The following is a 56980-nucleotide window of genomic DNA, read 5'->3' on the forward strand; positions in this document are numbered from 1 at the left end:
GCTGGTCGAACCTATCGACATCGTAGAAATCTATCGAAACCGCGCAAACCAGGCCCGAAACCGCACAAGGCTATGAGCCAGAAAAATTGCTAAAAAGTCTTAAGTTGGGTGGATTGGGGCAATGTTGGGCGTTACCTGGGTGATGAAGCGCTATTAGAAAGGAAATTCCTTTGAAGGTGGAATATGAGATTGACGGGACTTGGTACCATGGGGGAACTCATTCATCGGTAACCGGGATTAGTGCGGGAAAAATTTCGACCAACATGGGCGGCGGTGAACTCGGGATTGGATTTTACATTGGAAATTTTGGACACTTGGCCAGTGCGTGGGCGAAGCACAAGAACCGAAAGGACGCCGCTGTAGCTGAGATTGAAATTGTCGATTTCAAAGGCTCAGGACTGGGAAAGTTGGAGTTAAGTTGGTTATCCGCAAAGGAGAAGTACATCAACATTAGACTGACGGCAGCCCAGCGTACCTTTAAGTTCGGCAAAGATGTCATTGCCGCGCCAATTGTTGGTAAAGCAATTTCCTGCGCTCCAGTTCAACTGAAATGGGAAGGTAGTGAGTCTGCGACTTACTTAAATTCGCCATCGGTTGCAAAAGTCATCACTAAGTTATGACGTTCCCTGACGATGCGGTCTTCTTTATTGCGTTTCAACGTCTTAGGGGTGGGACACATTTGAAGTTTGTCGAAGATTTCACCCGCGACGATGACTTGGATTGGCCTGCGACTGGGCTCTTCGTTTTTCTTAGAAATGAAAATAATCGCGGAAGAGCCAGGCGACTGGAATTTCCGGCAATCATCGGGTTCGGTGATAACGCGAAAGAGTTTAAAGTCTCATTACGGTCACTTTACCCGGAGACTAGGAATGCGAATAGGTTCGTATGCGAACATAGTGAGATTGCGTCGTTTATTTCAGGCATAACATTTAGCGCACAAAAACTTCCCGAGCCCGTACGAATGGATGGAAGCGCCACTATGTTGCACGGGCATAGTCTATGGCAGTTGGTGGCTGATGACCGTCTCAATTTAGAGCATTATTGGCGGGAGAATCAGTTCTATTTTCTTGGGTTTGGCAAAGTCCAGCGGGAGCAGTAGTCGGATGTAATCGGGGAGCAGCGATAACGTTACCACCTGACCGGTAGGGGCGAAAGTCCCCCCAAGCCTTGACGGGTTTGCGGAAAATTCCGTTAATCAACGGTCACCGGCTCCAATTCCGAGATGACGCGCAGCTGCGACGCCGCCCACTTGCCGTCGCCATACTCAATTTCCCGACCTCTGATTTCAACTTCGCAAAGAACAAATTCTTTTCCAGCCGCCACGCTCGCTGAGAACGTGGTGCCGCGTTTGGTGGCGTCGACGGCGAGCGCGGCGCTGTTCCCAACGTAAACGAACGTGAAGCACCGAAATACCATCAGCCGCGAATTGCCCAGTCATGCGCGTGGTAAATGGTGATTAATTGTTAGTGTGAAATGTGGTATGGTCAGTTTCCTCCACGGTCGACCTCAGCCCCCAAATAATTGGTGACGAAGACCGAGGACAAGACAGCGTCGATGTCATGGGGAGAAATTGTGGAGCAATCCGAAGAGCAATCTGCCGCCAACGAAGCGGAAGTTATCGAGCATTCGATTCGTGTTTCAAATGCAGCCAAGCTGAACTTGGCCGACTTTCAGAATTCCGTGCCGCTGCTGCGGGAGCTCTGTATTGTCAATGACAGTGACCGCGACGTCTCGAACATCCAGGTTCGCCTGGAGTCCATTCCGCCATTTCTCAAAACTAAGACGTGGTCGATAGACACCTGCGCCCCGAAGACGCGCTATGCCATTAAGGACTGTGACGTACAGCTCGACGGCGCGCTGCTGGGCCGGCTTACAGAGTCGGAAACCGCTACCGTCATCTTCACCTATGCAGCGAACGCGGGCACTCCCGACGAAATCGTCCTCGCGACAGTCGAGCGCAAAGTCGAACTTCTGCCGCGGAATCAGTGGGGCGGTCTTTCTCATTTGCCTGACTTGGTCGCGGCGTTCGTCCAGCCAAATGAACTAGCAATTGACCGGTTGCTCAAGCAGACCGCCGAGGTGCTGCGCAAGGCCGGCAAGAGCGCCGCCATCGACGGCTATGCAGGTGGTGCCAAGCGCGCTTGGGAGATCACTTCTGCGCTTTGGAGCGCGGTCGCTGGGCTTGGCCTTGACTATGCCCTTCCTCCCGCTAGCTTCGAGCACAAAGGTCAGAAGGTTCGCAGCCCAGCTCAAGTTCTGGACGCGCGCATTGGGACATGCCTCGACTTGACACTCATGTTCTGCGCGGCACTCGAGCAGGCCGGCCTTAATTCCATTGTCGTATTCACCAAGGGACACGCCTTTGCTGGCGTATGGCTGCGACAGGAGGAGTTTTCGTCGGTCGTCGTTGATGACGTGACCGCAATTAGAAAGCGAGTAAAACTCAAGGAGTTGGTGCTTTTCGAGACCACGCTGATTACCCAACGGCCGGCGCCGTCGTTCACCTATGCGACCGAGAACGCTACCGCCAGGATTTCCGAGGACAAAGAAGAGGAATTTGAGCTCGTCGTCGACATCAAACGTGCGCGCCTGCAGCGCATCAAACCCCTTGCAAGTGTTGATAGTCAGGCTGCCGTACCGCCACCGACAACGGCAGAAGTGGTTCTCGAAGCGACGTTCGATGAGGCGCCAGAGCTTCCTGATGGTGACATCGCAGAGCCTGATGCGGCATCACTGGACCCAAAGGACCGCTTGGCACGCTGGCAACGCAAACTGCTGGACCTTTCCCTACGTAACAACCTGCTTAATTTTCGGGGCGGTAAGAAGTCACTGCGGCTCGACGCCCCGGAGCCGGGCACGCTTGAGGATGTCCTCTCGGACGGCACCCCAATCAAACTGCTGGCGCGTCCCGACCTCATGGATGGCGCAGACCCACGCGACCAAGCAATTTATGAGCAGCGCTCCAGGGAGGATGTTCGCCGCGAGCATGCGCTTGATGCCCTAAAACGCCGCGAGGTGTTCGTTAGCGTTGACGAAAAAGAGTTGGAATCACGCTTGGTCGACCTGTACCGGACCGCGAGAACCACAATGCAAGAAGGCGGTGCTAACACGCTCTATCTGGCATTGGGTTTCCTGACTTGGACCCGAGACGACAAAGCCGGCCAAAAATATAGAGCCCCTCTCATATTGATTCCGGTGTCGCTGCATCGGAAGAGCGCCCGGTCCGGTTTTACCGTCACCCTGCATGAGGACGAACCACGTTTCAATCCAACGCTCATCGAAATGCTGCGGCAGGATTTCAGACTAAACCTGGGTGTTGTCGACGGCGAGCTGCCGCGCGACGACGCTGGTCTGGATATCGCGCTCATTTGGAAGACCGTGTCGCATGCGGTACGCGATATCAAGGGCTGGGAAGTGTCAGAAGACGTTGTACTGGCGATGTTCTCGTTCGCCAAATACCTGATGTGGGTGGACCTGACCCAGCGCACCGACCAACTGCGCGAAAACGCGGTGGTCAAACACCTCATTGACACTCCGCGGGACCCATACCCCTTCACCGTCTCATTCCCGGAACCCAGACGGCTGGATGCTGAATTTGCCCCCGAAAAGACGTTCTGCCCACTACCGGCCGATTCGTCCCAGTTGTCCGCCGTCATGGCAGCCGTCAAAGGGAAAGACTTCGTCCTGATTGGGCCTCCTGGGACTGGCAAGAGCCAAACAATCTCGAACCTCATTGCACAGTGCCTGGCGGAAGGAAAGCGGGTTCTGTTTGTCTCCGAGAAAATTGCCGCCCTGGACGTTGTGTACCGCCGCCTGCGAGAAGTGGGATTGGGCGAATTTTGCTTGGAGCTTCACTCAAGCAAGGCACGTAAACTGGACGTCTTGAGCCAACTGCAAAGGGCATGGGCGGCGCAGGGAGACATTGACCCTGACGAATGGCGCGCCCAAGCCGATAAACTCAAGCGGTATCGCGATGACTTGAACCAGTACGTCGAAAAACTCCATCAGAAGCATCGCAGCGGGCTGACTATCTATCGAGCTATCGGCCAGGTTGCTGATGGCGAGGACGTGGCCGACCTTGGTTTTTCGTGGAGTAGTGCCGCCTTTCATGACGCGAGCCAGCTTGATTCGATGCGGGAAACTGTGGACCGCCTTGGGGTCAACGCTTCTGCCGTTGGCACTGACCAGCTGGTAGCAGGGCCGTTGAAACAAATCGGATGTGCCGATTGGACGCCGTCTTGGCAGCAATCGCTCATTGGCGCGGCCCGCGACGTTATCCCAGCGGCTGAGCGAATCCAGAATGCCTCAGCAGCATTTCAACGGGCTGCGGGGCTGCCAGACTTGCCCTCAAGCCGGCGAGCACGCATTGCGCTGGCATCGCTGGCGCATAGCCTGCCGGCCGCCGCCGGTCATGATTGGGGATTCCTCTTCCGTAGCGACGCTCGAGACGTACTCATTCGCCTCCAACAAGGTCTCGACCTTGTCGTCCAGCATCGCATCCTGAACGAAGGGCTAACTCAACCGTGGTCAGACGCCACCCTCGCGCGATGCAAAAAGGGCCTGGCGGTGCTTGCCGAATACGAAAACGTGCGGGCTGAGCTTGCCCGTCCTTGGTCATTGGATGTCGTAGAGGAGCTCGGGAAGGGCCTCCAACTACTCGATGCAATTTCGGAAAATTACGGTCGTCTGTCAGTGAAATATGGCGAGCAGGCGGAACAACTAAATGTTCATCAACTCCAACGAGAATGGGCGCAAGCCGAGCAAAGCGTCTGGCCGCTTTCCTGGATACGCAAACGCAAGGTGGCCAAGGTTCTTGAAGCCGCAATAACGGGTGAAGGGCAGCCTCAGGTGGACAGCGACCTAGCGCGATTGGTCTCCATCCATGACCTCAAGGCCGAGGTCAACAAGCTTGAAATCGGGCCTGCGACCGAGGGAATTTGGATGGGTCTCAAGACCCGGCCCGAATTCGCCATCGCCGCGTTGAAATTTCAGGCTGTCTTGGCCGCTGCGCAAGAACGCAACGAATGGGTCGATGAGGGTTACGATGCCATCGAAAATGGTCGATGCGGCCCACGGTTGGCAACTGATTTGTCACGAGCCAGAACACTGCGAAGCCTGGGTGCCGAGATTGCGAGCATGGCTCCGCTGTCGAGCGAATCCGATAGTCTTTGGGCCGGCCACGATACGCGCCCCAATTTGCTGGGGGCTGCGATGCAGTTCGCAGTTGCGTATAAGTCCGTCCAAGGGCATGGAGCCTTGTATGGCCAACACGACGAGGTGGCTGCAGGGGACTGCGGCCCCTCACTTGACGCGGTCTATTGCACTTTGCGTCAGCGAGATGTACTCGAGGAAAAGCTAGGCAGTTTTGAAGACCTTCGCCCTCTCACGGGTGGGACGTGGGCCGGCCTGGACACAACAGCGAGAAGCATCACTAAGGTGAATGACTTCCGCAACCACATTGCGGCGGCCGTTGCCAACCTGGCAGAAACGCCGGAGACCACGTCAACGCTGTATCACGCGTTGCAGCGTCTGGTGGTGGAGGGAAACGCGATGCTAGAAGCATCCGGACAGGTGCCCGATACCGGCGCTCAATACGTAGAGGCGACATCGGCAATGCTACCGTTGCTCGACAAGCTTGTGGCTATTGGCGCCTTTAGCGCTGAGGGCACTTCCGACTTCAACGAGGCGCCACTCCCTGACCTTATCTCGCATTGCAAGGCAATCGTGGTCGCGGAGAACCGACTGCACGCATGGTGCGCCTGGCGCAAAGTACGTACGGAGGCGCTAAGTATTGGTGTGCCTTCCTTGGTCATGGCGATGGAGTGTGGCAATGTCGGGCCCAAGGATGCCGTGCGCGCCTTTGAAACGAACTATAGTCGATGGTGGTTGAACGCGGTTGTCGACAATGAGCCAGTTATTCGAGGCTTCGTCTCGGCTGAGCATGAAAAGCGAATCGGCGACTTCAGGGCACTCGATAAGCGATTTACGGAGCTGACCAGAGCGTGGGTCCGAGCTTCAATGTGCGTCGACCTTCCCCGAGCAGATACCGTAACGCGAAATTCGGAGTGGGGCATCTTGCGCCATGAGATGATGAAAAAGAAACAGCACATGCCGCTGCGTGAGCTCATGAATAACATTCCAACGGCGCTTACCAAGCTAACGCCATGCCTCCTGATGAGTCCTCTTTCTATTGCTCAGTACCTCTCGGCTGACGCAAAGCCATTTGACCTGGTGGTGTTCGACGAAGCCTCGCAAATTCCTGTATGGGACGCAATTGGCGCCATCGCGCGTGGAAAGCAAGTCGTCATGGTTGGCGACCCTAAACAGCTTCCGCCCACCTCGTTCTTTGACCGAGCCGAATCTACGTTGGACGACGAAGATGTTGAATCCGACCTTGAAAGCATCCTTGACGAGTGCATGGGCGCAAACCTGCCTACGATGAATTTGGCGTGGCACTACCGCAGCCGGCATGAATCGCTCATTGCTTTTTCCAACCATCATTACTATGGCGGTGGCTTGGTCACCTTCCCCTCGCCGGTCACTGAGGACCGCGCCGTCAGCTTCCACTATGTCAAGGGCGTGTACGAAAAAGGTGGGGCGCGCATCAACAAGCCGGAAGCCAAGGCATTGGTCGCCGACGTTGTCGCCCGACTCAAGTCCCCGAACTTCTTGGAATCCAAGCTCACCATCGGCATCGTGACCTTCAACACGGAGCAGATGAATCTCATTGAAGACTTACTCGACGAAGAGCGGCGTCGGGACCCCTCCCTCGAACCGCATTTCTCGGAGATGGAGTTGGAACCGCTGTTTGTCAAGAATCTCGAATCGGTTCAAGGGGACGAGCGCGACATCATGTACTTCTGCATTACCTACGGCCCAGATAGTGGTGGTGCCGTGTCCATGAATTTTGGCCCGATGAACCGCGATGGCGGCGAGCGCCGGCTAAATGTTGCCATCACGAGGGCAAGGCATGAACTGCGCGTGTTCTCAAGCTTGAAGGCCGAGCAGTTGGACTTGTCACGCACCCAAGCTGCTGGTGTTCGGGACTTGAAACACTTTATGGAATTCGCAGAGCGCGGACCCCGGGCGTTGGCCGAGGCTACTAAAGGTAGCCTCGGAGGCTTTGACAGTCCCTTTGAGGAAGCCGTCGCCGCTGCTCTGTCCTCCAAGGGCTGGCAGGTTCAAACGCAGATTGGTGCATCTTCGTTCCGCGTTGACCTTGGTATTGTGCACCCGGACGCACCAGGCACATACCTGTGCGGCGTTGAGTGCGACGGTGCGACGTATCACCGGTCGGCGACAGCTCGCGACCGCGACATGCTCAGGGAACAAGTACTCCGTGGCCTGGGCTGGGAGATTCTGCGCATTTGGTCCACGGACTGGTGGATTGACCGAACTGGAACGCTCGAAAGGGTGCAGGAAAACTTGGAAATCTTACTTGCGCAAAGTCGCGCTGCACGTGCCCTACGCCAGGAAGCCGAAGAAGCAAGCCTGGCGGCAGAAGCGGCCATAGCTAAGGCACAAGTGGAACCCACGCCTTCCCCGGAGGCTGCCGGCGAGTCAGGACGGCCGCTTGTGTCAAGTGCAAGCCAGGTCGCTGGAGACACTGTCTGGACTGAGCCAGCCGGCACCGAAGCTGCGTATGCTAAGAATGCCGCAGGACAAGACGATGTGGATGCTGCCAAATTTGTTGAGGCGGACCCAAGCGCTGCCGTTGACTCGTTAAACTCGGATGCGTTTTTCGAGGCGCGGTATGACAACAACCTCCGTAAGATGATTGAACACGTTGTGTCTATCGAGGGCCCAGTCCTTGACTCGGTTCTCGCCCGCCGAATCGCTAGGGTTCACGGATGGCAACGTACTGGTGCTCGGATTCAAGAGCGTGTTTCAGGTGTGGCGCGCTCATTCTTGACCTCTACGGATGAGGATGTCGGTACATTCTTTTGGGCCCAAGGGCGAGGCCCCGAAATCGCCATTGTCTTCCGCAGTGGGTCCGAAGATGGTCGAACCGTCGATGAAATCTGCATGGCCGAGCTGAGGTCGCTTGCAGAAAAGGTAAGCGCAAAGGGGAAGACCGGGGATAGCGCCGTCCTAGCGATGGCACATGAGTTGGGACTTCAACGCGTTAAAGCGGTTACCCGGGCGAGGTTTGAAAAAGCGCTGGCAGCTGCGCAATAGCTATGGTTTCCAAAATTACAGCGGACTCTTCGCAGCGAATCAACGCTGTCTCTGCGTCCTGCTCGCGCGCGGGCGGTAGGCAGCCCGCCGGAATGGCTCGAATTCGTCAGTCTGTTGGCGCCGACGTCAAGTTGACCCACAGCGCCGATTATGTCTGACCCTAGCACTGCCACCGGGAGCCGCATGGCGCCTGCGTTTGCGCGCATTCGCCTGGGGCAACGAATTTCGGCCGCCTTGGTCAATTTCGCGTCGGCGCCAACACCCTGTTGCCCATGCGCTGTTGGCTGCAGCATCTGTAGATTCGGCTATTTGACCTTGGACCGAAATGTCTCCGATAGCTGAACGCTTGCGCGGCTCGCGTATTCGAACGCATCGGCCCTGACTTTTGCAACTACGGTTTTGGATTCGGCAATGAACGGCTTGGCGGTTGCAACTGTGTGCGCCGAGGTGTCTGCAAGCATTCGTTTACTCCGCGTCATGAATTCCGACGCCGCAGCCTTAACCTTTGAGGCCAGTTCGGGATGGTTCGTAGATGCGCAAATAAGCTCCAAAGTTGCGGCGGTGCCGCCGGCGACTACCCCTACCGTGACAATAGCCGGAAGCGCAGCCGCGGTACCTAGGGTTCCGGCGACGTACCCTCCTGCGCTGGTAAAAATGTAAGCGCCGCTGCTATGAAGGACTGCGGTGAGGCCGGCCGCCTGCGCGACGGATGCCGCTGCGATGGCTGAGCCGCCTGCGGTTGCAGCCAGATGGCTGACTATGCTGCTTTGACTGGGGGCGTAGGAGCAGATGACCTCGGTGCGGGAGGTCGATGTGCTCGCCGTTGTCGTGGACGTCACGTCCGCAATCTCTGCATTGCACGCATTGGCGAACAGGATGAATGCTAGTGGGAAAAGGCTCTTGGGTCGAGTGGCGTGCATGACAGGCCCTAAAACGGTTTTTCTGTTACGCATGATAGCTCCGAATGTCTTAGCTCAGGAAGTCACTCAACTTGCTATTCAATTCTTCAAATTCAATCTGCCAACTGCCGTGCCAGTACCCGCCCAACGAACTCGCCCCCGCCACGGCTCGCAGCAATAATTGTCCGCACGTCCGCTTTCACCACACCCTCATCCACGCCCGCAGCGCCGGCCGCCGTCATCACGGCCGCGTACGCATCCAGCACGTCCACGCCGGTGATTTCGTAGCCCCATCCTTTTGCTATACCGCGCAACGCGCTCATCCCTGCCGCCAGCGCAAACTCCGGCCGTTCGGCCGCAAAGTCCCTGGCTGCGCGTATGAGCGTCCGTGGGTCTGACGGACTCCGATTCGCCAACTCGATGGCTAGCTCGAAGAGGCCAGCATCTTTGGCAGCGGCAAACCATTTTCCCTCTTGGCCGGGCTGGCTCGCAACCAGGTCACGAAAGATGGTCTCCCTCGGCATGTGCGGGTATTTCTTTACGACGGCTTTGAATGTCGCCAGATTGGTCGTCGTGTACGTCGCCTCGACTTCATAGCGCGAGTACGCCTCGTCCACAAACCCGGCGTCCAGCAAAACACCCTCGCAGAACTCCGCAATCGCTGTCAGCGGCGCGTTTAATCCTTTCGACTCATCCGCATAGCGAATCGCCTCGGCGTGCTTACCGGCGGCCGCTAGGGCCTTTGCGCCCCAGACCCGATAGTGCCAAGATTTGTGCCGATACTCTGACTTGGCTATCAATGCCAGCAGTTCATCATGGCGGCCAGCCGCATACATCGCGCTAAGGCATGCGCTCGTTCCCTTGAAATATCCATACTCCCCACTGCTCGCGCAATGGTCCCACATCGTGGTCACCGTTGGCGTCAGGTAGTCGGCCCACTTTGCTGCAATCTCAGGTATCGCGCACAACTCGCCCCAAAACTCCCCAAGGTACTCGAGGTAGGGCATGTCGTCTTCCTGGAGCGCTTCATAAAGGCGTTCTAGCCATTTCTCTCGTACCGCGCGGCTGACGTCAGCCTTTGCAATGATAGGCACGAGGGTCTCGATGGCACGGTTGACGGCAGAGCCAATGCCGCCTGAACTGCTGTCAACCTGTTCGATGGCCGGCGCCAGCTTCTTCAGGAAGAGTACGGCACCCTCGGCGGCGAGAACCGGCTCCTTCTTCGCGACAGCTTTGATTTCGCTGAGGGCTTCCTTGATGCGTTGAATGGGCGCGTCGGACTTCCAGCCGAAGGCGTTGCGGCGGAAGCGGGGGGCGAACTGCCATTTGTATGTTGTGGGCATGAGTCGGAAAACGCCTTTGAGATTATTTGATGATGGCCATTGCGGCGGAGCGCCAAGTGGCGTGGTTTGATGGTGCCTGCAAAAAGCTCTCTGTTCGACGCATAAGTGGAGCGGAGACTCCGTCATCGCTCGCTTGCATTCGATTACACCGCCACGCTCTGGGTGTCACGTGGCCGTAGAAAAGCTATCCGCACAATTGAACGGCTTTCACCGTCGCTCTGTATGATTGGTTGCCGAACGAATCCTCTTTCCCGATTAACTCAAGGGCTCCGCGCGAAATTAGACCTTTGATTGACGAACTTTCCACCACGCAGCTGACATGGCCATTCGCACCATTGAGTTTGTACTGTAGGCGCGCGCCCTGTGGCATCGGTTCGCTGCGCCAGTAGCAGCTTCCATCTGGATGAACCTCGCCTCCTTGGAGAACGATTTCGGCAAGTGCTTTTTGCATCGTCAGAGAGAGCTTACTGGTCATAGTCGTTTTGCACTGATTCGCGAGGTAGTGGAGTATACCAAGGACCGAGAGACAGTCACGTCATTGCGTATATCGTATAAACGATATGTTATGTTTTTGGCGCAAGGACGGCGTCCGTCTTGATTGGTGCCACAAGAAGTTCCACGATATCCTTGACCACCTTCCCCAAGCTCTTGTTGCCAAGAGATGTGGTTGGATACTCCGGTCGCCCGGGACGCTTCGAGCTGTTGTAGAGCTTGATGATAGCAGCCTTGGTCCAACGTTTCTTGCTGGTAAGCGGCGAGAATGCAATATGTTCCGGGTAAAGGGAAAAACCCTCTCCGGTTGCGTCGATGACATCGCGCGGCGCCATGTCCGGGAATGTCATTGTTGCCAAGCGCTTCTCGCAGGCGGCCCAGCTCTTGGCCTTAAGCAGCCCATAGCCGGTGTCAATGATGAGGGGGAAGCGGGGCTTTCGGAACAAGAAGTTTATTGCGGTCATGAGATTTTTCAGAGGCTGGTGTGGAGCATCAGACGAGGAGGGCAGTCGCGTCAGGCGCGGATTTCTACGTTGACGTCTTCTGGTATGGCAGACATGGCGGATTCGTCGGTTGCGGTTTTGAGTTTCGGGCTGGCATGAAAGGTCACTACGCGGCGGGCTGGAATGTTCACCACGACGCCTGTTTTTGGATTGCGACCGGGTCGAGATATTTTGTCGCGGAGCCGGAAGTTGCCGAACCCTGTGAGTTTGACGGAGTCACCGCGCTCGAGCGCATCGCTGATTTCCGCGAAGAAGGCCTCGACCATGTCTTTGGCTTCCCGCTTGTTGAGGCCGACGTGCTCGAACATGAGTTCGGCGAGTTCTGCTTTGGTCAGCGTTGGGCCACAATCATCTGCAACCTGCTCAGCCTTGGCTGGCGGCCATGCTCGCGTTAAGCCGCCTACCGGTGATGACGGCAACTTGCTGGAGAAATCAACGGCCGTCGTAAAGTCGGACGCTAAGTCAAGTCTTCCCATGATTTCCAGTGGTGCCACGTGTCGCTCCGGTAGATTTTTAGGACATGCGTGCCTTTAGCTCACGGCAGCGGTCATCTTGTCCATCGCGACGGCAGCGGGTCATCTGGACGATTTCAACGCCAGCAAGTATCGAGTACTGCTCCACAGAAAGCAAGGCCTTGCGCTACGCGTAATTTCGCGCTACCACCGAAAAGCTGTTGACTGGCGACTTCCTGTTCGAAGATGACGCAAATCACCATCGCCGAACTGACCGTAATGGAGCCTGGTGTCCACGGAGCGGATGAGTGCGGACGTTTCTCCGTGCAAGAACACTAGGTACGGCCGTGGTTAATGCATAATAAGCGCAACGTTGGTAATCAATGAGGCCTGCCATGAGCACAGTCAATCTTACGTACACAGTCGTTACAAATCCCGATTCGTTCGTTGGGTTCAAATATTACGTCAAGGCTGGGGAAGCGTTTGATGCCGACGACTTTGTTGATTCATACAAACTGAATCGAGCCGACCTCGACGCTGATGATGTGCTGGCCACCCAGGATGCAGCTGAAAAACTCACTCCTGGTGAGTGGCTGACGGTTTTCCATTCCGTTGCTGCGTAGATAAATCGCCTGAATGCCTCGCCTTGTTCGGACAATGTAGCGATGGCGCTCGAACTTCCAACAGTGTTCTTGTGGACGCGTGCGCATATTCGCGCGAAATTTTTGTTGAAAATACATTTTTTCGCATGCAGAACTCCCAAATTGGTAGCGCGTCATAAAGAGAAGCCCAAGATGGGCAACGTGGGTTAATTTCGCGCTGCAGTGCTGGGCGCCAATGACGGTATCGTTTCAACTTCAAGCTTGATTCTTGGCGTAGCCGCCGCCCAGTGTCGTTTCGAGTGGAACTTGACAGGTCGCATTTTGCGCATCCAGGTGCCTTGCTCATTGGCAAGTCGCCACAGCAACGGAGTTTTTCGGTGCAGTCAAGGGCGGGCGGCGCCCGGCGAGCTAACCCTTGATGGCATCGAAAATGCCTTTACGCTCCAGGGCTTAGGGCCGGATGCGGTTTGGAATCCGGCCCACGAGCCGGTCCGGCGGCAAGGACTTCCCCGCCCCTTGGAGCGGGGTTAGGCTGGGGGAATCGACAAGATTTGGCAGTATCACGTTTCCGCCGCCGCGTAAATTTCCACTCGAAACGGCATAGTGCCGAATTTCGATTCCAGTTTATTTGTGCAACAAAGCCATCGCAGAGCGCCTATCATTGACCAGACCGGCATTGTTTTTTTTGCCAATGAAATTCATTGCCGACCGGTAGTCTTCCCTGAATTTATTTCGGTTTCGCAGCCCACGCCACACAGTAGCCAGTTGGTGAGACTTCTGTGTCGCCCGGAAATATTTTGCACCCGCCCAGACTCGTCGCTGTCTTGCCTGGAATAAATTGCATACAGCCTAAGCAAGATTTTCCGTCGTTGGGCTTGTCTTGATACTTCATTGCACTGCGCATTGCCGCATTGGTCGCCGCAACGGCCCGATTGCTTACGCCCAGCAGCGGTATTACAGCCATTGCTGCAACGCCGAGCTTGATGAATTGACGCCGCGTCTTGGCAAATTCGTTTTTCATGGGTCTTCCTTTATGGAAAGGATAACTGCCCCTCGCGCATGTATTTGCGAGCAAATGACAGACAACGTGAGTAAAGACCTGTCACCGCAGTTTATGGATTCGAGCGTCGATAATCGCACGAATGGATGTCACTGTCGACACGCACACGCGACATGGCTGAAATCGCGTAGCTGCGCATACAGAGACGTGGCAGCGATGTTGATGGTGACCGCAAGACCTGAAATGGGCCCGAATCCTTGGTCCAACGTTTCTTGAACGTGAGGGGGGAGAAGACCATGTGTTCAGGGCGGAGGGTGAACCCTTCAGCGGCGGAGTCGATGACGTCGCGCGGCGTCAGGTCTGGGAACACGATTGCTGCCAAGCGCCTCTCGCAGACGGCCCAACTTTGGCTCCTAGCAGCCCGTTGCCGGTGTCAATGATGATGGGGAAACGGGGTTTTCGAAACAGGAAGTTTATTGCGGTCATGATAATTTCGGAAGGCTTCAGCTGGATGTCGGGTGATGGGGGAGGGCGGTCGCGTCAGACACGGATATTTTCAGCAAGGAGTCTGCAAGTGGACTTGCATCGTTGTTCACGTATGTGCCGTCATGCAAGGGCAAGGTAATGCGGAAACAATATTTTCCTAAGCTCTTTGGAGCCGCCTGTTAGGGGTGACCGTCGCGCTATGTGAACAAATGGAGTCGCGACTTCACGTTCATGGTCAAGTTTTTTGAAAATTTGCCGTAAACTTCGATACAGCCCTGTAATAATTTTGGAGAAAAGCATGACATCGGCAATTGGTAGTTCGACAAAGGCAGCGTACACCCCACCAGTGGCTGTCGCACCTCAGCAGGTCAAGACCGGCGGTACGGATAACGATGGTGACAACGATGGCACCAAAGTCGCGGCTGCCCCGGCACCGAAGGCGACCTCGGGCTCCGTTGGCACGATAATCAACACGACAGCTTGAGGCTTCGCTAACCTGATTGGAACGGTTGGGTAAGAATCGTCACATACGGGCCGCACTTGCGGCCCGTTTCTTTTATAGCAATCTATTTCTTGTTTCGCTGCCGCCTTTTTATTTCGTCCTTGGAGACAAGGCTTCGGGCATGAGTTCAGGCCGCATGCGGCGATTCGTCATTCACCGGCGACTATATGCATATAACGGTTTCGCCGCAGTTGGGGGCGTGGTGTCCGCGACCAGTCATTGGCCACAGCAAGCGCGACAGGCATCCTTGGCTGCGTCGCATGGGCGCGGGTTTTTATGGGAACTCAATTTCCGTTCGAGATGGTAGGTGCGGTCGCCGCGGTCGCGTGACTATGCATCGCCCCAGTCTGGAGCGGAGGGGAGCAGTGAGGGCCTTGTGTGCGGTCGAAAGGCAGAGAAACAGTTACACTCGTTAGCTCGATTGTAATGCTTCATAAGAAAGGTTTCCCCGGATGCTTAAGCGACACCGAGAGCTGCATAAACTCGACAATGTCGGGTGGCTACGCGCAGCCGTCCTCGGCGCAAACGACGGAATTGTTTCAACGTCCAGTCTAATTCTCGGGGTCGCGGCGTCGAATGCGACACACCAAAGCATCTTGGTCGCCGGTGTCGCAGGCTTGGTTGCCGGAGCTATGTCAATGGCTACAGGCGAATACGTCTCTGTACAGTCCCAGGCGGATACCGAGCTGGCAGCACTTGAGAAGGAACGTACCGAGCTCAGCGAGAATCCCAAAGGGGAGCACCTCGAACTGGCCAACATTTATGTTGGTCGGGGCCTTGACCCTTCGCTAGCAAAACAGGTCGCCACCAGCCTGATGGCGCATGACGCCTTGGCGGCTCACTCCAAGGATGAGCTGGGAATTACTGATGCCATGAGTGCCAAGCCGCTGCAGGCCGCATTCGCATCAGCGCTTAGCTTTGCCATTGGTGCGGCCTTACCGCTCTTAGTTGTAGTGCTGGCCCCGCACGAAAATCTCATTCCGTTCACCGTCGTCACGTCGTTGGTCTTTCTCGCCGTCCTAGGAGGGATGGCAGCCAAGGTCGGCGGTGCTAACTTAAAGAAAGGTGTAATCCGGGTGGCATTCTGGAGCGCGCTTTCGATGGCGGCAGCGGCTGGTATCGGTGCTATGTTTGGAACGGTTGTATAGCAGGGGAAAGGTCGTCCGGGAAAAGCCCGCAATTTGAAATATTAGTTACTTTAGGAGCTGCAGTGGCTGACCATGGACGGAATTCAGGGGATAAAAGCGTGGGTTGGAGGTATGCCACGCCAGCAGTACTTCTGCATTGGCTCTTGGCGATTTTGATTTCGACCTTGGTCGGCATTGGGTGGTACATGATGTCAATCGAGGACGACCCTGGCAGCGACTGGTATTTTGATATTCACAAGTCGTTCGGCATCGTTCTGTTCGGGCTTGTCCTGGTGCGTGTTGTCTGGCGCACCACGCATCGGCCGGCCCCGCTGCCCGCTAGCCTGCCGGCGTGGCAAGTGAGACTAAGCCACCTTACCGAGTGGGCTCTCTACCTCTGCATGCTTGTGATGCCTATCCTCGGCTTCCTCGGGGCGTCATATAGCAAAAGTGGGGTCTCCTTCTTCGGGGCCCCGCTTCCTTCATGGGCACTACCGAATCACGATACCGCCGAACTGTTCTTCGGGCTGCACTCGGCATTGGCCTGGGTATTGGTGGCCTTGATTGTCCTTCACGCTGTTGGCGGCTTGAAACACTTGTTCGTCGACAAGGACGGTGTATTTCAGCGGATGTGGTTTTGATTAAGGCTGCGACCCGTCCGAATTCTGTTGGCTCGCGCGCCAAAACTGGTGCTTGCCCGCGCTTGGGTGTAATCGGAACAGGTTCCCTTGAGAGCCCCGAAATGCTGAGCGGCTCGTGAATGATGCCGTAGGTTCCATGACAGCGAGAGAATAATGCCCTGAAATTGCCGCGAGGATAGTTGGCGCGGGAGCGAGTGGAGAAAAAAACCCGCATCTAGGTGCGGGTAAAGTCCAATTCCATCGGAGTTTGGAGGAGACAAATCAAGCATATGCTGCATCGCACAAATTCACCAATTATAATTTTCTATTATGCGAATTTTGACATAGCTTCAAACTATAAATTTCGGCAGCCAAACACAGGCTTCGCTCCGGTTCAGCACCGGCCCTGCCCGCAAGAAAACGCTAACTTGGGCAAACCGGGCTGGCCACGTCTTTCGCCCCATTTAGCGGCGGCACTTGATTTCTTACGCCTGGTCGCCGTCTCGTGGCTGCACCCGAGGATGACGCCACGCATCTGGCTGAATATCCACACATTTGGCTTGAACGAGCGAGACCCGTTCGAACAATAAGCGCCACTGCGACAGTGTAATAGCCCTGTTATCGCAGGCCTGGTCCATCATGTTGCGCATCGTCGCTATCTTTTTTCGACAATCAATTGATTTCGAGTCCAGCGATTGCAGAATTGCCTCTAGTCGAACGTAGTCAAAACCCTGTGGCATGTCGACTCCCGGAACGGATGTCTGTAGGAATTATAAGTGCCGGTTCACCCTAGTCTAACGGAAATCGGCTTGGCCGCTACTTACATTTTTCCATCAACGCCATGTGCTTTTTCATCATTTCAGGCGATATTGATTTCATGCGTTCATCCATCATCGCCTTCTGTTCTTCTGGCGTTTTCGCGCTCATCATTTTCTTGTGCATGTCGCACATAGTCTTCATATCCATCATCGCCATCTGGTCGCCAGAAGCGCTTGGCGACATCATTCCTGCCGGCTGCGCGGTCGAGGTAACCGGGTAGTGTTGGCTATGCTCCGCATCCTGACTTGTCGCGCAGCCGGCCATCGCCATCGCTGCAACGATAGCAGCGACCAAAGTTGCAAATTTAAATTTTGACTTCATCAAAATACTCCTGTCTAGGGGCTGAGAACTCAGCAAACTGGTCTTGTTAGAGGTTCATCTTGTTAAATTTCATACTCGTCTGACTGTAGATTAAGCTCCGAGACATACAATTTTTTTGAGGTACATCAAAATCATACGGAAACGACCATCCATGTTTGGGTCGGGCTGGCGAGTCGAAGCGTCAGCCAGCTACGACCGAGAGCAAGATTTCCTGGGGGCGTCGGTCAGACGCTGATTCGACGAAGTGCCAAATGATGCCATTTGAGCGCTGCGTGGGCCTGCTCCATCTGTCAAATTGCAGGTTCGAAAAACACCGTGGTTAGACTCCTGGGTTAGGTGTATAAATGTAAGACCGTGTTCAATTTGACGAGGCCAAATCATGCCAGCAAAAACAGCAAAAACAGCAACAAAAGCGAACGCTACGTCAGCGACTGTATCGCAATCCAACGGACGTCGAGCGCCCACTGGTGTGCCAAAAGCGACACTAGGTGTGACTTCGAAGGCAGCAATCAGGAATATCGGGAAGGCAAAGCCAACAGCGACTGCGCCCACAGAGTCTAGCGCCAGGCCCCCTCGGACCAAGGTGGAAAAGTATTCATACAAAATGCCAAAATCTGAGCATGACGCCATAGTTGCTCTCAAACGGAAGTGGAATGAGCAGGGTATTAAAGTGAAGAAAAGTGAACTTATCCGCGCAGGGATACATCTTTTGGTTAGTCTCTCCGACGCAAGAATTAAAGCGTCGCTCGAAAAGATATCGACAGTTGCCGCTCGGGTGGAAAAAGCGAAGTAAAGAGTATTACTTTTCGGCCCACCCGGAGTTTGGGTGGCACCGGGCGCGCGTCGTGCAAAACGACGAGTAATCAAAGCATTTGTTCCTGGACCCTGAAAAATCGCGAATGATGCAAGTAGAAGAACCAATGGGCGACGAGGTTCCGCCGGACTTTCCGCAGGCGACGCAAGACCCCGTCTCTAACTATTTGCGCTGGCAAGAATGCATCTTCGCTGGCCAACATGTTGCGAACATGTGCTTCGACGCGAAGGCCGACGCCGCGCCAGGGAGTAATCAGGAACTGCTTGAACGTGCGGTTTCCCTCGTTTGCGGAGACAATTTTTCGGCAAAGGAGAGGCTGTGGGTTGCGAGATATGGTGCTTCTCAGCTAGGTTGGTGAGACCGCGCATGCATTCGCCGCGGAACTGGTCTGCAATATGAGGTCTTCGCCGGCATCTAGGGCCAGCCTTTCCGTAACATAACCAGCGGCCATTCGTTTCGCACGAAGGTTCCTGCAGCCCTGAGCGACCAGACGAGCGTCTTTCGGCGACTTGCTCGTGCAGCCCTCAAATCCAGTTCCCCTTTCCCTGGGAAATGTGACGAAACGGCGTTGACGAAATTGGTACGCCCAAAATGCTCCGAGTGGATTCCTATCACCGACCGAATCAACCCGAAGAAGATAGCTGATGAGGCTTGCAGAACGCCCTTGCCGCGTTGGGATGGGCGACTGTGATGCGCGCCCTCAAGTGAGGCGGCCAGTCGAGAGGCCAGTGACTATCGTTATGACGATGTTCTCGTGGTCCATCATCGACCAATCGGGCAGACGCCAATATGGTAAATTGGCGCCTTGTTATTATTTTAGCCCTTGATGCGATACGCTTCCTTGTCCTTCCCGGCAAGCCAGCGCGGTGCACGGCCACGCCCCGTCCAGGTCTCGCCCGTTTCAGGATTTTTGAATTGCGCCGCAACCGACGCCTTGGCTTTGGCCGGCTTCGGACCGCGTGCCGACGAGAGGTCGTTTACGGTAACTCCGTGGAGCTGCATCAACTCCTTGATTTTCTTGATTGCGTCGTTGATTTCATCTTTGCGGGCAGCTTCAGCGAGGGATTGCAATTTTGCGATTTGTTCAACATACTCTGCATATGACGTCATAGTATCTCCAAAAGGGGTAAGTGTTTAAACGGTTTGAATATACGCGCAATGTAACATGGCGGTTAGGAAAGAGGCAAGCTTGAAGCGATTCCATCCGCTGATTGGCAGAATGGGTAGGCTATTCAGTTGTTGGGGCATATATGTGTGTTGATAAACGCAACCTTACTCGTTCGGTTCACCGTCAGCAATCGGCTGCCGATTCAACCGCCGACGCAGAGGACGGTTCAGCCATGGCAACATATTTGATAGCTATGAGTTAAATAACTACCTTCACCAATTCCAAAGGAGTTGTTATGGGGCAAGATTCAAAAGACCATGACGGGCATTTCGCCAATTATGCGGAATATTCGAAGACATTTAGGTCCTGGATGGTTGCATATGGAATTGGTGGCCCGATATTGCTACTCACCAGCAAGGATGCGCCGCAAAACATTGCGAAGTCGCCTCATTTACAAATGATTGTCACATTGTTCATTGTTGGAGTGGGAATTCAAATTCTTCTCGCGCTAATTGACAAGTGGGCTGCGTTGCATATGTATAGAGGCGCTTTCTCTAAGTACCAGGAGGAGGAAGAGGACCCCGACTGTGATAATCACCACGAGTCGGCAACGTACAAGTTTTGGGGATGGGTAAACCGCCAAAGTTGGATTGATTTATGGTGCGACATCGGCGCGTTGTTCCTATTCTCAGCTGCGACGTGGTTAGTGCTAAAGATTCTTCTTGGCACACCGCATTAACTTTGTGCCCCTTTACTATGCTTTCTCACCATTTCAGGCAAGCGACGATAGTTCGGATAACCGAAGTGCGGTTGCCGAGCTCTCAAAGCCATACCCATTGGCGGTGCCGCGGAGCCCTGACATGCCAGCCGACAGTGCGAACTCCGGCCGCTCGGTCGCATAGTCCCTTGCCGCGTGTATTTGTGTTCGCGGGTCGGTCGGGCTCCTGTTCGTCAGCTCGATTGCCAGCTCGAAAAAGCCGGCGTCCTTTCCTGCGGCGAACCATTTGCCCTCCTGGCCCGTCTGGCTCGCAACCAGCTCACGCAAGATGACCTCCTCTGAACTACTTTCAACCTGCTAAATGGCCGGCGCCAGCTTCTCCAGGAACAGCACGGCGCCGTCGAAGGCGAGGAGCGGCTCCTCCTTCGCAACGGCTTTGATTTCAGTGAGCGCCTCCTTGTTGCGCAGGGTTGGCGTATCTGATTTCCAGCCGATGGCGTTGCGGCGAAAGCGTGGGGCGAACTGCCATTTGTATGTTGTGGCCATTGGGACTATCGCTAGTCGTGCTGGTGCGGTGTTGAAGGGGCGGAGTCGTCGACCATTTCCTTGAGCTTCTGGCTGGCGTGGAAAGTGACCACGCGACGTGCAGGTATCTCGACTTCCACGCCGGTCTTCGGGTTTCGGCCGGGGCGGGGGGCCTTGTCGCGTAGCTGGAAATTTCCGAATCCTGTGAGTTTCACGGATTCGCCACGCTCGAGCGCGGAATTGATTTCAGCGAAAAACGTCTCGACCAGGTCTTTGGCCTCGCGCTTGTTCAGGCCCACTTGCTCGAACAGGAGGTCGGCGAGGTCGGCTTTGGTTAGTGACGACGCGGTCGCATCGGCGGCGGTACCTACTTCGCTATGCATGGTCGACGGAGGTGCCCGCCCGTTCTCTCTGGGCTGGCCAAACGAAGCGTTGGTGTTGGTCGTCTCGCCTGAATAGTCGACGGCGCCGTCAAATTCTTCAAATCGCTCTGATGGTGCCACGTCGCGCTCCGGGTTTGGTCTCAAGATACTGCCATCTCATGGCACGCCCGTGCAAACCCTTGCCAATGTGGCGGCAGGTGGCGGTCGCGGGCGGGCGAGGTCAATGAGTATCTGGCAACGCAGTGCGGAATGCAAGCCCAACTGCCATTCGGAGCATGGGGCCCTTGAAGGCAGTCCGTCCACGGTTTGCCGCGACCGCGCTGTGCTTCACCAAATCTCAATATCTTCCGCCAAATATAAACACAGCTCGCTTAACCAGAAAGCGGTCGATGCACGCGTACGTCGACCGCCTTCCAATCCAATCAAATTTAATCAGGAGCCGTACTATGAAATCATATTCTGTGACCATCAAGCCCATCGACTCGCGTTGCCGTCACTGGGCGAAAATTGTTCGCGCGGGACAGGCACTGCCCCCTCCCGTCGACGTCCAGGGAGCGAACGACATTCCTGTGCCATACGCCAACCTAGGGGACGAAGAGCTGATGCCGGGGGACGTGCTGTTCGAAGGCGAGGCGAATTATCATCGAGGGACCGACCGCGGCTGGACTTACTGGATTCGAGCTGTCACAAACGATGGCGATTTTCTATGGCTGCGTTCCGGGTTTAGCGCTCAAAAGACCGAGATGAAGGTGCAGGGCATGGCACCAAACCTGCTCATGGGCTCGGGTGATGTTGCGGCCATGGTCCGGATTGCACACGGTCTGCGCGCGGGCCTGAAAATTACAGGACCGGAATAAGGTAGCTGCTTGGTTCGTCGAAAGGCTGCGGCATGTCGACGGAAGTCAGCGATGGGGGCCCGGAACGGATGGAAGGTCTAGGCCTGGGCCCCGTATTCTGGTCACGCCGTAACACGGTAACATCGGGCTAGACCCGTTACTGTTACCTTGTTATCGAGGTTGTCAATTGCACGCGGCTCATCAATAATTTTGCTGAAAGGCAACAATTTTATTGCCATAATGCATGTGTAACATGTTGCTACTGCTCTTTAACAATTTACCATCACTTTCGTATTCTGCACCCTCGTGATGCAGGGTAAGCGCAGCGCCACGTCCTATGAGTTAGCCCATTCGTGATGTCCTCCTAAGAGTTGTCCTACTCTCGCCGGCCGGTTCGGTCGGCACATCAAAGAATAGCTTACGTCCGCCCCAAAAGGCTGACGGCTCTAAAAAGGAACGTAGCATGAACAAAATTATCCATGCAGTATTCGGTAAAAAGACGTCCATTTCCAGTATCAACAAGCGGCCTGAGCAGACCCTGACAAACATGCAGTGTATTTCGAATCCTCGAGGTGGCTGGGAGCCTGCTGGGTTTGACGAGAACGGTCATTACGTTGTCCTTTCGAGGAAGACGGGGCGGCTGGTAACGCTTGGTCCAAGGTCGTTGGACGAAAATACGCTTCGTGCGGTCGTAGGTAGTGATTATTGCGACCAAAATCACGGGGAGCACGATAACAAGCTTGAGAAAGAAGTCTTCGACCCAAAGTCGCTTGCCGAGGAAATCCGGCAAGCGTGCGACGGGCAGGGACGCCTAGACCTGTCACGGGTTCGGAGTCCAGGGTTTTACTCTGACGCTGGCAAGCTCGTGGTTCATTTTGGCAACGAGGTGTATCAGGGCACTGGCGAGCCGGTCGACACGACACCAGGTCCAAGTGTTTATGTGTCTGGGCAGAGCATAGGGTTCTCGTTCGATACCCCTGCGGCTACGCGCGAGGACGTCGAACAACTGGAAGCGACCGTTAGAGGTTCAACTTCCAGACGAGTTTCGGCAGCGTGGCTCTGTTGGGCTGGTTTGCGACCGCGGTCTTCGGGGCCGTTGTTGACAATGGCCCCGTCTTGGCCGTGACTGCCGAACGGGGCTCGGGCAAAACAACGCTGATTGAACTTCTGAGTGCAATGCTGGGACCTCAAGCTTTCCGTCGTGACGGTGTCCCTACCGTCGCACAGGTTATTTATGAGTTGGAGAACCGTTCTGCGGCCTAGCTCGTCGATGAGTTTGAAGCTCAAGGCACAAAGAAGAAGCCTCTGGAAGACTTTCTCTCGTTGGTCAGGGCCTGATTTACGAAGTCCCGGGATGCGCGTATTACACGTGTCATCGCAGGTCGCATGAGGTCGTTTAATCCTCCGGCCGGAGTTTGGTCGCAGGAATTGCATTGCCGACCTCTGATGATGCGTCGGAAACGCGCACCGTCAGAGTCCAGATGCAGACCCTTTTGGCAACTGGGCCTCGCGCAGCAAATCCGCTCCTGGATTTGTCGAACCGAAGCGAGGTAGAAGAGCTAGCCGCGAGGATTCGTCGGATGCTGATTGGTCGTTGGGACGTTCTCGTTTCCGCTCAAAAGGCGCTGAGGGGGATGCTCATTGACCAAGGTCACGAAGCACGTGCTGCGGACGTATTTAGTCCGCTGATTGCAGGATACGTCGCGTTAACGTCAGAAGAGATGCCAAGCCAGCAGCGGTTGGCAGCAATTTTGGAGGGATGTCAGTTGCCACCAGTTATGGTGAAGGACGTTCAGCGCGACTGTGACGTTTGCCTGTCCATATTAGTCAACCGACGTGTCGTCATTTTCGAAACCATCGGCGGCAAGTTGGTGAGGCCGACCCAACGTATTCGCGATGTCATCCGCGGTATCGCCGGATCGGATTTGGATGTGGAGACGCGTCAGGCGCTCATCAAGCAGCTGGAGAAATTTGGGCTGCGGCCAGTGTGGAAACGTTCGGCTAACGAGTGGAAGCTCGTGGTCGCGACGTCTGAAATGAACACTGGAATGCGTCGTCTGATGCAGGGGACTCCTTGGTCCTCCGGCGGTTTGAAGGATGTTCTCTCTCGTTTGCCTGGTGCCATTGTGGGCCAGCAGCGAGTGGATGGGATGTCGCAGAAAGTGGTGGAGCTGTGCCTCGCTGAAGAGCTCATCGCACCGGATTTTGACGGTGGATATGAACTACCTGCGGCCGCATAGAATGGTCAGTCGCCGGTGAAGCGGCTGGTCAAAAAGAGTATTGAAGGCACCAAGACCTAGGTTTTGGTGCCTTTTTTCTTTGCGTCCCATACTAGCTCTGCCTGCGTGCGCTGCGAGAGGAAAAAATTCTCAGACAGCCAGGCAAGTCCTTCAGCTGCGAAGGCGCGAAAGAGTGATGCAGTAGAATTCGATATTCTTTGAAGTGTCGCAATATATGCTAAAATTATTCCACGATTTACGAATCATCAAACTAATTGGAAGCCAAAATGGACACAAAGCAAGTCCTAGAAGCCCTTGCGGCCCTAGCGCAGGAGAGCCGACTGTCGATATTTAGGCTCTTGGTGCAAGTCGGACCGGCCGGGATGGCAGCGAGCAAAATCGGCGAACATCTTGGCATTGTTCCGTCTTCTCTCTCGTTCCATTTGAAAGAGCTGACACGGGCTGGGTTGATTGCGCCAAAACAAGATGGCCGATTCGTAATTTATTCTGCCGACGTTAGCACCATGAACGGTGTGATTGGCTTTCTCACAGAAAATTGCTGCTGCGGAGTCCCCTGTAGTCCTGAGCCAGTATGTTAGGAAAGCATTGCCATTTAAGCCTAGTTCCTGTGCAGGCCCGTCAACACACCCTATGACTCGAGAGACTTCAATGGACGAAAAAATTTACAACGTGCTGTTTATTTGCACCGGCAATTCCGCTCGTAGCATCATGGCGGAAGCGTTGATGACCACCATGGGCAAAGGGCGATTTCGTGGTTTCTCAGCAGGCAGTCAGCCTGGCGGAACTGTGAACCCTTTCGCCATCGAACAGATTGTCGCGACCGGCTATCAGCTGGACCAGCTGAGGAGTAAGAGCTGGGAGGAGTTTAGCGCTGCTGACGCCCCTCACATGGATTTCATCTTTACCGTGTGCGACAACGCAGCCGGCGAGGCGTGCCCGTACTGGCCAGGTCATCCCGTGTCTGCTCATTGGGGCTTCGAAGACCCTGCGGCGGCTACGGGCACAGACGAGGAGAAGCGCGCTGTATTCCACAAAGTTTTCCGCCAAATCATGACTCGCATGAACATCTTCTTGAGCCTCCCACTGCGTATGCTTGAGAAAAATTCAATACATAGCGAAGTTACCGCTATCGGCAAACAGCCGGTGTAATTCGACCACTGATTTTCATCACACTATAGAACCATGAACGTACTCTTTCTCTGCACAGGTAATTCTTGCCGCTCCGTTCTAAGCGAAGCCACATTCAACCATCTCGCGCCGGCTGGTCTGAGGGCGATTAGCGCCGGCAGTCAGCCGGCCGGTCAGCTGCATCCCCGTGCGGTCGCCTTGCTGGCGAAGAAGGGAATCTCTACCGAGGGCTACTACAGCAAATCCTGGGAAAACCTGCCCGTGACTCCCGATATTGTTGTGACCGTCTGCGGCAGCGCCGCCGGGGAGACCTGTCCAGCGTATCTCGGCCCCGTGCTACGCACCCATTGGGGAGTGGATGACCCAGGCCACGTTGTCGGCACCGAGGCAGAAATCGAAGCAGCGTTCAATCACGCATACGGCATCATTCGCACGCGTATTGAGGCGTTCGTTGCCTTGCCCCTTGAGGAACTGGTGAAAGACAAGGCTAAGCTGAAGGCTGAGCTCGACCACATCGGTACGCTCGAAGCCTGAGTCACTCGCAATGCGAAAAGCAGCGCATTCTCGTTATAGCTTCCTGCGCTGTTCGACCGTAGTTGTCGATGGCGCATCAGCCCCGCGCGAACCAATTTCAAGGATTTCCCGTGCTCACAGCATTTTTGATTTTTCTGGCGACGTTAGTGCTCGTCATTTGGCAACCCCGTGGGCTTGGCATCGGATGGAGTGCATCGGCCGGCGCAGTTGTCGCCCTGCTCGCGGGAGTAATTCAAGTTAGCGATATTCCCGTCGTTTGGCACATCGTCTGGAATGCGACCGGGACTTTTGTGGCCGTCATTATCATCAGCCTTTTGCTGGACAAGGCCGGCTTTTTTGAATGGGCTGCGTTGCACGTGGCCCGCTGGGGCCGGGGAAACGGCAAGCGTCTCTTTGTGTTGCTCGTCTTTCTGGGCGCTGCAGTGGCCGCACTGTTCGCCAACGACGGCGCCGCGCTGATTCTGACGCCAATCGTCATTGCGATGCTGCGCGAGCTACGCTTCTCGACCAAGGCAACCCTGGCATACGTTATGGCAGCGGGATTCGTCGCCGATACGGCAAGCCTGCCGCTAGTGGTATCGAACCTCGTGAACATCGTTTCGGCCGACTATTTCAACATTAGTTTCGCACGCTACGCCGCGGTAATGGTTCCGGTCAATCTGGTTTCCGTCGCAGCGACTCTCACCGCATTGATGTGGTTCTTCCGCAATGACATTCCTGCAGACTACGATTTTACGAAGCTCAAACTTCCTCAAGACGCCATTCACGACCGTGCGACCTTCATGACCGGCTGGTGGGTCTTGGGGTTACTCCTGGTTGGATTCTTCTGGCTCGAACGCCTGGGTGTCCCGATTAGCGCGGTTGCCGCAGTCGGCGCGCTGCTATTGTTTGTGGTCGCTGCGCGCGGCCACAAGATTGCGACCCGCGAGGTCATTGGAAACGCTCCATGGCAAATCGTTGTCTTCTCGTTGGGCATGTATCTGGTGGTCTACGGCCTTCGCAATGCGGGTCTGACCAATTATCTGACCAACGTGTTGAACCAGTGCGCCACTTACGGCGTTTGGGGAGCCGCCCTCGGTACTGGGTTCATTACCGCGATTCTCTCCTCCATCATGAACAACATGCCAACGGTGTTGGTGGGTGCGCTGTCCATCGACGCGACTACGAGCCAGGGTGTCGTTCGTGAGGCCATGGTTTACGCCAACGTAATCGGTAGCGACCTGGGTCCGAAAATTACCCCAATCGGTAGCTTGGCAACTCTGCTTTGGCTGCACGTACTGTCCAGCAAAAATATCGAGATTTCATGGGGTTATTACTTCCGAGTGGGCATCGTGTTGACGCTGCCGGTCCTGCTTGTCACGTTGGCGGCTTTGGCACTGCGCCTGAGCTGATAGAGGAGCCATTTCATGGTTGTCACGATTTACCATAACCCCGACTGCGGCACATCCCGCAATACCCTTGGCTTGATACGGAACACTGGCGTCGAACCAGTCGTTATCGAGTATCTGAAAACGCCTCCGGACCGCCCAACTTTGACGGACTTAATTGCCAAGGCTGGGCTCACAGTCCGCGACGCGATACGCAAAAAGGGCACACCGTATTTGGAGCTGGGGTTGGACGCCCCAACGGTTAAGGACGACCAGCTGCTGGACGCGATGCTGGCTCATCCAATCCTTATCAACCGTCCCTTTGTCGTTACGCCCGCGGGCGTGCGGCTCTGCCGTCCCTCAGAGATTGTGCTCGATGTTCTAACGCAACCACAACTGGGCCCGTTCACCAAGGAAGACGGTGAACCTGTAATCGACCAAACTGGAGAGCGTATCAACCATGGATAAGATACCTAATCTGCCAAACATTTCGGTAGCGCAGTTCGACATTCCTGACATGAAGAAGCTCTCCCAGGTAGGCGACCTCAACCACCCGCCGCGCATCTTAATGTTGTACGGTTCATTGCGCGAAAGGTCCTTCAGCCGCTTTCTGACGTTTGAGGCCGCACGCATCCTGGAGCAGTTCGGCGCCGAGGTTAAAATATTTGACCCAAGCGAACTGCCGATGGCGGGAAGCGTTTCCGAGGACCATCCGAAAGTTGTCGAGCTGCGCGAACTCAGCTTGTGGTCGGAGGGCCAGGCGTGGTGTAGCCCGGAGCGTCACGGAGCAATCACCGCCGTGATGAAAAACCAGATTGATTGGATACCACTCGAGCAAGGCGCCTTACGGCCTAGCCAGGGCCGCACTCTGGCCGTCATGCAGGTTTGTGGTGGTTCTCAATCTTTCAACGTTGTGAACACGCTGCGCTTGCTCGGCCGTTGGATGCGCATGTTCACTATTCCGAATCAGTCCTCCGTGCCGATGGCCTATAAGGAGTTTGACGAAGAGGGGCGGATGCGGCCGTCAGGGTACTACGAGCGCGTGGTCGACGTGATGGAAGAGCTGTTCAAAATGACCTTGCTGCTTCGGGGCAGGACGGACTATCTCACGGACCGGTATAGCGAGCGAAACGCGCTCGCTATGAAGGCTATCGACAGACAAATTCAGAAGATTTGAAGTTGAATAGGTACTGGCCCATGATGGCGTTCGACGGACTACAGCGGCCGGTCAATCGGAGCCCGTCACTAGCTTTGTCAACTCATCGACACCGACAGGGGGCTTGGCCAGCCAGGGCAACGCAAATGTCTTCTTCGCCAACCGTTCAGTGATTCGCGCAACCTGCCTTGCCTCTCCAGCAAGGCGCGCTACGAGCAGAGGGTCCTTGGTTCCGGTTGCCAAAATGCTCTTGTTAACCACCCAGGCGAACGGCTCAATTTTTGCTCGACGCAAGTCTTCCTGCAATGCCTCGGCCTGTGATACTGGTGTGGTTTCGGGAAGCGTGACTAGGATTATTTTTGTGTAGTTAGGGTCCTGCAGCCGCATCAATGGCGTAATGACTTTCCCCGTGCCTCGTCCTTCAAACGCGTGCATCATTTGTCGGTGATATGCACCGGTGGCATCCATCAACAGCATCGAGTGTCCTGTGGGAGCGGTATCGAGAACAACGAAGGCGCTCATGGCCTCACTCACCACGTGCGAAAATGCATGGAACACAGCGACCTCTTCAGTACAAGGTGAGCGCAGGTCTTCCAACATTAGAGCCCGCTCTTGCTCGTCAAGTCCCGCTCCTTTGGACGCCATAATCTTGTCAACATAGCGTTGTGTTTCAACCGCTGGGTCGATGCTGTCCACTCGCAGGCCCTCGACGGCACCGTTCAAAGTTACCGCGAGGTGCGAAGCCGGGTCTGTCGTGCTCAGATGCACGGATTTGCCTCGCTTGACAAGACCTAATGCAAGGGCGGCCGCAACCGTCGTCTTCCCGACCCCACCTTTGCCCATAACAAGGATGAGACCACGTTTCGCCAGCGCTAATTCATCAGCCAGTGCGTCCAATCCCATACCGGCTTTTATAGTGGGTAACGCTGGCGGCGCCCCTCCGATTGATGACGTATCGGAGTCGAGCAGTGCGCGCAATGCAGGCAAGCCTACTGTGTCAAAGGACCGCAGAGGCACGTGGTCCTGACGGAGTACCCTAAGGTTCTGCGGCATTTCATCTAGTGCTTGTCGGCCAAGTGACTCCAATGCAGTGGCAACGGTGTCATTCTTGTCGGATGCTTTGAACACCCCGTTGACGATAAGCCGCTGATTGCCCAGGCCCAAGACCTTTAACTCGTCGGAAGTCCGCGATGCTTCCATCATCGCGCCTTTTTCTGGACGGGTCACAAGGACGACAGTAGTTAGCGCAGGATTGGACAAAGCACCTAGTGCGGCTTTGAAACGAATCTCCTGCATCTTCAATCCGGAGTGGGGCCCCAAGCACGAGGCACCCCGGTCATTCCCTGCCAGGAAGCCAGTCCATGCCTTTGGCAGACTCAACAGCCGCAAGGTATGCCCGGTCGGGGCTGTGTCAAAAATGATGTAGTCATAGCTTTGGTTCTCGTCCGCCAACAGTGATGAGAATTCATCGAATGATGCAATCTCCGTGGTGCAGGCCCCCGACAGCTGCTCCTTAACGGTTGAAATCTCAGCCTCAGTGGCACTTTGGCCCATCTGTTGGATGACACGTTGCCGATAGGTTTCCGCTGCGGCGTCTGGGTCGATGTTTAACACGGATAGCCCGGGCGCTTTCGGAGCAGGCGTGGGATGGTTACTAAGAGGAACGCCTAGCATCTCATCGAGGTTGGATGCTGCATCTGTGCTCACCAGCAAGACCCTGTCTCCACAATCCGCCAAGTGCAGAGCAACTGCTGCTGACAGCGACGTCTTGCCCACCCCACCTTTGCCCGTAAAGAAGATATGCCTTGTTGGGTGATTCAACAAATCCAGTGGCTTCGGTCTCAACCAGACGCGCACGTCATCATGCGAGGGGACGCCCCCACTATGAACTAGGTTTCCGTCAATCATGACTGCTGGCGTCGCTTTAATGCCGCTGCGATTACGTTCTTCCTGGCTCTCATTCTGGGATAGGTCAACTGAAAGGCCCAATTCTTTGGCGACGAGCTCAAGCATCGCAGCGGTCGCATTGCAGTCGTTACAATCCGTGCCGAAGACTTCGATTTTCATGTTCTTTCGCCCCAATATTGTGACGGGTTTAGCCGCTTCAGTTGTACACATGAATTGCGTTCGCACCATTCTAACCGGTTGAATTTCGCGATTTGGATGTTTGCGTAGTATCCGCAGCTGAATGCAATTTGAAACAACAGATTCATGCGGTCGCAGGGCGCGAATGTGCGTAGCCTTGTTGCGCGCAGACAGCCGCCCAAGGGATACATGGACGAGCAGCTGCGGCACGAAATGTGAACGCGGCAGCTTGCTGTCGCGCCGACCTCCCTGACTACCAGGTGATTCGTCAGATGCGAACCAAGGGAGTGTGGCGTACGGATGCAGAGAAGCGGTTACACTCTCTAGGAAATATTAATGGTCTAAATAGGAAGCTTTTTTGATATGTTCAAGCGACACCGGGAGCTGCACAAGTTGGACAATGTTGGATGGCTACGTGCTGCCGTCCTCGGCGCAAATGATGGAATCGTTTCGACGTCCAGTCTGATTCTCGGCGTCGCCGCATCACATGCGACACACCAAAGCATCTTGGTTGCTGGGGTAGCCGGGCTGGTCGCGGGAACTATGTCGATGGCCACCGGGGAGTACGTTTCTGTCCAGTCCCAGGCGGACACCTAGTCAGCAGCACTTGAAAAGGAACGTACCGAGCTCAGCGAAAATCCCAAAGGCGAGCACCGTGAATTGGCGAGCATTTACGTCGGCCGGGGCCTTGAGCCCGCGCTTGCCGACTAGGTTGCCACTAGCCTGATGGCTCACGACGCCTTAGCTGCGCACTCAAAGGATGAGCTGGGACTCACCGATGCCATGAGCGCGAAGCCGCTGCAGGCCGCCTTCGCATCGGCGTTAAGCTTTGCCATCGGCGCCGCGCTACCGTTACTGGTTGTACTTCTCGTTCCGCATGACTAACTCATTCCCTTAACCGTTATTACGTCGCTGGTTTTTCTCGCTTTCCTCGGCGGACTGGCGGCCAAAGTTGGTGGCGCAAGTTTAAAAAAAGGCGTGGTCCGCGTTGCATTTTGGAGCGCCCTGTCGATGGCGGCTGCGGCCGGTATCGGGGCCATGTTTGGAACTGTTGTGTAGAACCAGCGCGTCCTTCAGGATGAGCCATCATTTGAACATCACCTAACTCGAGGGGCGACATTTGCTTAAACATGAACTGAATTTGGCACGTGCACCCGACTGGCTGTATGCCAACCCCGCTGTTCTTCTATCAACTTGTCCGCTCCGTAATGAATCCAGAACAGGCGCGAGCGTGAGCACCGTCGTGCCGAGCGCTTGGAGAACCGATTGTCCAAGGCGTGCAAGATGATGCCAAAGCGCTTCGCCATATTGCGGCAAATACCCTCCTCGATTTGGGTGCTGGGTTTCGTCAGCATGTTGATGGACATTTCCTCCGAGTTGGTCCATAGCTTGTTGCCAATGTTTCTTGTTGCATCTCTCGGTGCAAGCGTAGCAACCGTGGGTCTCATCGAGGGAGTTGCTGAATCGACAGCCCTGATTGTGAAAGTCTTTTCCGGTGCGCTCAGCGACTACCTTGGAAACCGAAAATGGCTTGCCGTGGCGGGCTACGCGCTTGGAGCGCTGAGCAAACCGTTCTTCGCCATCGCACCGTCCGCCGGGTTAGTGTTGACGGCACGGTTAGCGGACCGAGTTGGAAAGGGCCTACGCGGCGCCCCGCGGGATGCTTTGGTGGCCGACATTGCGCCGCCTCATCTACGCGGTGCGGCCTTCGGTTTGCGCCAGTCGCTCGATACAGTAGGAGCTTTTTTCGGCCCCCTATTAGCAGTTGGCCTGATGCTGCTGTGGGCGAATGATTTCCGGCGCGTATTCTGGATAGCTGTGATTCCGGGAGTGATGGCCGTGGCACTCCTTGCGGTGGGTGTCCGCGAACCAGCCAAACTCGGTGCGGCCAAGAGGACTAACCCCATCTCTGTCGAAAGCTTGAAGAAACTAAGTCGGCCCTATTGGTGGGTAGTGGGCATCGGTGCTGTGTTCACACTGGCGCGCTTCAGCGAGGCATTTCTCGTGCTTCGGGCAATGCAGGGCGGGATGTCGGTAGCTCTTATTCCGCTGGTCATGGTCGCCATGAATCTCGTCTATGCCCTATCCGCGTATCCGTTTGGAAAGCTTGCCGACAATATGGAACATCGAAAACTTCTCATGATAGGCGTAGCGGTCTTGATTGCTGCGGACTTGGTCTTGGCACATGGGAGTCATTGGACGACCGTGCTGCTCGGCGCGACCCTGTGGGGACTGCACATGGGGCTGACCCAAGGATTGTTAGCGACCATGGTCGCCGACACCGCACCTGTCGACTTGAGGGGGACCGCGTTCGGCTTCTTCAATTTGTTGAGTGGACTCGCTTTGCTTGCTGCGAGCACCGTCGCGGGACTGATGTGGGACGGCCTTGGTGCTGCTGCGACGTTTTACTCGGGCGCATTTTTTAGCCTAGCCACACTTGCCTTGCTCGCCATGCGAGGTCGGGCTTTGAAGCTGCGCGAGTAGGAGCTGAGTGGCCACCTCTCTCGGCTTCGGCGCCAGGAAAAGAGAGGTTTCCAAGAGTTCAATGCGCTGCCTTGCCGCTCGCAATAACAGCCGCCCCACCGAGTGCCAACGTGACACCGACAACATCCCTCCAACCTGGCGTGATACCGTCAACGCCCCATAACCATGCCAGTGCTGTCGAGATGTACACGACGCCGAACGTGACGTACACCCTTCCGCTTGCCGCCGGGTGCGAAGTCAGCAGCCAAGCGAAGCTCGCAAACTAAATACTGCGGGGACCTTCAGCCATGCGCTCCCTCTGCGAGGTATAGCTCTTAGCTCAGCGCAGGGTATCGGAGTCATTCTGATGTTGTGTCATCGGGAACGCGCCGCCCCCATGTCAAACGCGACCTCCCTAACTTTCATTCTTTGAAAGCAGGCCGAGCACATCGGCAACTTTTGCTGGCTTAACTAAATGGTGGTCGAAACCAGCATCCAGTGCACGTTTTTTGTCCTGAGGCTGTCCATATCCTGTCACCGCCACAAGCGATGAGCGCGCCGTTTCCGGAAGCGTACGAAGCCGCTGTGCCAAGTCATAGCCATCCATGTCGGGAAGGCCGATATCAAGGAACAAGATGTCAGGTGCCGCTCTGCGCGCAATTGTAAGGGCGTCATCCGCGCTATATGCAACGAAGACCTCATGCCCCTCTGCTTCCAGTAATAGTTGGAGCATTTCCGCGGCGTCCCTGTTGTCATCAACAATCAGAACTCGCCTCATGACAGGACCTGTGATTGCAGCGTTCTCGGCGCGATGTTCCACATGGCACTTGGCTGGTATCACGCGTGGGAGCGATACAATAAATCGGCTTCCTTTTCCAAGTCCGGCGCTGCCGGCTGTGACACTTCCGCCCTGCAGTTCAAGCAAGCTCCTTGCGAGCGCAAGACCAAGTCCTAGGCCGCCTTGGGAACGGTCTGGCGACCGCTCGGCCTGCGTAAATAGTTCAAAAATATTGGGAAGCAAGGTCGGTGATATACCAATGCCGTCGTCCTCCACGGTGATAGTTACACTCTTGCCGGCGGCAACGATGGTTAGCTTAACGTTTCCGTGTGAAGGCGTATATTTAGCCGCATTGTTGAGGATATTCGAAAAGACTTGAATCAGGCGGGTGCGGTCCCCTCGTACAAATAGCTGCTCATCCGCGACCTGCACGGTGAAGTGCTGGTGCCGCGCCTCTATTAGTGAACCGACCTGCTCGGCGGCGTCCGCGAGGAGGTTAATGATGTCTATCGTTTCTTCCTGAAGTGTCACGAGGCCACGCGTGACACGGGAGACGTCTAGCAAGTCGTCGACCAGCTCAGTCATGTGGTCAACCTGTCGGGTAATAACCTCACTTGCCTTTCGTACGCGGCTTTCGTCAGGAGCACCCAGTTTGAGCAGCGCGGCCGCGGTGGCGATGGGTGCGAGCGGGTTACGCAGCTCATGCGCCAGCATGGCAAGGAATTCATCCTTGCGACGGTTTGCGGCTTTCAGGTCGGTTTCACTTTTTTGCAGCGCCTGACGGACCTGAATTGACTCGGTAACATCGCTGCCTTCGACAAAAATGCCTATGACGTTCCCGTGATGGTCGAAAGTCGGTTGAAATATGAAATTGACAAAGCGCTCCTCGAGTACTCCGTCTGGCTGGCGTCGTAGCGTCGCCTTAAGCTCATTGCCGAAAAATGGCCGCCCAGTTTCGTAAACCTTGTCCAGTTGCTCAAAGAAGCCCTGCCCCTCCAACTCGGGTAGCGCCTCGCGTATATTTTTGCCAATAAGGTCACGGTGACCAACAAGGCGGCAATAGGCGTCGTTAGCAATATAGAAGGTGTGAGAAGGTTCGCGTAGAACGGCGATGAAACCCGGCGCCTGCTGGAAGAGGAGCTGCAAACGCTCGAGTTCTTGGTCACGGTGACGTTCAGCCAGCACTTGTTCAGTCGTTTCCGTACAGGCACAGAACATGCCAATCACCTGGTCGGATTCGTCCCGTACTGGGGAGTATGAAAAAGTGAACCAGGTTTGTTCGTCGTATCCTTTTCGGTGTATGGTCAAGGGCAGGTTGTCATAATAGGAAGCTTGTCCTCGTAGGGCTTGCTCAACGCTTGGCTCGATGTCGTCCCAAATTTCAGACCAAATTTTGCGGAAACGACATCCGAGCGCTTGTGGATGTTTGTCGCCTAAAATTTCCGAGTACGCATCGTTGTAAAGAAATCCCAGTTCTTGTCCCCAGGCCAGAAACATGGGGAACTTCGAGTTGAGCATTACACCGACTATGGAGCGCAATGAATGCGGCCAGAGGGCAGGAGGCCCAAGCGGCGACTGCGACCAGTCTTGGGTGCGCATTAATGCCCCGGTTGCCCCGCCTTCAGACAGAAAAGGAAGTGCTTGAACTTTGGGTGTACTCATACGAACAATGTCCCTCGAGGCGAAACGAAAATATTTTTCTGGAAAAGTTTCACGGAAAATTGTCCAGAAAAAAGAACTCTTTATCCTCACCGTAATTATCGACCATCTCTGAGAACATCGCCGTACTTTACAGACTTGTGTGGGAATGAGAGCTATCCGCAAACTTTTAGCTATGGGAATTACTGAACGTCATAGGGATGCAGTGGCGTTGACTGCTGACGTTCACAGCCCAGAAGAATAGTGTCCGGCTGAAGTTAGCTTCCGTGCTGGCGCGGCGTGAACGAGCGCCACTGGGATTATATTGCCGCAGCAATGGCCGAGTGGCATGGGTTGAACCTTGAAATCGGAAGTTTACGAGGTACTTTCGGTCGATGGGCGGTGCTAGTGCCCACTGACATTGCTCAAAGGCTCGGGTGATATCGCGGCCATGGCCCGGATGCGCGAAGCGTATCCTCTGGACTGGGAATAGCGGCACCCAACTGACATCCCGCGACGGTTTGTCCGGCCCGGCGCAATGGGAGCGTCGAAGCCGTTCAGCGCAGTTGGCCGCGCAGGATTTTCTGAGCCGACCGCAGTTTCGGATGCGTGAAACCAATCCAGGCATCGCAAAGGACTGTTCGTTCTTCGAGGTGTGAGCCTGGCAACGATTGGCCGCTCAACTGGTCGTCCAAGATGACGTACGGCAGCCGATTGCCGAGCGCGTGCTTGTCGAGCCATCCGTCGATTTCCGTCAGTCGATATGAGCCATCCTCGCGCGGGGTGCGCCATTCTGCATGCAGATTTTCAGCGACAAGTTCAATGCCAGTTCGTCGGAGAACCTCGCAAATTTGCATGCGGTCCAGGAACGAAGCCCAGCTGGAGCTGATGACATAGATGGGTGCAAACTCATCATGCAGCGCACGAAGGTTTCGCGCGGCCGTGACGTCGACCAGCCCTGCCCAAAGCTCATGCCAGTCCATTTCGCCTCGGCGAAAGCACTCCCGCACCTGGTAACTGATGTACCGCGCGTCGAGCACAATGACGTCGTCGAAATCCAATAGCAAAAGCGGGCGTATCGAGTTAGCGGATGTCATGGGCATAGCGCCTCTTGAAGAAATAGTTCGGCGGTTTTTTCAGAAGCAACACAGTACTCGTCAGGTGCGCCCTTTTCCTGCTGACGACCTTTGGTCCAAGCGCAACACGGCATCCTTTTCAAAAGCAACAGGAACCTGGGGCCTTGCAGGTAACCCAAACGCAACGGGCGGGAGGGTGCACTTTCCATGTCGGCGAAGACTATTGGGCGCATATGTGTAGTCCGCTTAGCGAACGCCGCGTGGCTGGCCCGGTACAACCACGACCGGCGAATCCAATCGTGTCCCAGGCATCACCATTGGCTTGGTGGCGCGCGATGTATGCGCGTATCTCCGTGTCCTGCGCGCGCGTGAGCGGCAGCCCCCGAAACGGTTCGAATTCGTCAGTCGTCAAGCGTAGCCTCCGGAATCGGCCAGCCCAACATCTTCGCGGTCTCGCGCATCACCCACCTGGCCTCGTCGGCGCTGACCCATGTCGTCTCAATTAGGCGCACCAGGTACTGGTCGAGTATGTCGGCCTCCGGCATGTCCTTGCGCTTCCCCCTTTTGGTTTCAATACAGCTCGACACGAATTGGGGCACGTACTGCATGCAATGCTGCCAGCGTTCATGAAGTTCAGGTGGCGCGCAACCCGGGCTGTAGTAGCGGCCTTGGTATTCGACCGCCAGGAACTTTAGCTGGGCACCAGGCACTGCTCCGAGATGTTGAGGGAGTGGGAAATCGTCCGGGACTGTGAAGTCGTCGCTCATTCTTTCACCAATCATTTTTATGCAAACAGCGTGTGCGCTCAGGTAGTTACAACCTCCGACCTGGTAGATGTCGGAGGGAATGTTTGATATACCAATGTTCCCTAGCGCATTCTCTGCGGGTCCAAGCGTGGCGTAATTACTGCGTGCACTGCACAGTCAAGCGGCTCAACAATAAGTAGAGCGGCTCGATAATCCGCCACGAGCGCCCCCCATATTGAACACCACATTAGCCCTCCAGATAAGCCTCCGGGCCGCGAGCAGTCACATGATTTGTCTTGCTGGCGGTTTCAGCTCCAGCGCGTGAAATGGTGAAGTGCACCGGTCGCATGCGGGAAGGCTGAAGTACCTCGAAGGCGCGATTTTGTCATTTGAACCACTACTCGATTTTATAGTAGGCTTACTGGCGCTCGTCCAAGTTCCAGCTTATAGGTCGTAGTAAAAATTGTCAATATAACAATTTGCTATACTAAACTAAGCTGTGTGTCAGGGGATTAGGAGGGCTGTGGCTATGAAACGGATTTCGCTTCGGCCTGGTCGATGTGAAAGTCTGCCAATGATTGTGGGTAACCGAATATCAAAAATGCCCTCCGAAGAGGGCCAAGGAATCACTATCAGAGCTCGGCGGCATACCTCCCCCGCATTGCTGCAAGAGCTGTACAAGCGATAGCATTGGGTCGTTGATTTCATTTTCGCGAACTGCTTCAGCCAGAGATTGCAATTTTGCAACTTGTTCAACCCGTATATCTACATCAAAAGATAACGCCCCGAAGGGCGTTTCGATTGACTCATACAGTGTTGGCAAAGAACTAATTTCTTATTCGACTTTGGCTACAATGCGACGCAACGCTTATTTCGATGACGCGTTGACTTTCTCTTTTCTCCAATATCCTACGCCGGGCTGCCAAGCAAGAGCGGGAATCGCTGGAAAAATAATCTTGCTGAATTCTTCATGTATCACGTTGAATGGAATGCCTGAGCCATAACCATCTGTGATGGTGCCGTCTCCGCTGGCATGACCAAGTATCCGTTTCAAGGGCTTGGTCGGTATTTTCGCCGCTTCCAAGAGGTCCTTCATGTTGTGTCTGAGTGAATATAGGACTTTTTTTGGTGAGGTAAAACCAAGCTCGGTCTTGTAGCGCCCGAACCACTTGGAGAAAGCGCCGCCCAATTTTCCATGGAAGTCCTTCGACAAGGTGGGGAACATGCGCGTCGAATCTTGACCGCGTACCCATTCGACGTATCGGAGAAGGCCAAGCTCTATCAATTCGTTGGCAATCGGAATATGACGGCGGGAGGAGTTATTTTTAAGTAATCGTCTTTCGCACGTATCTTTGTCGCGGCTCAATTCGTCATCGAATAGACAGTCATCACCGTCTACTAAATCGGTGATGACGAATCGCCAGCCGAGCTTTTCGTCGTGTTGAATATCGGAAAGCTCAAGTCCTGCAATTTCTTCGGGGCGGGCTCCTGTGTAAAACATCATGAGAGGAATCCAATATGAAGCCTCACTCGCCTGGCCGGATGAGCGCAGATGTTGAGTAAACACTGATGAGCCGAAAAGTACCTCGATATCCTGCGGTGTGAATGCTAGACGCTTTTTTTCGCCTTTTTCCTTTTTGGACTCCTTGAATCCCAACGTATTCTCAACAGGATTGGTTAAGAGTAGCTCTTTGCCAACGGCGATTCTAAAAATCTCCTTTAGTTTGCCGATGCGGCCGTTAATTGTCTTCACTTCAAGCCTCGCCTTTTTCATGGCGCTTACGAATTCAGAGATGTGCTTTGTAGTCAGTTCGGCAGGGCCTTTCAAGTTGAGGTCGGCAGCAAACATCTTCAGTTGTCCCCATGGCGTCTGGTAGCCTATAACAGTGGATTTGGGCCGGTCGTTTACGTAATCCTGCCAGGACTTGAACACTTCGTCCCATCCGGAAGCAGTCGAGGATTCGATTCCGATTTTTGCTGGGTGTGGGACCTCGGGGGCGACAAGGTCGGTGCTAATGGCGTTCCCGGCTTGCCGTGACTGCTGAAGGTCCAGGGTCTTCACGACGGATTCGAGGAATATGTAGCCAGCCTTTTGCGCTGCTTCACCGCTCAGCTCGGCATCGAAACCGCAAAGGTGCATGAACCCGAGCATCGCAGGCAAAATCGGTTTGACGTGACCACGCGCAAGTAATTTCCCGAGCTCAGCGCGTTGCTGTGAGAGAACCTTCCCATGTTCATCGAACTCGTCTTCGTCCATCCCATTCTGCCGGACCTCGGCGTCGCGTAGCAGGACTCGGTGAGACCAGTACTTCGCAAGGCCGCAAATCTGCTCGTCGGTCAACGATTTAACATGGGATAGCTTTAATGCTTCCTTGCGCTCTTTCAGGGAGGCAGAGTGTGCAGCAAACTCGGCGTCGATGCGAACCTGTTCAAGTCGAAGCCGTTTGGTTGCTTCCGCTTTGTCTGAAGTGCGCAGACTTCGAATGATTTCGGCCTTACCAGCAGGGTAAGCCGACAAAATTGCTATGGGGATGCGGCGGCGGATATAGAAATTGCCAGTTTTTCCGCGGGAGAAGAGATGTTCTGATGTGGATTTCACGTTATTGCTCCAGTCTGTTGTTGTGTAACAGGCTGTGTAGCAACTACGCTTATTTATCTTATATGCCGCCTTGCATTTCAATGAAATCAAGGGGTTAGAAAGAAATGGGGTGGCTGATGGGGCTCGAACCCACGACAACAGGAATCACAATCCTGGACTCTACCAACTGAGCTACAGCCACCACTGTCTTACGTTTATCTTGGATGCTTTCAAGACAGAGCGAGATTATACAAACAACTGGCGAACCTGGCAAATCTAATTGCAATCATGGGGAAGGCGTCGGCAATAGCACCGCGTCGACCACCACTTGCAGGCCCAGCAGGGCACTGAAGGCCGTCGCCAGCTGCGGCGCGGCGCCACTGGTGTAGCCGCGCACGGCGCCCGCAGCAGCAGCTTGCGGTGCCAGCAGTTGCGCCGCCGTCAGCAGGCGGCCCAGCTGGCGCGCCACGGCGTCGCCTGTGTCGACCAGTATTACGTGGGCGGCGCCCGCTTCGGCGAGGATGCGTTCGATGGCGGGCTTGACCAGCGGATAGTGGGTACACCCGAGCACCAGGGTATCGGCACCCTGTGCGAGCAGCGGCAAAATATAATGGCGCAGCATGTCTGCCGTGGCCGCCGAGTCGAGCTGGCCCAGTTCGATCTGGTCAGCCAGGCCCGGGCAACCGCGCAGGATGAAGCGGGCGCCGCTGGTCTGGCTCAATTGCCCATGCAGCAGCTGGAACTTGGCGGCCACCAGCGCCGCTTCAGTGGCCATCACCGCCACCGTACCGTTGCGGCTGGCGGCGGCGCCCGGTTTGAGACCCGGTTCAACGCCGACGATGGGCATGCTGGGGTAAGCCGCGCGCAGGGCGGCGATGGCGGCGCCGGTGGCGGTGTTGCAGGCCACCACCAGCGCCTTGGCGCCCCGTTCGATGAGGAAGGCGGCAATCGCCAGCGCGCGCGCCGTCAGCACCGCTTCGCTCTTTTCACCGTACGGCGCATAGGCTGCATCAGCAAAATACAGCAGCGCCTCGGCAGGCAGCAGCGCGTGGATGTGGCGCAGCACGGACAGGCCACCGACGCCGGAATCGAACAGGCCGATGGGCGCCGTCACAGCCGCCGTGATGGAATGGGCTTGCATCGTCATCATCGCCACCTGCAGCTAGCGCGCGTCAGATCACGCTGACGGGGATTTTGCTGACGCTGCTGAGCTGTTCAATCTTCGCGGCCCATTCCTTCGGCCCCGTGTTGTGCACCGAAGTCCCCTTGGAGTCGACCGCGACCGTCACGGGCATGTCGACGACATCGAATTCATAGATCGCTTCCATGCCCATGTCGGCAAAGCCGAGCACCCTGGCGCTCTTGATTGCTTTCGACACCAGGTAAGCGGCGCCGCCGACCGCCATCAGGTAAGCCGACTGGTGCTTCTGGATTGATTCAATGGCGGCAGGGCCCCGTTCGGCCTTGCCGATCATGGCGATCAGGCCGGTTTTTTCCAGCATCATGTCGGTGAACTTGTCCATGCGGGTGGCGGTGGTCGGACCAGCCGGACCGACCGCTTCGTCGCGCACCGGATCGACCGGGCCGACGTAATAAATGACGCGGTTGGTGAAATCGACCGGCAGTGGCTCGCCCTTGGCCAGCATGTCCTGGATGCGCTTGTGGGCGGCGTCGCGGCCCGTCAGCATTTTGCCGTTGAGCAGCAGGGTCTGGCCCGGGGTCCACGCCGCCACTTCTTCGCGGGTCAAGGTATTGAGGTCGACGCGACGCGATTTTTCCGTGTCCGGCGTCCAGTGCACTTCCGGCCAGCTCGACAGCGAAGGCGGTTCGATGTAGGCGGCGCCCGAGCCATCCAGCACGAAGTGGGCGTGGCGGGTGGCGGCGCAGTTGGGGATCATCGCCACCGGCTTTGAGGCCGCATGGGTGGGATGCATCATAATCTTGACGTCGAGCACGGTGGTTAAACCACCCAGGCCCTGGGCGCCGATGCCCAGCGCATTGATCTTGTCACACAGTTCGATGCGCAGTTCTTCCGTCTTGTTTTTCGGGCCGCGCAGTTTCAGGTCATACATGTCGATGTCTTCCATCAACACTTCCTTGGCCATCAACATGGCTTTTTCTGCCGTACCGCCGATGCCGATGCCCAGCATGCCCGGCGGGCACCAGCCGGCGCCCATGGTCGGCACGGTTTTCATGACCCAGTCGACCAGCGAATCGGAGGGATTCAACATGACAAACTTCGATTTGTTTTCCGAGCCGCCGCCCTTGGCCGCCACCTTAACGTCGACGCTGTCGCCTTCGACCAGTTCCATGTGGACCACGGCGGGCGTGTTGTCCTTGGTGTTTTTGCGCTCGAACTGGGGATCGGCGACGATCGACGCGCGCAGCTTGTTGTCGTCGAAATTGTAGGCGCGGCGCACGCCTTCATTGACGGCATCGGTGACGGTGCCAGTAAACCCTTCGAAGCGCACACCCATGCCGATTTTCAGGAACACGTTGACGATGCCGGTGTCCTGGCAAATCGGCCGCTTGCCCTCGGCGCACATGCGTGAATTGGTCAGAATCTGGGCAATGGCGTCCTTGGCCGCCGGACTCTGCTCGGCCTCGTAGGCACGCGCCAGGTGGGCGATGTAGTCGGCCGGGTGGTAGTAGCTGATGTACTGGAGGGCGGCGGCGACCGATTCGATCAAATCGGCTTGTTGGATGATGGTCATGAATATCTCGCGAAAGGGTCAGGGGTACAGCGGATTAGTGCGACTGCTTCGATTGATTCTGGGTGCCAATCATGATGCGGTCAGTGTAGGCAATCGCCAGCGCCGACAGCAAAAACACCACGTGGATGCCGGTTTGCGCCATCAACGTTTTGCCGTCGTACGCGCCGGCATTGATAAAGGTTTTCAGCAGGTGAATGGAGGAAATACCGATGATGGCCATCGCCAGCTTGGTCTTCAGCACCGACGCGTTGACATGCGACAGCCATTCGGGCTGGTCCGGGTGGACATCCAGATTCATGCGCGAGACAAACGTTTCGTAACCACCGACGATGACCATGATTAGCAGATTCGAAATCATGACGACGTCGATCAGCCCCAGCACCACCAGCATGATGGTGGTTTCATTGAGCTTGGTGGGCACCGGGCCGTTGGGCACGGCGACGGCGGCAAAGATGTGCTGCAGGGCCGCTTCGTTGCCCATGGCGGCGCCCACCAGGTCGGTCAGTTCGACCCAGAAATGGAAGACGTAGACGCATTGCGCCAGGATCAGGCCGAGATACAGGGGCAGTTGCAGCCAGCGGCTGGCGAAAATGAATTTGCTGATGGGGCTGATGGAGCGCTGGGGTTCAGGGTTGGACATTGCGTTTAGCTCCATGGGAAATTTACTGGCGTCATTTTACACCGAGGGCGTGGGTGGCGAGGACGGTGCAAAGTAGGCCAGAGTTGGTAGAATCAATCACAACGGGGCGGCGTGCGGCTTGTGTGTGGCTTGTAAGGGCATCGTAAGCGAGCGCGGCTACTCTTTATAAAAAAATTAACAGGAGACCACCATGTCCGGAACCACCACGCCCGCGCAAGACAACCACGGGATGCAGGAAAGCCGAGTATTCAATCCCCCGGCCGCATTTGCCGCCAGCGCTGCCATCGGCAGCATGGCTGCCTACGACGCCTTGTGTGCCCAAGCGGAGGCTGACTATGAAGGCTTCTGGGCCCGGCTGGCGCGCGAGCACCTCGACTGGCAGACGCCGTTCACCAAGACGCTCGATGAATCGGACGCGCCATTTTACAAATGGTTCGGCGACGGCAAGCTTAATGCCTCGTACAACTGCCTCGACCGCAATCTGCAAAACGGTAATGCCAGCAAGACCGCCATCATTTTCGAGGCAGACGATGGCAGCGTGACCCGCGCCACCTACCAGGAGTTGTACGAGCGCGTTTGCAAATTCGCCAATGGCCTCAAAGCACGCGGCATCAAGAAGGGTGACCGCGTCATCATTTACATGTCGATGTCGATCGAAGGTGTGGCCGCCATGCAGGCCTGCGCGCGCATTGGCGCCACCCACTCGGTGGTGTTCGGCGGCTTTTCCGCCAAATCGCTGCAGGAGCGCATTATCGATGCGGGCGCCGTGGCCGTCATTACGGCCGACGAACAGCTGCGCGGCGGTAAGCACCTGCCCCTGAAAGCCATCGTTGACGAAGCGCTGGCGCTGGGGGGGTGCGACAGCATCCGCGACGTCATCGTCTATCAGCGCACCGGTGGCAACATTGCGTTCCAGCCCGGGCGCGATATTTGGCTGCACGACCTGGTGGCGCCGCAGGCGGCCACCTGCGAGCCTGAATGGGTCGATGCCGAGCATCCCCTGTTCATTCTGTACACGTCAGGCTCGACCGGCACGCCGAAAGGGGTGCAGCATGCCACTGGGGGCTACCTGCTGTGGGCGGCGCTGACCATGAAATGGACCTTCGACATCAAGCCCGACGACGTGTTCTGGTGCACGGCCGACATCGGCTGGGTGACTGGCCACAGTTATATCGCCTATGGTCCGCTGGCAGTGGGCGCCACTGAAATCGTGTTCGAAGGGGTGCCGACTTACCCGAATGCAGGCCGCTTCTGGTCGACCATTGCCAAGCACAAGGTATCGATTTTCTACACGGCGCCGACGGCGATCCGTTCGCTGATCAAGGCGGCCGATGTCGACCCGACGGTGCATCCGAAAAACTACGACCTGTCGAGCCTGCGCCTGCTCGGTTCGGTGGGTGAGCCCATCAATCCGGAAGCGTGGATGTGGTACTACAAAAACGTCGGCAACGAGCGTTGCCCGATCGTTGACACCTTCTGGCAGACGGAGACGGGTGGTCACATGATCACCCCATTGCCGGGGGCGACGCCGATGGTGCCGGGCTCGTGTACCTTGCCGCTGCCGGGCATCATGACGGCGATTGTCGATGAAGCCGGGGTGGATGTGCCGAACGGGCAGGGCGGTATCCTGGTGGTCAAAAAGCCTTGGCCATCGATGATCCGCACCATCTGGAACAATCCGGAGCGTTTCAAGACCAGCTATTTCCCGGATGAGTTGGGCGGCACCTATTACCTTGCCGGTGACGGCGCCATCCGCAACAAGGAAACCGGCTATTTCACCATTACGGGCCGAATTGACGACGTGTTGAACGTGTCTGGTCACCGCATGGGCACGATGGAAATCGAATCGGCGCTGGTGGCCAATCCGCTGGTGGCGGAGGCGGCGGTGGTGGGCAAGCCGGACGACACCACGGGCGAATCGATTTGCGCGTTTGTTGTCCTCAAGCAGGCGCGGCCGACCGGTGACGAAGCCAAGCGGCTGGCACTGGAGTTGCGCAACTGGGTAGCGAAAGAAATCGGTCCGATTGCCAAGCCGAAGGAGATTCGTTTCGGTGACAACTTGCCGAAGACCCGTTCCGGCAAGATTATGCGGCGTCTGTTGCGGGTGCTGGCGAAGGGTGAGACCATCACGCAGGACGTCTCGACCTTGGAGAATCCGGCGATTCTGGAGCAGTTGAAGGAAGCATCCTGAAGTTGTTTGGTTCTGGTCAGGAAACTTGTTATAATCTGCGGCTTCGCGAATTGTTGTAATCCGAAGACCATCAGGAGAGGTGGATGAGCGGTTGAAGTCGCACGCCTGGAAAGCGTGTATAGGGTTAAACCTATCGGGGGTTCGAATCCCCCTCTCTCCGCCAAAGATTCAAATTGGAATGTCCGAGAAAGTCCGGGAACATCCAGAAAAAGCCGCTCTAGCCCCTGCTACAGCGGCTTTTTTGTCCTCTGGCGTCCGGTGGCGTCCGGCTGCATCCGCGACAAAAGGGGGCATGACCGAGGTCAATGCCCCCAGCATTAAAAGTGGCGTGCCCCCAGACCCCGACCTATAGTGGTTTTGACCCTATTTGGAAGGAGGCGATCATGGCCAGGAACCGCGCTGCGCTGACCGAGATGCAAGTACGCAATGCCAAGCCCAGGGAAAAGGCATACAAACTGTTCGATGGTGGCGGCATGTACCTTGAAGTCGCGCCGAGCGGCTCCCGGATCTGGCGGTTGAAGTTTCGGCAGGCCGATGGAAAAGAAAACAGGCTCACCTTCGGGCCTTATCCTGAAGTCACGCTACAGGACGCGCGGGAAAAGCGCCTGGAGAGTCGCCGGCTGATGCTGCAAGGCGTTGATCCCGCCAAGCACCGCGACGCTAACAAGCGCCTTGTGGCCGACAAGCTCGCCAACACCTTCGAAAAAATCGCTCGCGAATGGTACGCCAACAAGCTGCCCACCTGGAGCGAGCGCACGGCCAAGAACATGATCCAGCGGCTCCAGGCCGACATCTTTCCCCGGATCGGCAGCATGCCGATCAATGAAATCAAACACCGTGACGTGATCGTCGCGCTGCGCAAGATCGAGGAACGGGGCGCCACCGAAATTGCCAAACGTCTCAAGGCGGTCTGCTCGCAGATCTTCAGCTACGCGATCCAGTGCGGCCTGACCGAGCGCAACCTGGTGGTGGATATGAAGGATGTGCTCAAGACGCGGCGCGCCTCGCACTTCGCCGCCATTGATGCGGATGAGCTCCCGGCATTTCTCGGAGCGTTAGCGCGTAACGAGGGCCGGATGTTTCAGTCGACGCGCATTGCACTGCGTTTGATGATGCTGATCTTTGTGCGCACGAGCGAACTGATCGAGACACCGTGGAGCGAAATCGACCTCGACAAAGGCGAATGGATCATTCCATGGCAACGCATGAAGCGAGGCAAACTGGCGGTCAATCCCGACACGACCAATCACCACGTTTGCCTGTCACGCCAGGCCCTTTGCTTGTTGCGTGAACTGCACACCATTACCGGCCATAGCAAGTATCTGTTCCCCAACCAGCGCGATCCCAAGAAGCCGATGAGCAACAACACCTTGCTGGTTGCACTGGAGCGCTTGGGATACAAGGGACGCATGACTGGACACGGTTTCCGCGCACTGGCGATGAGCACCATCAAGGAAAGGCTCGGCTACCGGCACGAGGTGGTCGACCGACAACTGGCTCACGCGCCCAAGGACAAAGTCGCGAGCGCGTATGACCGCGCCAAATTCCTCGACGAACGGAAAATGATGATGCAAGCATGGGCGGATTACCTCGACGCCGTGGAAAGCGGAAGGGCACCGCAGGTCACCCCGCCTGCGTCGCTGGAGCTGGTTTGGCAACGGCCCTAGCAGGGAGAAGCGATCATGGCCAAGACATGTGTACCGTTGACAGACGAGAAGCTGATCCAGACGGCAGCCGGAGAAAAGCCGCGCAAGCTATTCGACGGTGGCGGTTTGTATGTAGAAGTGTCTCCTGCGGGGACAAAAATATGGCGTATGAAATTTATCGACGCGAACGGGAAAGAAAGCCGGTTGACTTTCGGGCCGTATCCTGAGGTGTCGCTTGAACATGCAAGAAGCCACCGTGCCCAGGTCCGCCATTTGCTCGATCAGGGCATTGACCCGCGAGGAGATGTCAACTCCGAGACGTTGCACTATCCAACGCGAGTCGGTGAGCGACGTCTGCTGCCGCTGTGCATCGATAAGACAAGAGTGGCACGCTGCACATCGCGAGTTGGTTGGGCTGCAGTAGATCAAATCATGGCGTCGGTTTTCCCAGCAATCGAACGCATGTCTAGTGCAGGAGTTTCACGGGACGACATATCGGCGCTTGTCGTACAGATTCGAAAAGAGCACTGCGGCGAATTGATTCGGTTGCTCCACGACGTTTGCGTTGAGGTCGTCTGGGGCTGCCTTGACTTGGGTGTCGAAGACGATGATTTGATTGAATCGATGACTGACGCACGCGTAAAGCAGCGGCGCTTGGGCTAGCCGGTGGTGCACCGTCTTGCCGGAGGGGGCGATCGTTTCGATGATGACTGGGCTGGGCTAGTGCCTATGGAACAAGCATGATTCGAATTGCTTTACGTCCGTTCGTTACAGCGTAACGAACCGCTAGGCTCGGGCCGCGGCGGCAGTGCCGGCTGGAAGCGATCGTTCATTGCAGCGCTTGAACTCACAGCGACTGCGGTTTTGGCGGGGTCCAACTAGGACCGCAGGGAAGCTGCGTGCTCAAGGAGCTTAGCTGCTCAAAACTAGCTCTGTCACGCGTTACAAAAAACATGTTTGGGGTTCCCGCGCCGAGAACGTGAAGAGGGTTCGTTGTCTGGACTTGTTCCCAAAAGGACAGCGCTGCAGCGCTCTCGTCGAGGACAGAAAAACCGTACCGGTTCACAAAACTGCGCATGGGCACCGTGCATGGGACATTTTCAAACACATACCATTCATCGAACCCAGGCCATGGCAGTTCAGTAATCTGAGCGATTTTTCTGCTGATCGCCACGCCATTTTCAACTTGCCAACCTGCTATCAGGTTTTCCGACGATGGGCTAAACGGGCCACTGTCGCATGATGTGATGGCAATCCGTTTGTCGAGTATGAGTTCAGGTGCAAGTGTGCACAAATCTGCGAGTGACGGGTCCCACTGCATCGACCACTGCAATGCCCAGTAACCGAAGCGTTCGATGCTATTTATCATGTCGAGCCGTGGCCATTTGACGAATCCTTCCTCTTCGGGTCGCAAAGGGGGAATCTGGCGAGAATGGCCTGGCAAGAACTGATAATCGAGGGAAGGTAAGATTGGTCAATCTCGTCCTCGTACTCATGGGTCTCGGTCATGTTATCTGCCGTAATTGACAGCTTGACGCCAATGTGGCCGTTCGTCGCAGCCGCAAGTTCTACGGCAAGGTAGGGTTCCATACATTGAAGCGCTGCCTTCCCGCTCAATGTGGCATGCATTTGCTCGCAGCCGCGTAGTAGTCCCGCCAACTCATCCACGCGAATGCAAGGATCATTTTGAATGCGAACGACCGAATGAGGATAGAGGCAGTAAACGGTCACGCGGAGCCAGTTGCCATCCCAATAGTCAGTAGCGGCTGGAAACTGACGCCCGTGTATCCACAGGCGCAGGCCGCAGATGGAAAGGTCTGGCTCACCCAGATGTTCGAGTTCTTGAAAGTTCATGCTCTAGGCGAACGTAACGTTGGATATAGAAAAGCCACGGATCGTGGCCGACTGAATCGTCGCTCCCTGCTTCTTTTCATTTCGGCGAAAGGGCGCCTGCCGGAATCGTTGCCGCCGTTCATACTCCGGTGTGCAAAAAATATCGATATCATTCGTTACGCCGTAACGAATGATACTCCCATGTAATGTCGTTGGCCTCCTGCCATTGCTGGAACAGATTCGACTAATCGCAAAGTCGAGGTCGTTCACCTGCTATATGACATCGGCGAAGAAATCGCCTCGACTTGCCTCGGGGCCGGAATTGACGAAAGTATCTTGGCGTTACTGCGTAACCGATGCGTGAAGCACAGCGGTGAACCTGACATGCCAATCCTGTCCCTAAATCAGATTTTTGACATCTGGGATCGGGTTGAATTTAAACCCAGGAATGCCTGAAGTTGTCGCAGACGGTTTTTTGTCCGCGTTCGCAATCGCGGTAGCGGCGGCGCCCAGTTGCGGAGATCGACGCGCGGCCGTCTTGGTTTTGCGCGCAGGCTGCACGTAGCGATGAACATATTTCAAAAAGGTATCGTAGCAAATATCTATGTGCTTCCCGTCGCGCAAAAATTCATGGATCGTCGTTGCCGAATAGCCATCGTCCAATCGTGCTTTCACGAGGTCACGCACAGCCAGAAACGCCGCAACGTTGGCATCGGGCTTCTTCATTCCTTTCGCTTTGATCCAATCTTCGAGATTCTCAACATATTTGCTATCCATAATTATTGCTCCTGAAGTCTTTCCCTTGGCGTCATTGGTTTCCGGTCCTTTCTGATCATCGGACACATACCACGTACATCCAAGCGGTTTCCGACGCATGTTTGGGCGGTTTCAATGACCTTTCCGGAGTCGCTACGTGGTCGAACCATCATAAAATCGAGCAGAAATCCCGGGCAAGATAGGTGAAGTAGGCCTACCGCTGCGCGGTCGTCCTCCCTCACGATTTCTTATTCGCACTGTGTGCTCAACGAAATTTCAAACGCCAAAACGCGGCTGCCGCCGATACGCCAGGAGAAGCGATGATTAACATAACGAGAAAGAGCACGCCACCGATCAAGGTCTACTGCCTCCCTCACGAGCGCGAGGAAATCAAGGTGCTGGCCGCAGCGTCCGGCAAGACAGTATCGAGCTACCTTCTAGCGGTGGGATTGGGCTACCGGACCAAAAGCATCCTCGACAACCGCCGCATTGAGGAGCTTGTGAAGATTAATGGCGATCTAGGCCGCCTCGGCGGCCTGCTCAAGCTTTGGCTTACAAATGACGAACGAACCGCCAAGTTTGGTGAGTCGACGATTCGCGCTGTGCTATCCAAAATCACCGACACGCAAGAATCGATGCACGAGGTTATACGGAAGGTTGTGTTGCCGAAGTCGTGAGGGCGGAGCTGGGTGAGACTGAGTGTCCAAGATAATTGGATTTATACGATATATATCAAAAAAATGGCTCATGACTTCGTTATGCTGTAACGACGGACGGTTCTTTTCAGTGTGCAGGAGGGAAGATGGCAAAGACGACAGCAGAGAGGCAGGCAGCTTATCGCGCTCGCCAAGCCGGCGCGGGTACGCATGGTGATGGGCAGCGGCGGGTCAGCATGTGGCTGAGCACCGGTGCCGCGTTGGCGCTGGCGCGGCTGGCTTGCCGTTACGAAGTAACGCAGCGCGAGCTGGTCGAGCGTATGCTGCGCGCCGACGATGAGCGAGTGCTGGCAACATTGCAGATTGATTCGCCGGAATGGGATCAGTATTTTTCAAGAAAACGGATTGACGTTACTGCGTAACGGGCGTCGAAGAGGAAATCCTCTGGTCTAACAAAGGCGGAGTTGGTCCGGGCGTTGTCGATCAGCCGCGGCGACGACATGGCTACCAACACGCGCGAAAATTTCGATTGCCAATGCGGTTGAATTCGCGTAACTTCAAGTTGCTCAGGACTTGCAGCATCCTGACCACACCAGACAAAGTCGGTGCATCGCCTGTTCGGATAACCGACGGCGCCTGTGTGCGGCCTAGCTTGCCTCAGGGATTTGCTTGATAAAACGAGTGATCCTATGACCCCAAGTAAACGAATCAAACTCCGGCAGTCGGCCGCCATTAAGCAGAACCAACTTTGCTTTTACTGTTGCTTACCAATGTGGCACGAGGATAGCGAAGTATTTTCACGCGAGTACCGAATTCCAAAACGGTTTACCAGATATCTTCGGTGCACGGCGGAGCATTTGGTCGCTCGACAGGACCACGGTGCGGATGCCGCCGACAACATCGTTGCAGCGTGCTTATGGTGTAACTCAATGCGGCATAAAGGGCGCTCCCACAAAGCTCCCGAACCCAATATATATCAGGCCCAGGTGCAACGACTCGTTTCGGCGGGGCGATGGCACCCGCTGGCGGCTAGCGCGCGTTGTCGATCACTGCGACAACTTGTGCGGGCGTAAATAGCTTCAGAAATGGCATGGCGTGAATCGATGGGACTTGGCGGTTAAGTGTTACTCGCGGCGGTATGTGCGAACTCAGTGGCACTCGTTTTAACTGGCGCTTCCCATGCTCGCAATCCCAGACCCCAAGCGAGCCGGCTGCGATGGAATTTCACCGCATCGAGAACGTCGACTGTCCCAGGCTTCCCGATCGGCAAGGGCAGGGTCTGCACCGCCTCCACGAAAAAGCTCTGGCTTGCATTCTCACCCTTCGACTGAAGCGCGCCACCCCACCAATCGACGATGATGTCGCCCGCCCGTAAGCGGTAAGCCAGCGGCGTCCTATCCGTTCAGCGAGCTGATCGGCAAAATCTCCTTCATGTTCAACACGATGGAGACGGGTCATGACGAAGATGGTTACCAAGCGATCGAGCAGGGAAGCAGAATGGCGTTTGCGGCTGGCGCGGTTTGCGGCAAGCGGTTTGCCCGTCAGGCAGTTCTGCGAAGCGGAAGCGGTTTCTAACGCGACATTTTATAGCTGGCAAAAGAAGCTGGGCAAGGCAGTCGCGACGTCGCTGGGCGCCGGCTTCATCGACGTGGGTCCGATGCCGCCGGCGCCGCCGCGTGCACCAGTGAAGGTTGTGCCGGCGAGTGCTGCGCTGGAAGTGCGCCTTGAGCTGGGCCACGGCCTGGTCTTGCACATCGTGAGGCACTGATGTTCTTCCCCGAGGGACAAATCCGTGTCTTCGTTTATGGCCAGCCGGTCAGCATGCGCCTGTCCTACGACGGCTTGTACGGGCTGGCGAAACACACGATGCAGCTCGATCCGCTGTCGGGCCATCTATTCGCATTCATCAATCGCCGTGCCAATCAGATCAAGGTCCTTTACTTCGACCGCAGCGGCTGGTGCGTATGGTCGAAACGGCTCGAACAGGGTCGCTTGTTGAGCCACTGGAACAGCGTCAGCACGCGCGAAATGGACTGGACCGGCCTGAAACTTCTGCTCGAAGGAATCGAGCCAAAAATAGTCCGGCGGCGCTATCAAAAACCGATGTCGACCACGCAAAATGGGGCCACAAATGCGGGCGTTTAAATTACAATTTAACCATGCCAGCCGACCTCGACACCATCCTCGCCACACCCGCAGCAGCGCCCGCGCGCACGCCTGCGCAACTGGCCGAACTGGTGGGGAAACAGGAGCGCGAGATCGTCAATTTGCGGCGCCAGGTCGCATGGTTCCAGCGCCAGATCTTCGGTCAGAAAACCGAGAAGCGCGGACTCGAACCGGACGGCGTCCAAGGCGTGTTGGGCATCGGTTTCGACGCTGTGCCGGGCACGCCGTCGCCAGGCCCAAAAGTGACGGTGGCCGGCCACGAACGCAAGAGCAAACCGGCGCTCGACGGCGCCGACGAATCGACCCTGTTCTTCGACGAGAAACGCGTCCCGGTGGAGGTGATCGCCGTGCCCAACCCGGAGATGGAACTGCTTGCGCCGGACGAATACGAGGTAATCGGCGAGAAGGTTACGCATCGGCTGGCGCAGCGTCCGGGCAGCTATGTCGTGCTCAAATACGTGCGCCCGCTGATCAAGCGGCGCGACACGCAGGTGCTGTCATGTCCGCCAGCGCCGGTCGGCGTGATCGACGGCAGCCGGGCCGACGTCAGCTTCGTCGTCGGCCTGCTGATCGACAAGTTCGATTACCACCTGCCGTTTTACCGCCAGCATCGCCGACTCGTCGACGCCGGTATCAAGGTCAGCCGGCCGTGGCTGACGCAACTGGGGCAGGCGGCGGTGGCCCTGCTCGAACCGATCTACGATGCCCAGCTCGACTCGATCCGCACCAGCCGGGTCAAGGCGATGGACGAGGTGCCGATCAAGGCCGGCCGGTCCGGTCCCGGCAAGATGAAAACCACGTACTTCTGGCCGATCTACGGCGAGCGCGACGAGATCTGCTTCACGCACTCGCCTGGGCGTTCGGGCCAGCACGTGCGCGACATGCTGGGCCTGTCGCCACCGGACGGCGCCGTGCTGCTCAGCGACGGTTACGCTGTCTACGCCAGTTACGCCAAACAGGTCGGCCTGACGCATGCCCAGTGCTGGGCGCACGCGCGCCGGGAAGTGTTCGAAGCGAAGGACATCGAGCCGGCGCATGCCGAGCACGCACTGGCGCACATCGTCGCGCTGTACGCGGCCGAGGAACATATCGGCCAGCACGACCTACAGGGCGCGGCCAAGCTGGCCTGGCGCCAGGCTCACGCCAAGCCGGTTGCCGTACGTTTCTTCAAATGGGTCGACCAGTACATCGAGGCGCAAGGTTTCCTGCCAAGCAGCCCGTTCACGAAAGCGCTGAACTATATCCTCGAGCGCCGCGACGGCCTGTGCGTGTATCTCGACGATGCAGATGTGCCGATCGACACCAACCACCTCGAACGGGCGCTACGGGTGATCCCGTTGGGCCGGAAGAACTGGATGTTCAGCTGGACCGAAGTGGGCGCCAAACACATCGGCATCGTCCAGAGCCTGCTCGTGACATGTCGCCTGCACGACGTCAACCCGTACTACTACTTGGTCGATGTGTTGCAGCGCGTCGATCAGCATCCTGCCGCGCTGGTCGAGCAACTCACGCCGCGCATGTGGAAGACCATGTTCGTCAGCAATCCGCTGCGTTCCGACATGTGCGAACGCCAGCCGCGTCAATAACGTCGTTCAGTTACCGCTTACGCCCGCCCGTTTTAGCGCGCTCTCCGTGACTAGGCGATTCGACTTCTGAATGTTGATTGGCTTCGATGCCGGCATCAGGTTCCAAGCATCGCCGCAAGGCCAGGCGGCGAAGGGGAAGCAATGATCGATGTCGTAATCATCGCGCAAGCGCTGATCGGACCAGACGCAATATACCGGCTTTCCGCTAGTGTGGTGAGTCAGAAATTCGTTGATCAATAAATATGTCGAAATCGCTGCGAGACAAGGAGCAAAGCACAGACAGACCGAGGCCTGGCGAGCATTTGAGACGCAGTATCGCTGCGATTCTCGGCATATTTATTCAACGAATTACTGACTCACCACACTAGCGCGCATGTGTGCAACGGCCTCGCGCGATCCGCGTGTCAACCTCGTGGTCGGCCCGGATGAGCAACGAATACGCAAGCTGGCGCACAGGCAGTGGGGCCCGGGGGCATGGGGCCAAGCGTCAGGATTCACAAACATACATGGGTTCGGTTGCGAAATGGAGGGCCGGCATCGCGGCAAAGCGAGCTTATGTATGTTTGTGAGACCTGCCCCTCAGCTTTGCTTTCGCGGCGCATTTTGGCTGGCGCGCCGTCTACGCATGCGCGGCGCTGGCGATGGTGGCGGTTGCCATCATGCTTTCCCGCTTGCTACCGCGCGTCAATCCCACTTGCGCCGGCAGCTATGCCGCCTTGATGCGTTCGCTCTTCGCACTGCTGCGCGAGGAGCCGATTGTCCGGCAGACCGCCTCGATCGCGGCATTGCAGTTCGCCGCATTCAGCGCGTTCTGGACAACCCTGGCGTTTTATTTGCACAGCCTCGATCCCGCATACGGCAGCGAGACCGCTGGGCTGTTCGGGCTGGTCGGCGTTGCCGGCGCGCGCGCATCGTATGTCGTCGGCAAGCTGTCCGTTGCCTACGATCCGCGCGGCGTAATTCTGGCCGCCAGCATCGTCTTCATCGCGGCATGGCTGCTGCTGACCTGGCAGGGCGCCAGCATCGGCGGCCTGGTCATCGGCGTGGTCCTGCTCGATCTTGGCATGCAAAGCGCCCACGTCTCGAACATGGCGCGCAACCTGGCGGTGCGCAGCACGGCGATGAGCCGCGCCAACACGCTGTACATGACGATCCGATTTGCAGGCGGGGCTATTGGCGCGACGCTGGGCAATTATGCGTGGAGCCAATGGCATTGGCCGGGCGTGTGCGGAGTGGGATTTTTGTTTGCCGGCGCGGCTGTTCTACCGCAGCTTGTCGCAGCAAGTGCGAGGGCTTCGTCAAGTCCGAGAAACCGACACGAACAGAACGGTACTGGGTTCGAAAGCCAGCGTAACGACTGACGTTGTGTCCGTTTTCGACCTGACCCTCTGCGCCCTCCTTTGAACGGCGGCGTCAGCGGCTGAAATATTGCAGAATTTGTATCCCGCCCTGTTGTGGTGGATATACAATCAGGCACCCTGATTGGCAAAGCATCGTTGTCCTCCGATCACCAGCGCGCCCAAACTCTGCGTGGCCGTAATGTATCGAGTGCGCCAATCTGGAGAGGCGCCGACTCGAATTTTTCCGCACTTTATTTCGTCAAAGGATTCCATGAAGCCAGCACGATGCTCTTCCTTAGTCGCGGCTTTGCTGCTGATGATTTGCAGCGCGCAGGCGCTCGCTGTGGCGCCACCGCGCGCCGTGATGGCGGACCCTGTCCGCGACGCCAAGCATCCCGCCGCAAATCAGCAGATGCTGATCCCCAGCGGCGGCGTGGGCATGAACGCCGTGCTGCTGCAGGCATCGGGAAGCGGTCCGCAACCGACGCTGGTATTGCTTCACGGCTTACCTGGCAATGAGCAGAATCTGGATCTGGCGCAGGCGGTCCGGCGCGCCGGGTGGAACGTGCTGACGATGCACTATCGTGGCAGTTGGGGCGCGCCCTGCACTTTCAGTATCGCCGGCGCGATCGAGGATGCCGAGGCGGCAATGGCCTTCCTGCGCCGGGCCGACAATGCGGCGAGATACGGCATCCATACGCGCCGCCTGTTCATTGGCGGCGATAGCATGGGCGGCTTCGCCGCCGCACGCTATGCGGCGGCGCACCCGGACGTGCCGGGTGTGGTCTTGATCGATGCGTGGAACGCGGGCGCGGACGGCAAGGATTTGCTCGCTCATCCCGAGACGCGGGAGAGCGCCATTGCGGAGATGGGCGCCGACTTCGGCAACAGCCTGTCCGGTACCGACGCGACAAGCCTGGTCGACGAAGTGGCGGGGCACGGCGAGAGTTGGGATCTACGGTCAATGGCAACGGCGCTCGCACAGCCTCCTATGCTGATCATCGGTGCCGCGCATGGCAACCAGCGCAGAACAAACAACTCGCCGATACGATCCGCGCCCAGCACGGCGGCAAGCTCACCAGCATGACCATCGACAGCGACCATAGTTTCGCCGACCACCGCATCGCGTTGTCGGCAGCGGTGGTCAGCTGGCTGCAAGGTAGGGTAGCGATCAAAAAGTAGCGGTCATGCCTTAGCGGCTGAATGGTTGCAGTTTTCGATTTGGCTGACCCGGCCAGGACAGCCTTTCAGAGAGCGGGGTCAAGTCCGAAAACGGACACGAACAGAGCAGTACTGAGTGCGAGAGCCCACACAACGGCTGACCTTGTGTCCGGTTTTCGGACTTGACCCTCTTGTTCCTACTCTTGTTCCTACTCTTGTTCCTACTCTTGTTCCTATTGTCTGTTTAGCCCCTTTTCAACTACATTTTTTCTGAGCTTATGAACGCGAAATCTACTAACCCTGGAAATGCCGCCAAAGAGACTGAAGTGGTGCGGGCGTCCAGAGATGGCGACCAGTTCCACTATCACTGGGCCGCACGCCACTGTCTCTCGCTTTTGCCTGGCGTGAGCGACCTCGTGGCTATCTCGATTGAAGGTCCGTCTGAAGCTGAGGGCCCTGAGTCTACCAGCGAAGGCGACGAAATAATTGACGTCGGGTTCTACTATGGCAGCGAAAGCCTAAAGAAAGCGCGTCTTGTTCGCTATGTACAGTTAAAGCACTCTACGAAGCGTACGCATGAACCCTGGACAGCAAGCGGCCTCGGAAACACGCTCAAAGGATTTTCAAAAAGGTTCAAGAAGCTGCTCGAAGTATTCACGTGGGATGAGCTAAAGGACAAATTGCGCTTCACCTTTACTACTAACCGCCCCATCGACCAGAAAGTGCTTGAGACGATTGCGGACCTCGCGGCAGTAAGACCTGCAAGGCATCCGG

At 56.2% G+C, this 56980-nt stretch carries 53 protein-coding genes, 2 tRNA genes and 2 pseudogenes (1 of these 57 cut by a window edge); 32 read left to right on the top strand and 25 right to left on the bottom strand.

The annotated features are described in order from the left end of the window. The first annotated feature begins 170 nt into the window (after positions 1–170). Positions 171–620: a hypothetical protein gene (locus ACP7BZ_RS20765; RefSeq protein ID WP_426116714.1), complete on the top strand. Its 450-nt coding sequence runs from the start codon at positions 171–173 to the stop codon at positions 618–620. Positions 621–1191: 571 nt separating this feature from the next. Here ACP7BZ_RS20765 and ACP7BZ_RS20770 read toward each other — a convergent pair. After that, positions 1192–1416 (bottom strand): hypothetical protein, encoded by a 225-nt coding sequence (locus ACP7BZ_RS20770; protein WP_426116715.1) that lies wholly within the window; start codon positions 1414–1416, stop codon positions 1192–1194. Positions 1417–1554: 138 nt separating this feature from the next. On the opposite strand from ACP7BZ_RS20770, the gene ACP7BZ_RS20775 reads away from it, so the two are divergent. Beyond that, positions 1555–8178: a DUF3320 domain-containing protein gene (locus tag ACP7BZ_RS20775; RefSeq protein WP_426116826.1), complete on the top strand. Its 6624-nt coding sequence runs from the start codon at positions 1555–1557 to the stop codon at positions 8176–8178. 305 nt (positions 8179–8483) lie between these two features. Here ACP7BZ_RS20775 and ACP7BZ_RS20780 read toward each other — a convergent pair whose 3' ends face one another. The 5 genes from ACP7BZ_RS20780 to ACP7BZ_RS20800 all read right to left on the bottom strand — a co-directional run bounded on the left by ACP7BZ_RS20780 (position 8484) and on the right by ACP7BZ_RS20800 (position 11909). Beyond that, positions 8484–9131, bottom strand: coding sequence for a hypothetical protein (locus ACP7BZ_RS20780; RefSeq protein ID WP_426116717.1), 648 nt, complete (start codon positions 9129–9131; stop codon positions 8484–8486). 59 nt (positions 9132–9190) lie between these two features. Further along, on the bottom strand, positions 9191–10420 hold the full coding sequence (locus ACP7BZ_RS20785) for a hypothetical protein (RefSeq protein WP_426116719.1): 1230 nt from the start codon (positions 10418–10420) through the stop codon (positions 9191–9193). A 184-nt stretch (positions 10421–10604) separates the two neighbouring features. After that, complete coding sequence (locus tag ACP7BZ_RS20790; RefSeq protein ID WP_426116721.1) at positions 10605–10895, bottom strand: hypothetical protein; 291 nt, start codon at positions 10893–10895, stop codon at positions 10605–10607. 88 nt (positions 10896–10983) lie between these two features. Beyond that, positions 10984–11376, bottom strand: coding sequence for a hypothetical protein (locus tag ACP7BZ_RS20795; protein ID WP_426116723.1), 393 nt, complete (start codon positions 11374–11376; stop codon positions 10984–10986). 50 nt (positions 11377–11426) lie between these two features. Beyond that, complete coding sequence (locus tag ACP7BZ_RS20800) at positions 11427–11909, bottom strand: integration host factor subunit alpha (protein ID WP_426116725.1); 483 nt, start codon at positions 11907–11909, stop codon at positions 11427–11429. 353 nt (positions 11910–12262) lie between these two features. On the opposite strand from ACP7BZ_RS20800, the gene ACP7BZ_RS20805 reads away from it, so the two are divergent. Next, complete coding sequence (locus ACP7BZ_RS20805; protein WP_426116727.1) at positions 12263–12490, top strand: hypothetical protein; 228 nt, start codon at positions 12263–12265, stop codon at positions 12488–12490. 171 nt (positions 12491–12661) lie between these two features. After that, positions 12662–12761 (top strand): annotated as a pseudogene (locus ACP7BZ_RS20810) (VIT1/CCC1 transporter family protein); the annotation flags it as partial. Between the two features lie 435 nt (positions 12762–13196). Here the strand turns inward: ACP7BZ_RS20810 and ACP7BZ_RS20815 are convergent. Further along, a complete protein-coding gene (locus ACP7BZ_RS20815) occupies positions 13197–13490 on the bottom strand; it encodes a high-potential iron-sulfur protein (RefSeq protein ID WP_426116729.1) in 294 nt (97 codons plus the stop codon). Between the two features lie 1419 nt (positions 13491–14909). On the opposite strand from ACP7BZ_RS20815, the gene ACP7BZ_RS20820 reads away from it, so the two are divergent. Both ACP7BZ_RS20820 and ACP7BZ_RS20825 read left to right on the top strand, forming a co-directional pair. Next, entirely contained in the window at positions 14910–15605 is a 696-nt protein-coding gene (locus ACP7BZ_RS20820; RefSeq protein WP_426116731.1) for a VIT1/CCC1 transporter family protein, read from the top strand. Between the two features lie 98 nt (positions 15606–15703). Continuing rightward, positions 15704–16225, top strand: coding sequence for a cytochrome b/b6 domain-containing protein (locus ACP7BZ_RS20825; protein ID WP_133114665.1), 522 nt, complete (start codon positions 15704–15706; stop codon positions 16223–16225). Positions 16226–17020: 795 nt separating this feature from the next. On the opposite strand, the gene ACP7BZ_RS20830 is transcribed toward ACP7BZ_RS20825, so the two are convergent. Next, positions 17021–17344: a hypothetical protein gene (locus tag ACP7BZ_RS20830; protein WP_426116732.1), complete on the bottom strand. Its 324-nt coding sequence runs from the start codon at positions 17342–17344 to the stop codon at positions 17021–17023. Between the two features lie 379 nt (positions 17345–17723). Here ACP7BZ_RS20830 and ACP7BZ_RS20835 point away from each other — a divergent pair, with 379 nt between their 5' ends. Continuing rightward, the gene (locus tag ACP7BZ_RS20835) at positions 17724–18137 is read left to right on the top strand and encodes a hypothetical protein (RefSeq protein ID WP_426116734.1); all 414 of its coding nucleotides are present in this window, start codon (positions 17724–17726) and stop codon (positions 18135–18137) included. Between the two features lie 106 nt (positions 18138–18243). Then, on the top strand, positions 18244–18516 hold the full coding sequence (locus tag ACP7BZ_RS20840; protein WP_426116736.1) for a hypothetical protein: 273 nt from the start codon (positions 18244–18246) through the stop codon (positions 18514–18516). A gap of 458 nt (positions 18517–18974) precedes the next feature. On the opposite strand, the gene ACP7BZ_RS20845 is transcribed toward ACP7BZ_RS20840, so the two are convergent. Continuing rightward, the gene (locus ACP7BZ_RS20845) at positions 18975–19268 is read right to left on the bottom strand and encodes an H-NS family nucleoid-associated regulatory protein (RefSeq protein ID WP_426116738.1); all 294 of its coding nucleotides are present in this window, start codon (positions 19266–19268) and stop codon (positions 18975–18977) included. A gap of 293 nt (positions 19269–19561) precedes the next feature. On the opposite strand from ACP7BZ_RS20845, the gene ACP7BZ_RS20850 reads away from it, so the two are divergent. Continuing rightward, positions 19562–20005 (top strand): hypothetical protein, encoded by a 444-nt coding sequence (locus ACP7BZ_RS20850; protein ID WP_426116740.1) that lies wholly within the window; start codon positions 19562–19564, stop codon positions 20003–20005. 336 nt (positions 20006–20341) lie between these two features. Here ACP7BZ_RS20850 and ACP7BZ_RS20855 read toward each other — a convergent pair whose 3' ends face one another. After that, positions 20342–20530: a hypothetical protein gene (locus tag ACP7BZ_RS20855; protein ID WP_426116741.1), complete on the bottom strand. Its 189-nt coding sequence runs from the start codon at positions 20528–20530 to the stop codon at positions 20342–20344. An 11-nt stretch (positions 20531–20541) separates the two neighbouring features. Next, on the bottom strand, positions 20542–20892 hold the full coding sequence (locus tag ACP7BZ_RS20860; protein ID WP_426116828.1) for an integration host factor subunit alpha: 351 nt from the start codon (positions 20890–20892) through the stop codon (positions 20542–20544). A gap of 446 nt (positions 20893–21338) precedes the next feature. Here ACP7BZ_RS20860 and ACP7BZ_RS20865 point away from each other — a divergent pair, with 446 nt between their 5' ends. From ACP7BZ_RS20865 to arsH, 8 genes are all read left to right on the top strand, one after another. Continuing rightward, a complete protein-coding gene (locus tag ACP7BZ_RS20865) occupies positions 21339–21749 on the top strand; it encodes a hypothetical protein (protein ID WP_426116743.1) in 411 nt (136 codons plus the stop codon). Between the two features lie 1412 nt (positions 21750–23161). Beyond that, the gene (locus tag ACP7BZ_RS20870) at positions 23162–23968 is read left to right on the top strand and encodes a hypothetical protein (RefSeq protein WP_426116745.1); all 807 of its coding nucleotides are present in this window, start codon (positions 23162–23164) and stop codon (positions 23966–23968) included. A 266-nt stretch (positions 23969–24234) separates the two neighbouring features. Continuing rightward, entirely contained in the window at positions 24235–24546 is a 312-nt protein-coding gene (locus ACP7BZ_RS20875; RefSeq protein ID WP_426116747.1) for an ArsR/SmtB family transcription factor, read from the top strand. Between the two features lie 70 nt (positions 24547–24616). Further along, on the top strand, positions 24617–25117 hold the full coding sequence (locus ACP7BZ_RS20880; protein ID WP_426116749.1) for an arsenate reductase ArsC: 501 nt from the start codon (positions 24617–24619) through the stop codon (positions 25115–25117). A 33-nt stretch (positions 25118–25150) separates the two neighbouring features. Next, a complete protein-coding gene (locus ACP7BZ_RS20885) occupies positions 25151–25630 on the top strand; it encodes an arsenate reductase ArsC (protein ID WP_426116751.1) in 480 nt (159 codons plus the stop codon). A gap of 110 nt (positions 25631–25740) precedes the next feature. Beyond that, entirely contained in the window at positions 25741–27021 is a 1281-nt protein-coding gene (locus ACP7BZ_RS20890; RefSeq protein ID WP_426116753.1) for an arsenic transporter, read from the top strand. A 15-nt stretch (positions 27022–27036) separates the two neighbouring features. Beyond that, positions 27037–27465 carry an arsenate reductase (glutaredoxin) gene (gene arsC / locus ACP7BZ_RS20895; RefSeq protein WP_426116755.1) on the top strand — a complete coding sequence of 143 codons (429 nt, stop codon included), beginning with the start codon at positions 27037–27039 and terminating at the stop codon, positions 27463–27465. Beyond that, positions 27458–28174, top strand: a complete 717-nt coding sequence (gene arsH / locus ACP7BZ_RS20900) for an arsenical resistance protein ArsH (RefSeq protein WP_426116757.1) — start codon at positions 27458–27460, stop codon at positions 28172–28174. The genes arsC and arsH overlap by 8 nt, the downstream gene beginning before the upstream one ends. Positions 28175–28225: 51 nt before the next feature. Here arsH and arsA read toward each other — a convergent pair whose 3' ends face one another. Further along, the gene (gene arsA, locus ACP7BZ_RS20905; RefSeq protein ID WP_426116759.1) at positions 28226–30220 is read right to left on the bottom strand and encodes an arsenical pump-driving ATPase; all 1995 of its coding nucleotides are present in this window, start codon (positions 30218–30220) and stop codon (positions 28226–28228) included. A gap of 381 nt (positions 30221–30601) precedes the next feature. Between arsA and ACP7BZ_RS20910 the strand changes: the two are divergent. Continuing rightward, positions 30602–31297, top strand: a pseudogene (locus ACP7BZ_RS20910) (VIT1/CCC1 transporter family protein). 225 nt (positions 31298–31522) lie between these two features. Beyond that, positions 31523–32722, top strand: coding sequence for an MFS transporter (locus ACP7BZ_RS20915; RefSeq protein WP_426116761.1), 1200 nt, complete (start codon positions 31523–31525; stop codon positions 32720–32722). 58 nt (positions 32723–32780) lie between these two features. On the opposite strand, the gene ACP7BZ_RS20920 is transcribed toward ACP7BZ_RS20915, so the two are convergent. The 9 genes from ACP7BZ_RS20920 to ACP7BZ_RS20960 form a co-directional block, all read right to left on the bottom strand. After that, positions 32781–32933, bottom strand: a complete 153-nt coding sequence (locus ACP7BZ_RS20920; protein WP_426116763.1) for a hypothetical protein — start codon at positions 32931–32933, stop codon at positions 32781–32783. A 183-nt stretch (positions 32934–33116) separates the two neighbouring features. Next, on the bottom strand, positions 33117–35141 hold the full coding sequence (locus ACP7BZ_RS20925; protein ID WP_426116765.1) for a hybrid sensor histidine kinase/response regulator: 2025 nt from the start codon (positions 35139–35141) through the stop codon (positions 33117–33119). A gap of 533 nt (positions 35142–35674) precedes the next feature. Further along, on the bottom strand, positions 35675–36214 hold the full coding sequence (locus ACP7BZ_RS20930; RefSeq protein ID WP_426116767.1) for an HAD domain-containing protein: 540 nt from the start codon (positions 36212–36214) through the stop codon (positions 35675–35677). Positions 36215–36594: 380 nt separating this feature from the next. Beyond that, the gene (locus ACP7BZ_RS20935; protein WP_426116769.1) at positions 36595–36960 is read right to left on the bottom strand and encodes a hypothetical protein; all 366 of its coding nucleotides are present in this window, start codon (positions 36958–36960) and stop codon (positions 36595–36597) included. Between the two features lie 847 nt (positions 36961–37807). Further along, positions 37808–39538, bottom strand: coding sequence for a DUF6538 domain-containing protein (locus ACP7BZ_RS20940; protein WP_426116771.1), 1731 nt, complete (start codon positions 39536–39538; stop codon positions 37808–37810). Positions 39539–39643: 105 nt separating this feature from the next. After that, a tRNA-His gene (locus tag ACP7BZ_RS20945) sits at positions 39644–39719 on the bottom strand. A gap of 84 nt (positions 39720–39803) precedes the next feature. After that, a complete protein-coding gene (murI, locus tag ACP7BZ_RS20950; RefSeq protein ID WP_426116773.1) occupies positions 39804–40667 on the bottom strand; it encodes a glutamate racemase in 864 nt (287 codons plus the stop codon). Between the two features lie 22 nt (positions 40668–40689). After that, positions 40690–42231, bottom strand: coding sequence for a fumarate hydratase (locus ACP7BZ_RS20955; RefSeq protein ID WP_426116775.1), 1542 nt, complete (start codon positions 42229–42231; stop codon positions 40690–40692). Positions 42232–42265: 34 nt separating this feature from the next. After that, complete coding sequence (locus tag ACP7BZ_RS20960) at positions 42266–42871, bottom strand: YqhA family protein (RefSeq protein WP_426116777.1); 606 nt, start codon at positions 42869–42871, stop codon at positions 42266–42268. 190 nt (positions 42872–43061) lie between these two features. Here ACP7BZ_RS20960 and acs point away from each other — a divergent pair, with 190 nt between their 5' ends. From acs to ACP7BZ_RS20980, 4 genes are all read left to right on the top strand, one after another. Continuing rightward, positions 43062–45062, top strand: a complete 2001-nt coding sequence (gene acs, locus ACP7BZ_RS20965) for an acetate--CoA ligase (protein WP_426116779.1) — start codon at positions 43062–43064, stop codon at positions 45060–45062. A gap of 73 nt (positions 45063–45135) precedes the next feature. Next, positions 45136–45225 (top strand) — tRNA-Ser (locus ACP7BZ_RS20970). 220 nt (positions 45226–45445) lie between these two features. Continuing rightward, positions 45446–46729 (top strand): tyrosine-type recombinase/integrase, encoded by a 1284-nt coding sequence (locus ACP7BZ_RS20975; RefSeq protein WP_426116781.1) that lies wholly within the window; start codon positions 45446–45448, stop codon positions 46727–46729. A gap of 15 nt (positions 46730–46744) precedes the next feature. Further along, a complete protein-coding gene (locus tag ACP7BZ_RS20980) occupies positions 46745–47371 on the top strand; it encodes an Arm DNA-binding domain-containing protein (RefSeq protein ID WP_426116783.1) in 627 nt (208 codons plus the stop codon). A gap of 184 nt (positions 47372–47555) precedes the next feature. Here ACP7BZ_RS20980 and ACP7BZ_RS20985 read toward each other — a convergent pair whose 3' ends face one another. The 3 genes from ACP7BZ_RS20985 to ACP7BZ_RS20995 form a co-directional block, all read right to left on the bottom strand. Beyond that, positions 47556–48077 (bottom strand): hypothetical protein, encoded by a 522-nt coding sequence (locus ACP7BZ_RS20985; RefSeq protein ID WP_426116785.1) that lies wholly within the window; start codon positions 48075–48077, stop codon positions 47556–47558. Beyond that, positions 48074–48562 carry a WapI family immunity protein gene (locus ACP7BZ_RS20990; RefSeq protein ID WP_426116787.1) on the bottom strand — a complete coding sequence of 163 codons (489 nt, stop codon included), beginning with the start codon at positions 48560–48562 and terminating at the stop codon, positions 48074–48076. Before ACP7BZ_RS20990 ends, ACP7BZ_RS20985 begins: the two co-directional genes overlap by 4 nt. A gap of 378 nt (positions 48563–48940) precedes the next feature. After that, the gene (locus ACP7BZ_RS20995) at positions 48941–49318 is read right to left on the bottom strand and encodes a TraK family protein (RefSeq protein WP_426116789.1); all 378 of its coding nucleotides are present in this window, start codon (positions 49316–49318) and stop codon (positions 48941–48943) included. A 299-nt stretch (positions 49319–49617) separates the two neighbouring features. On the opposite strand from ACP7BZ_RS20995, the gene traJ reads away from it, so the two are divergent. From traJ to tnpC, 6 genes are all read left to right on the top strand, one after another. Further along, positions 49618–49974: a conjugal transfer transcriptional regulator TraJ gene (traJ, locus tag ACP7BZ_RS21000; protein WP_426116791.1), complete on the top strand. Its 357-nt coding sequence runs from the start codon at positions 49618–49620 to the stop codon at positions 49972–49974. Positions 49975–50099: 125 nt separating this feature from the next. Beyond that, positions 50100–50375 (top strand): hypothetical protein, encoded by a 276-nt coding sequence (locus tag ACP7BZ_RS21005; RefSeq protein WP_426116793.1) that lies wholly within the window; start codon positions 50100–50102, stop codon positions 50373–50375. 348 nt (positions 50376–50723) lie between these two features. Beyond that, on the top strand, positions 50724–51026 hold the full coding sequence (locus ACP7BZ_RS21010; RefSeq protein ID WP_426116830.1) for an HNH endonuclease: 303 nt from the start codon (positions 50724–50726) through the stop codon (positions 51024–51026). A 383-nt stretch (positions 51027–51409) separates the two neighbouring features. Next, positions 51410–51721 carry an IS66 family insertion sequence element accessory protein TnpA gene (gene tnpA / locus ACP7BZ_RS21015; protein ID WP_426116795.1) on the top strand — a complete coding sequence of 104 codons (312 nt, stop codon included), beginning with the start codon at positions 51410–51412 and terminating at the stop codon, positions 51719–51721. Next, positions 51721–52098 (top strand): IS66 family insertion sequence element accessory protein TnpB, encoded by a 378-nt coding sequence (tnpB, locus tag ACP7BZ_RS21020; RefSeq protein ID WP_426116797.1) that lies wholly within the window; start codon positions 51721–51723, stop codon positions 52096–52098. The genes tnpA and tnpB overlap by 1 nt, the downstream gene beginning before the upstream one ends. 14 nt (positions 52099–52112) lie before the next feature. Then, positions 52113–53705: an IS66 family transposase gene (tnpC, locus tag ACP7BZ_RS21025; protein WP_426116799.1), complete on the top strand. Its 1593-nt coding sequence runs from the start codon at positions 52113–52115 to the stop codon at positions 53703–53705. Positions 53706–53711: 6 nt separating this feature from the next. On the opposite strand, the gene ACP7BZ_RS21030 is transcribed toward tnpC, so the two are convergent. Next, a complete protein-coding gene (locus ACP7BZ_RS21030) occupies positions 53712–53942 on the bottom strand; it encodes an HNH endonuclease domain-containing protein (protein ID WP_426116800.1) in 231 nt (76 codons plus the stop codon). A 335-nt stretch (positions 53943–54277) separates the two neighbouring features. On the opposite strand from ACP7BZ_RS21030, the gene ACP7BZ_RS21035 reads away from it, so the two are divergent. The 3 genes from ACP7BZ_RS21035 to ACP7BZ_RS21045 all read left to right on the top strand — a co-directional run. After that, positions 54278–55066: an MFS transporter gene (locus ACP7BZ_RS21035; RefSeq protein WP_426116832.1), complete on the top strand. Its 789-nt coding sequence runs from the start codon at positions 54278–54280 to the stop codon at positions 55064–55066. A gap of 250 nt (positions 55067–55316) precedes the next feature. Beyond that, complete coding sequence (locus ACP7BZ_RS21040) at positions 55317–56132, top strand: alpha/beta hydrolase family protein (RefSeq protein ID WP_426116802.1); 816 nt, start codon at positions 55317–55319, stop codon at positions 56130–56132. Positions 56133–56484: 352 nt separating this feature from the next. Further along, positions 56485–56980 carry the 5' end (the start) of an NACHT domain-containing protein gene (locus ACP7BZ_RS21045; RefSeq protein WP_426116804.1) on the top strand. Its footprint extends 5849 nt past the window's final position, so 496 of the gene's 6345 nt are visible here — the first part of the coding sequence; the start codon lies at positions 56485–56487; the stop codon falls past the right edge of the window.

Origin of the sequence: Massilia sp. PWRC2 (assembly GCF_049896725.1) — a bacterium.
Taxonomy (GTDB): domain Bacteria; phylum Pseudomonadota; class Gammaproteobacteria; order Burkholderiales; family Burkholderiaceae_D; genus JAFCUW01.

Bases quoted from the DNA above. Each gene is read 5' to 3' on its own strand.
- traJ (WP_426116791.1), top strand. From the start codon at position 49,618: ATGATTAACATAACGAGAAAGAGCACGCCACCGATCAAGGTCTACTGC.
- ACP7BZ_RS21010 (WP_426116830.1), top strand. From the start codon at position 50,724: ATGTGGCACGAGGATAGCGAAGTATTTTCACGCGAGTACCGAATTCCA.
- ACP7BZ_RS20880 (WP_426116749.1), top strand. From the start codon at position 24,617: ATGGACGAAAAAATTTACAACGTGCTGTTTATTTGCACCGGCAATTCC.
- ACP7BZ_RS20955 (WP_426116775.1), bottom strand. From the start codon at position 42,231: ATGACCATCATCCAACAAGCCGATTTGATCGAATCGGTCGCCGCCGCC.
- ACP7BZ_RS20935 (WP_426116769.1), bottom strand. From the start codon at position 36,960: ATGAGCGACGACTTCACAGTCCCGGACGATTTCCCACTCCCTCAACAT.
- tnpB (WP_426116797.1), top strand. From the start codon at position 51,721: ATGTTCTTCCCCGAGGGACAAATCCGTGTCTTCGTTTATGGCCAGCCG.
- ACP7BZ_RS20820 (WP_426116731.1), top strand. From the start codon at position 14,910: ATGCTTAAGCGACACCGAGAGCTGCATAAACTCGACAATGTCGGGTGG.
- ACP7BZ_RS20815 (WP_426116729.1), bottom strand. From the start codon at position 13,490: ATGAAAAACGAATTTGCCAAGACGCGGCGTCAATTCATCAAGCTCGGC.
- ACP7BZ_RS20795 (WP_426116723.1), bottom strand. From the start codon at position 11,376: ATGACCGCAATAAACTTCTTGTTCCGAAAGCCCCGCTTCCCCCTCATC.
- ACP7BZ_RS20995 (WP_426116789.1), bottom strand. From the start codon at position 49,318: ATGGATAGCAAATATGTTGAGAATCTCGAAGATTGGATCAAAGCGAAA.
- ACP7BZ_RS21040 (WP_426116802.1), top strand. From the start codon at position 55,317: ATGAAGCCAGCACGATGCTCTTCCTTAGTCGCGGCTTTGCTGCTGATG.
- ACP7BZ_RS20835 (WP_426116734.1), top strand. From the start codon at position 17,724: ATGCCAGCAAAAACAGCAAAAACAGCAACAAAAGCGAACGCTACGTCA.
- ACP7BZ_RS20770 (WP_426116715.1), bottom strand. From the start codon at position 1,416: ATGGTATTTCGGTGCTTCACGTTCGTTTACGTTGGGAACAGCGCCGCG.
- ACP7BZ_RS20930 (WP_426116767.1), bottom strand. From the start codon at position 36,214: ATGACATCCGCTAACTCGATACGCCCGCTTTTGCTATTGGATTTCGAC.
- acs (WP_426116779.1), top strand. From the start codon at position 43,062: ATGTCCGGAACCACCACGCCCGCGCAAGACAACCACGGGATGCAGGAA.
- ACP7BZ_RS20885 (WP_426116751.1), top strand. From the start codon at position 25,151: ATGAACGTACTCTTTCTCTGCACAGGTAATTCTTGCCGCTCCGTTCTA.
- ACP7BZ_RS20775 (WP_426116826.1), top strand. From the start codon at position 1,555: ATGTCATGGGGAGAAATTGTGGAGCAATCCGAAGAGCAATCTGCCGCC.
- murI (WP_426116773.1), bottom strand. From the start codon at position 40,667: ATGATGACGATGCAAGCCCATTCCATCACGGCGGCTGTGACGGCGCCC.
- ACP7BZ_RS20985 (WP_426116785.1), bottom strand. From the start codon at position 48,077: ATGATAAATAGCATCGAACGCTTCGGTTACTGGGCATTGCAGTGGTCG.
- arsH (WP_426116757.1), top strand. From the start codon at position 27,458: ATGGATAAGATACCTAATCTGCCAAACATTTCGGTAGCGCAGTTCGAC.
- ACP7BZ_RS20915 (WP_426116761.1), top strand. From the start codon at position 31,523: ATGATGCCAAAGCGCTTCGCCATATTGCGGCAAATACCCTCCTCGATT.
- ACP7BZ_RS20875 (WP_426116747.1), top strand. From the start codon at position 24,235: ATGGACACAAAGCAAGTCCTAGAAGCCCTTGCGGCCCTAGCGCAGGAG.
- ACP7BZ_RS20860 (WP_426116828.1), bottom strand. From the start codon at position 20,892: ATGCATAGCGAAGTAGGTACCGCCGCCGATGCGACCGCGTCGTCACTA.
- ACP7BZ_RS20845 (WP_426116738.1), bottom strand. From the start codon at position 19,268: ATGACGTCATATGCAGAGTATGTTGAACAAATCGCAAAATTGCAATCC.
- ACP7BZ_RS20790 (WP_426116721.1), bottom strand. From the start codon at position 10,895: ATGACCAGTAAGCTCTCTCTGACGATGCAAAAAGCACTTGCCGAAATC.
- ACP7BZ_RS20850 (WP_426116740.1), top strand. From the start codon at position 19,562: ATGGGGCAAGATTCAAAAGACCATGACGGGCATTTCGCCAATTATGCG.
- ACP7BZ_RS20840 (WP_426116736.1), top strand. From the start codon at position 18,244: ATGATGCAAGTAGAAGAACCAATGGGCGACGAGGTTCCGCCGGACTTT.
- arsC (WP_426116755.1), top strand. From the start codon at position 27,037: ATGGTTGTCACGATTTACCATAACCCCGACTGCGGCACATCCCGCAAT.
- ACP7BZ_RS20805 (WP_426116727.1), top strand. From the start codon at position 12,263: ATGAGCACAGTCAATCTTACGTACACAGTCGTTACAAATCCCGATTCG.
- ACP7BZ_RS20785 (WP_426116719.1), bottom strand. From the start codon at position 10,420: ATGCCCACAACATACAAATGGCAGTTCGCCCCCCGCTTCCGCCGCAAC.
- tnpA (WP_426116795.1), top strand. From the start codon at position 51,410: ATGACGAAGATGGTTACCAAGCGATCGAGCAGGGAAGCAGAATGGCGT.
- ACP7BZ_RS20780 (WP_426116717.1), bottom strand. From the start codon at position 9,131: ATGCGTAACAGAAAAACCGTTTTAGGGCCTGTCATGCACGCCACTCGA.
- ACP7BZ_RS20925 (WP_426116765.1), bottom strand. From the start codon at position 35,141: ATGAGTACACCCAAAGTTCAAGCACTTCCTTTTCTGTCTGAAGGCGGG.
- ACP7BZ_RS20975 (WP_426116781.1), top strand. From the start codon at position 45,446: ATGGCCAGGAACCGCGCTGCGCTGACCGAGATGCAAGTACGCAATGCC.
- arsA (WP_426116759.1), bottom strand. From the start codon at position 30,220: ATGAAAATCGAAGTCTTCGGCACGGATTGTAACGACTGCAATGCGACC.
- ACP7BZ_RS20990 (WP_426116787.1), bottom strand. From the start codon at position 48,562: ATGAACTTTCAAGAACTCGAACATCTGGGTGAGCCAGACCTTTCCATC.
- ACP7BZ_RS20980 (WP_426116783.1), top strand. From the start codon at position 46,745: ATGGCCAAGACATGTGTACCGTTGACAGACGAGAAGCTGATCCAGACG.
- tnpC (WP_426116799.1), top strand. From the start codon at position 52,113: ATGCCAGCCGACCTCGACACCATCCTCGCCACACCCGCAGCAGCGCCC.
- ACP7BZ_RS20865 (WP_426116743.1), top strand. From the start codon at position 21,339: ATGAAATCATATTCTGTGACCATCAAGCCCATCGACTCGCGTTGCCGT.
- ACP7BZ_RS20855 (WP_426116741.1), bottom strand. From the start codon at position 20,530: ATGGCCACAACATACAAATGGCAGTTCGCCCCACGCTTTCGCCGCAAC.
- ACP7BZ_RS20830 (WP_426116732.1), bottom strand. From the start codon at position 17,344: ATGAAGTCAAAATTTAAATTTGCAACTTTGGTCGCTGCTATCGTTGCA.
- ACP7BZ_RS21005 (WP_426116793.1), top strand. From the start codon at position 50,100: ATGGCAAAGACGACAGCAGAGAGGCAGGCAGCTTATCGCGCTCGCCAA.
- ACP7BZ_RS20960 (WP_426116777.1), bottom strand. From the start codon at position 42,871: ATGTCCAACCCTGAACCCCAGCGCTCCATCAGCCCCATCAGCAAATTC.